Annotated in this window: 60 protein-coding genes (2 of these 60 running past the window's edge); 33 read left to right on the top strand and 27 right to left on the bottom strand. The window is 44.0% G+C overall.

Going from position 1 to position 57,671, the window contains the following annotated elements; translation table 11 throughout:
- Window positions 1-200, bottom strand: partial view of a deoxyribonuclease IV gene (locus ACSFC1_RS02875; protein ID WP_435564623.1) — the beginning only. 649 nt of this gene lie to the left of the window's left edge; the window shows 200 of its 849 coding nt (coding positions 1-200); it begins with the start codon at window positions 198-200; its stop codon lies beyond the left edge, outside the window.
- Between the two features lie 42 nt (window positions 201-242).
- On the opposite strand from ACSFC1_RS02875, the gene ACSFC1_RS02870 reads away from it, so the two are divergent.
- Both ACSFC1_RS02870 and acpP read left to right on the top strand, forming a co-directional pair.
- The gene (locus ACSFC1_RS02870) at window positions 243-1,034 is read left to right on the top strand and encodes a DUF72 domain-containing protein (protein ID WP_435564622.1); all 792 of its coding nucleotides are present in this window, start codon (window positions 243-245) and stop codon (window positions 1,032-1,034) included.
- A 172-nt stretch (window positions 1,035-1,206) separates the two neighbouring features.
- Complete coding sequence (acpP, locus tag ACSFC1_RS02865; protein ID WP_435564621.1) at window positions 1,207-1,446, top strand: acyl carrier protein; 240 nt, start codon at window positions 1,207-1,209, stop codon at window positions 1,444-1,446.
- A gap of 5 nt (window positions 1,447-1,451) precedes the next feature.
- Here acpP and ACSFC1_RS02860 read toward each other — a convergent pair whose 3' ends face one another.
- The 4 genes from ACSFC1_RS02860 to ACSFC1_RS02845 are packed head-to-tail and all read right to left on the bottom strand — an operon-like array spanning window position 1,452 to window position 6,160.
- Window positions 1,452-2,456 carry a YncE family protein gene (locus ACSFC1_RS02860; RefSeq protein ID WP_435564620.1) on the bottom strand — a complete coding sequence of 335 codons (1,005 nt, stop codon included), beginning with the start codon at window positions 2,454-2,456 and terminating at the stop codon, window positions 1,452-1,454.
- Window positions 2,453-3,364 (bottom strand): phospho-N-acetylmuramoyl-pentapeptide-transferase, encoded by a 912-nt coding sequence (gene mraY / locus ACSFC1_RS02855; RefSeq protein ID WP_435564619.1) that lies wholly within the window; start codon window positions 3,362-3,364, stop codon window positions 2,453-2,455. The genes ACSFC1_RS02860 and mraY overlap by 4 nt, the downstream gene beginning before the upstream one ends.
- Window positions 3,361-4,623 (bottom strand): UDP-N-acetylmuramoyl-tripeptide--D-alanyl-D-alanine ligase, encoded by a 1,263-nt coding sequence (locus tag ACSFC1_RS02850; RefSeq protein WP_435564618.1) that lies wholly within the window; start codon window positions 4,621-4,623, stop codon window positions 3,361-3,363. Before ACSFC1_RS02850 ends, mraY begins: the two co-directional genes overlap by 4 nt.
- The gene (locus tag ACSFC1_RS02845) at window positions 4,616-6,160 is read right to left on the bottom strand and encodes a UDP-N-acetylmuramoyl-L-alanyl-D-glutamate--2,6-diaminopimelate ligase (RefSeq protein ID WP_435564617.1); all 1,545 of its coding nucleotides are present in this window, start codon (window positions 6,158-6,160) and stop codon (window positions 4,616-4,618) included. Before ACSFC1_RS02845 ends, ACSFC1_RS02850 begins: the two co-directional genes overlap by 8 nt.
- A 49-nt stretch (window positions 6,161-6,209) precedes the next feature.
- On the opposite strand from ACSFC1_RS02845, the gene hrcA reads away from it, so the two are divergent.
- The 14 genes from hrcA (at window position 6,210) to ACSFC1_RS02775 (ending at window position 18,302) form a co-directional block, all read left to right on the top strand.
- Window positions 6,210-7,235 (top strand): heat-inducible transcriptional repressor HrcA, encoded by a 1,026-nt coding sequence (gene hrcA, locus ACSFC1_RS02840; RefSeq protein WP_435564616.1) that lies wholly within the window; start codon window positions 6,210-6,212, stop codon window positions 7,233-7,235.
- Window positions 7,232-7,747, top strand: a complete 516-nt coding sequence (locus ACSFC1_RS02835) for a nucleotide exchange factor GrpE (RefSeq protein ID WP_435564615.1) — start codon at window positions 7,232-7,234, stop codon at window positions 7,745-7,747. Before hrcA ends, ACSFC1_RS02835 begins: the two co-directional genes overlap by 4 nt.
- Complete coding sequence (dnaJ, locus tag ACSFC1_RS02830) at window positions 7,731-8,837, top strand: molecular chaperone DnaJ (RefSeq protein WP_435564614.1); 1,107 nt, start codon at window positions 7,731-7,733, stop codon at window positions 8,835-8,837. The genes ACSFC1_RS02835 and dnaJ overlap by 17 nt, the downstream gene beginning before the upstream one ends.
- Window positions 8,838-8,986: 149 nt before the next feature.
- Complete coding sequence (locus ACSFC1_RS02825; protein ID WP_435564613.1) at window positions 8,987-9,661, top strand: DUF4912 domain-containing protein; 675 nt, start codon at window positions 8,987-8,989, stop codon at window positions 9,659-9,661.
- On the top strand, window positions 9,658-11,250 hold the full coding sequence (locus ACSFC1_RS02820; protein WP_435564612.1) for a glycoside hydrolase family 57 protein: 1,593 nt from the start codon (window positions 9,658-9,660) through the stop codon (window positions 11,248-11,250). The genes ACSFC1_RS02825 and ACSFC1_RS02820 overlap by 4 nt, the downstream gene beginning before the upstream one ends.
- 32 nt (window positions 11,251-11,282) lie before the next feature.
- On the top strand, window positions 11,283-11,855 hold the full coding sequence (locus ACSFC1_RS02815) for a 2-oxoacid:acceptor oxidoreductase family protein (RefSeq protein ID WP_435564611.1): 573 nt from the start codon (window positions 11,283-11,285) through the stop codon (window positions 11,853-11,855).
- A complete protein-coding gene (gene porD / locus ACSFC1_RS02810; protein WP_435564610.1) occupies window positions 11,848-12,150 on the top strand; it encodes a pyruvate synthase subunit PorD in 303 nt (100 codons plus the stop codon). Before ACSFC1_RS02815 ends, porD begins: the two co-directional genes overlap by 8 nt.
- 2 nt (window positions 12,151-12,152) lie before the next feature.
- The gene (porA, locus tag ACSFC1_RS02805) at window positions 12,153-13,328 is read left to right on the top strand and encodes a pyruvate synthase subunit PorA (RefSeq protein WP_435564609.1); all 1,176 of its coding nucleotides are present in this window, start codon (window positions 12,153-12,155) and stop codon (window positions 13,326-13,328) included.
- 14 nt (window positions 13,329-13,342) lie between these two features.
- Window positions 13,343-14,317, top strand: coding sequence for a thiamine pyrophosphate-dependent enzyme (locus ACSFC1_RS02800; protein WP_435564608.1), 975 nt, complete (start codon window positions 13,343-13,345; stop codon window positions 14,315-14,317).
- A gap of 26 nt (window positions 14,318-14,343) precedes the next feature.
- Entirely contained in the window at window positions 14,344-14,868 is a 525-nt protein-coding gene (locus ACSFC1_RS02795) for a cysteine hydrolase family protein (protein WP_435564607.1), read from the top strand.
- Window positions 14,868-16,169 carry a nicotinate phosphoribosyltransferase gene (locus ACSFC1_RS02790; RefSeq protein ID WP_435564606.1) on the top strand — a complete coding sequence of 434 codons (1,302 nt, stop codon included), beginning with the start codon at window positions 14,868-14,870 and terminating at the stop codon, window positions 16,167-16,169. Before ACSFC1_RS02795 ends, ACSFC1_RS02790 begins: the two co-directional genes overlap by 1 nt.
- A 3-nt stretch (window positions 16,170-16,172) precedes the next feature.
- The gene (pdxS, locus tag ACSFC1_RS02785; protein ID WP_435564605.1) at window positions 16,173-17,051 is read left to right on the top strand and encodes a pyridoxal 5'-phosphate synthase lyase subunit PdxS; all 879 of its coding nucleotides are present in this window, start codon (window positions 16,173-16,175) and stop codon (window positions 17,049-17,051) included.
- Window positions 17,045-17,641 carry a pyridoxal 5'-phosphate synthase glutaminase subunit PdxT gene (gene pdxT / locus ACSFC1_RS02780; RefSeq protein ID WP_435564604.1) on the top strand — a complete coding sequence of 199 codons (597 nt, stop codon included), beginning with the start codon at window positions 17,045-17,047 and terminating at the stop codon, window positions 17,639-17,641. The genes pdxS and pdxT overlap by 7 nt, the downstream gene beginning before the upstream one ends.
- Window positions 17,625-18,302 carry a hypothetical protein gene (locus ACSFC1_RS02775; protein ID WP_435564603.1) on the top strand — a complete coding sequence of 226 codons (678 nt, stop codon included), beginning with the start codon at window positions 17,625-17,627 and terminating at the stop codon, window positions 18,300-18,302. The genes pdxT and ACSFC1_RS02775 overlap by 17 nt, the downstream gene beginning before the upstream one ends.
- A gap of 25 nt (window positions 18,303-18,327) precedes the next feature.
- Here the strand turns inward: ACSFC1_RS02775 and ACSFC1_RS02770 are convergent, their stop codons facing one another.
- Entirely contained in the window at window positions 18,328-19,239 is a 912-nt protein-coding gene (locus tag ACSFC1_RS02770; RefSeq protein ID WP_435564602.1) for a D-2-hydroxyacid dehydrogenase, read from the bottom strand.
- Window positions 19,236-20,384 (bottom strand): pyridoxal-phosphate-dependent aminotransferase family protein, encoded by a 1,149-nt coding sequence (locus ACSFC1_RS02765; protein WP_435564601.1) that lies wholly within the window; start codon window positions 20,382-20,384, stop codon window positions 19,236-19,238. The genes ACSFC1_RS02770 and ACSFC1_RS02765 overlap by 4 nt, the downstream gene beginning before the upstream one ends.
- A gap of 257 nt (window positions 20,385-20,641) precedes the next feature.
- Here ACSFC1_RS02765 and ACSFC1_RS02760 point away from each other — a divergent pair, with 257 nt between their 5' ends.
- The 9 genes from ACSFC1_RS02760 to ACSFC1_RS02720 are packed head-to-tail and all read left to right on the top strand — an operon-like array spanning window position 20,642 to window position 28,102.
- Window positions 20,642-21,823, top strand: coding sequence for a PLP-dependent aminotransferase family protein (locus ACSFC1_RS02760; protein ID WP_435565971.1), 1,182 nt, complete (start codon window positions 20,642-20,644; stop codon window positions 21,821-21,823).
- Window positions 21,824-21,827: 4 nt separating this feature from the next.
- A complete protein-coding gene (buk, locus tag ACSFC1_RS02755; protein ID WP_435564600.1) occupies window positions 21,828-22,892 on the top strand; it encodes a butyrate kinase in 1,065 nt (354 codons plus the stop codon).
- A complete protein-coding gene (locus ACSFC1_RS02750; RefSeq protein ID WP_435564599.1) occupies window positions 22,892-23,776 on the top strand; it encodes a bifunctional enoyl-CoA hydratase/phosphate acetyltransferase in 885 nt (294 codons plus the stop codon). Before buk (ACSFC1_RS02755) ends, ACSFC1_RS02750 begins: the two co-directional genes overlap by 1 nt.
- Window positions 23,777-23,789: 13 nt before the next feature.
- Window positions 23,790-24,896 (top strand): butyrate kinase, encoded by a 1,107-nt coding sequence (gene buk / locus ACSFC1_RS02745; protein WP_435564598.1) that lies wholly within the window; start codon window positions 23,790-23,792, stop codon window positions 24,894-24,896.
- Window positions 24,872-25,522 (top strand): cobalamin biosynthesis protein CobQ, encoded by a 651-nt coding sequence (locus ACSFC1_RS02740; protein ID WP_435564597.1) that lies wholly within the window; start codon window positions 24,872-24,874, stop codon window positions 25,520-25,522. The genes buk (ACSFC1_RS02745) and ACSFC1_RS02740 overlap by 25 nt, the downstream gene beginning before the upstream one ends.
- Complete coding sequence (locus ACSFC1_RS02735) at window positions 25,519-25,749, top strand: 4Fe-4S dicluster domain-containing protein (protein WP_435564596.1); 231 nt, start codon at window positions 25,519-25,521, stop codon at window positions 25,747-25,749. Before ACSFC1_RS02740 ends, ACSFC1_RS02735 begins: the two co-directional genes overlap by 4 nt.
- Before the next feature lie 6 nt (window positions 25,750-25,755).
- Window positions 25,756-26,808, top strand: a complete 1,053-nt coding sequence (locus ACSFC1_RS02730; protein ID WP_435564595.1) for a 3-methyl-2-oxobutanoate dehydrogenase subunit VorB — start codon at window positions 25,756-25,758, stop codon at window positions 26,806-26,808.
- Window positions 26,809-26,810: 2 nt separating this feature from the next.
- Window positions 26,811-27,566: a thiamine pyrophosphate-dependent enzyme gene (locus tag ACSFC1_RS02725; RefSeq protein ID WP_435564594.1), complete on the top strand. Its 756-nt coding sequence runs from the start codon at window positions 26,811-26,813 to the stop codon at window positions 27,564-27,566.
- Window positions 27,563-28,102, top strand: a complete 540-nt coding sequence (locus tag ACSFC1_RS02720) for a 2-oxoacid:acceptor oxidoreductase family protein (protein WP_435564593.1) — start codon at window positions 27,563-27,565, stop codon at window positions 28,100-28,102. The genes ACSFC1_RS02725 and ACSFC1_RS02720 overlap by 4 nt, the downstream gene beginning before the upstream one ends.
- 55 nt (window positions 28,103-28,157) lie before the next feature.
- Here the strand turns inward: ACSFC1_RS02720 and ACSFC1_RS02715 are convergent, their stop codons facing one another.
- Window positions 28,158-28,964: a sugar phosphate isomerase/epimerase family protein gene (locus ACSFC1_RS02715; RefSeq protein WP_435564592.1), complete on the bottom strand. Its 807-nt coding sequence runs from the start codon at window positions 28,962-28,964 to the stop codon at window positions 28,158-28,160.
- An 88-nt stretch (window positions 28,965-29,052) separates the two neighbouring features.
- Between ACSFC1_RS02715 and ACSFC1_RS02710 the strand changes: the two genes are divergently transcribed.
- Together ACSFC1_RS02710 and ACSFC1_RS02705 are read left to right on the top strand one after the other, a co-directional pair.
- Window positions 29,053-29,805: an MBL fold metallo-hydrolase gene (locus tag ACSFC1_RS02710; protein ID WP_435564591.1), complete on the top strand. Its 753-nt coding sequence runs from the start codon at window positions 29,053-29,055 to the stop codon at window positions 29,803-29,805.
- Window positions 29,806-29,819: 14 nt separating this feature from the next.
- On the top strand, window positions 29,820-31,079 hold the full coding sequence (locus ACSFC1_RS02705) for an SLC45 family MFS transporter (protein WP_435564590.1): 1,260 nt from the start codon (window positions 29,820-29,822) through the stop codon (window positions 31,077-31,079).
- Between the two features lie 11 nt (window positions 31,080-31,090).
- Here the strand turns inward: ACSFC1_RS02705 and ACSFC1_RS02700 are convergent, their stop codons facing one another.
- The 16 genes from ACSFC1_RS02700 to iolM are packed head-to-tail and all read right to left on the bottom strand — an operon-like array spanning window position 31,091 to window position 47,186.
- Window positions 31,091-32,128: an ABC transporter ATP-binding protein gene (locus ACSFC1_RS02700; RefSeq protein ID WP_435564589.1), complete on the bottom strand. Its 1,038-nt coding sequence runs from the start codon at window positions 32,126-32,128 to the stop codon at window positions 31,091-31,093.
- Between the two features lie 5 nt (window positions 32,129-32,133).
- Window positions 32,134-32,940 (bottom strand): ABC transporter permease, encoded by an 807-nt coding sequence (locus tag ACSFC1_RS02695; protein ID WP_435564588.1) that lies wholly within the window; start codon window positions 32,938-32,940, stop codon window positions 32,134-32,136.
- Window positions 32,937-33,767 carry an ABC transporter permease gene (locus tag ACSFC1_RS02690; RefSeq protein ID WP_435564587.1) on the bottom strand — a complete coding sequence of 277 codons (831 nt, stop codon included), beginning with the start codon at window positions 33,765-33,767 and terminating at the stop codon, window positions 32,937-32,939. The genes ACSFC1_RS02695 and ACSFC1_RS02690 overlap by 4 nt, the downstream gene beginning before the upstream one ends.
- Before the next feature lie 43 nt (window positions 33,768-33,810).
- Window positions 33,811-34,962, bottom strand: a complete 1,152-nt coding sequence (locus tag ACSFC1_RS02685) for an extracellular solute-binding protein (protein ID WP_435564586.1) — start codon at window positions 34,960-34,962, stop codon at window positions 33,811-33,813.
- A gap of 49 nt (window positions 34,963-35,011) precedes the next feature.
- Window positions 35,012-35,824, bottom strand: a complete 813-nt coding sequence (gene iolO, locus ACSFC1_RS02680) for a 5-keto-L-gluconate epimerase (RefSeq protein WP_435564585.1) — start codon at window positions 35,822-35,824, stop codon at window positions 35,012-35,014.
- Entirely contained in the window at window positions 35,821-36,624 is an 804-nt protein-coding gene (locus ACSFC1_RS02675) for a Cof-type HAD-IIB family hydrolase (protein ID WP_435564584.1), read from the bottom strand. The genes iolO and ACSFC1_RS02675 overlap by 4 nt, the downstream gene beginning before the upstream one ends.
- Window positions 36,621-37,715, bottom strand: a complete 1,095-nt coding sequence (locus ACSFC1_RS02670) for an ABC transporter ATP-binding protein (RefSeq protein WP_435564583.1) — start codon at window positions 37,713-37,715, stop codon at window positions 36,621-36,623. Before ACSFC1_RS02670 ends, ACSFC1_RS02675 begins: the two co-directional genes overlap by 4 nt.
- A complete protein-coding gene (locus ACSFC1_RS02665) occupies window positions 37,712-39,388 on the bottom strand; it encodes an ABC transporter permease (protein ID WP_435564582.1) in 1,677 nt (558 codons plus the stop codon). Before ACSFC1_RS02665 ends, ACSFC1_RS02670 begins: the two co-directional genes overlap by 4 nt.
- Window positions 39,389-39,433: 45 nt before the next feature.
- The gene (locus tag ACSFC1_RS02660) at window positions 39,434-40,426 is read right to left on the bottom strand and encodes an ABC transporter substrate-binding protein (protein WP_435564581.1); all 993 of its coding nucleotides are present in this window, start codon (window positions 40,424-40,426) and stop codon (window positions 39,434-39,436) included.
- Between the two features lie 17 nt (window positions 40,427-40,443).
- The gene (locus tag ACSFC1_RS02655; protein ID WP_435564580.1) at window positions 40,444-41,289 is read right to left on the bottom strand and encodes a PfkB family carbohydrate kinase; all 846 of its coding nucleotides are present in this window, start codon (window positions 41,287-41,289) and stop codon (window positions 40,444-40,446) included.
- Window positions 41,286-42,035 carry an ATP-binding cassette domain-containing protein gene (locus ACSFC1_RS02650; RefSeq protein WP_435564579.1) on the bottom strand — a complete coding sequence of 250 codons (750 nt, stop codon included), beginning with the start codon at window positions 42,033-42,035 and terminating at the stop codon, window positions 41,286-41,288. Before ACSFC1_RS02650 ends, ACSFC1_RS02655 begins: the two co-directional genes overlap by 4 nt.
- On the bottom strand, window positions 42,032-42,994 hold the full coding sequence (locus ACSFC1_RS02645; protein WP_435564578.1) for an ABC transporter permease: 963 nt from the start codon (window positions 42,992-42,994) through the stop codon (window positions 42,032-42,034). Before ACSFC1_RS02645 ends, ACSFC1_RS02650 begins: the two co-directional genes overlap by 4 nt.
- 59 nt (window positions 42,995-43,053) lie before the next feature.
- Complete coding sequence (locus tag ACSFC1_RS02640; RefSeq protein ID WP_435564577.1) at window positions 43,054-43,986, bottom strand: sugar ABC transporter substrate-binding protein; 933 nt, start codon at window positions 43,984-43,986, stop codon at window positions 43,054-43,056.
- A 43-nt stretch (window positions 43,987-44,029) separates the two neighbouring features.
- Window positions 44,030-44,998, bottom strand: a complete 969-nt coding sequence (iolN, locus tag ACSFC1_RS02635; RefSeq protein WP_435564576.1) for a 3-dehydro-scyllo-inosose hydrolase — start codon at window positions 44,996-44,998, stop codon at window positions 44,030-44,032.
- A 2-nt stretch (window positions 44,999-45,000) separates the two neighbouring features.
- Window positions 45,001-45,987, bottom strand: coding sequence for a Gfo/Idh/MocA family protein (locus ACSFC1_RS02630; protein WP_435564575.1), 987 nt, complete (start codon window positions 45,985-45,987; stop codon window positions 45,001-45,003).
- Between the two features lie 11 nt (window positions 45,988-45,998).
- Complete coding sequence (gene iolM, locus ACSFC1_RS02625; protein ID WP_435564574.1) at window positions 45,999-47,186, bottom strand: scyllo-inosose 3-dehydrogenase; 1,188 nt, start codon at window positions 47,184-47,186, stop codon at window positions 45,999-46,001.
- A gap of 221 nt (window positions 47,187-47,407) precedes the next feature.
- Here iolM and ACSFC1_RS02620 point away from each other — a divergent pair, with 221 nt between their 5' ends.
- From ACSFC1_RS02620 to ACSFC1_RS02595, 6 genes are read left to right on the top strand one after another with little or no spacing between them, the layout of a single operon-like run.
- The gene (locus ACSFC1_RS02620; RefSeq protein WP_435564573.1) at window positions 47,408-48,172 is read left to right on the top strand and encodes a DeoR/GlpR family DNA-binding transcription regulator; all 765 of its coding nucleotides are present in this window, start codon (window positions 47,408-47,410) and stop codon (window positions 48,170-48,172) included.
- Between the two features lie 15 nt (window positions 48,173-48,187).
- On the top strand, window positions 48,188-49,666 hold the full coding sequence (locus ACSFC1_RS02615) for a tagaturonate epimerase family protein (RefSeq protein ID WP_435564572.1): 1,479 nt from the start codon (window positions 48,188-48,190) through the stop codon (window positions 49,664-49,666).
- Window positions 49,667-49,680: 14 nt separating this feature from the next.
- Window positions 49,681-50,505, top strand: a complete 825-nt coding sequence (locus ACSFC1_RS02610) for an SDR family oxidoreductase (RefSeq protein ID WP_435564571.1) — start codon at window positions 49,681-49,683, stop codon at window positions 50,503-50,505.
- Window positions 50,506-50,520: 15 nt separating this feature from the next.
- On the top strand, window positions 50,521-51,798 hold the full coding sequence (locus ACSFC1_RS02605; protein ID WP_435564570.1) for a lactate racemase domain-containing protein: 1,278 nt from the start codon (window positions 50,521-50,523) through the stop codon (window positions 51,796-51,798).
- Window positions 51,799-51,801: 3 nt separating this feature from the next.
- On the top strand, window positions 51,802-53,124 hold the full coding sequence (locus ACSFC1_RS02600) for a diphosphate--fructose-6-phosphate 1-phosphotransferase (RefSeq protein WP_435564569.1): 1,323 nt from the start codon (window positions 51,802-51,804) through the stop codon (window positions 53,122-53,124).
- A gap of 6 nt (window positions 53,125-53,130) precedes the next feature.
- A complete protein-coding gene (locus ACSFC1_RS02595; protein WP_435564568.1) occupies window positions 53,131-54,177 on the top strand; it encodes an HAD family hydrolase in 1,047 nt (348 codons plus the stop codon).
- 70 nt (window positions 54,178-54,247) lie between these two features.
- Here the strand turns inward: ACSFC1_RS02595 and ACSFC1_RS02590 are convergent, their stop codons facing one another.
- The 3 genes from ACSFC1_RS02590 to ACSFC1_RS02580 all read right to left on the bottom strand — a co-directional run.
- Entirely contained in the window at window positions 54,248-55,414 is a 1,167-nt protein-coding gene (locus tag ACSFC1_RS02590) for a serpin family protein (RefSeq protein WP_435564567.1), read from the bottom strand.
- 343 nt (window positions 55,415-55,757) lie between these two features.
- A complete protein-coding gene (locus tag ACSFC1_RS02585; RefSeq protein WP_435564566.1) occupies window positions 55,758-56,825 on the bottom strand; it encodes a hypothetical protein in 1,068 nt (355 codons plus the stop codon).
- A 63-nt stretch (window positions 56,826-56,888) separates the two neighbouring features.
- On the bottom strand, window positions 56,889-57,671 hold the 3' portion of the coding sequence (locus tag ACSFC1_RS02580) for an MATE family efflux transporter (protein ID WP_435564565.1). Its footprint extends 591 nt past the window's final position; the window shows 783 of its 1,374 coding nt (coding positions 592-1,374); its start codon lies beyond the right edge, outside the window; it ends in the stop codon at window positions 56,889-56,891.

Genomic DNA, 57,671 nt, shown 5'->3' with positions numbered 1-57,671 from the left:
AAGGCTGCCTCAAGAGGGAGATCGCACTTCTTCATCTGATTTTGAAATTCTTGTGAGACCTTATTGGAAGGCATCGTTGCCCTCCAAGTTCTTGGACTGTGAGGAAAGATTTGGAAGGTGTTACCACCAGAGTCAATAGTCATTTGTGGAACCTTTTCAAAACCGTATGAAATTGGCATATGTGCACCTATTCTGATCACAGATATCACCAAAAAGATGATAACATATTCAGGGGATTGCGTTTGTTGTACATAGGCACCAGTGGATATTACTTTTCAGATTGGATCGGTACAGTCTATCCAGATGATCTTCCGAAAAGTCAAATGTTGAAATACTACGCGAGCGTGCTGAACCTAAACGCAGTAGAACTGAACTTCACCTATTACACACTACCCACTTACAAAACAATTGTCTCAATGCTCAGAAAAACGCCTGCGACATTCTTTTTCACCGTCAAACTCCCGAGTTCTGCCACTCACGAAGGTTGGAAAACCATGTCTTTACCAGAGGAAGACATCGATAAAACCATGATGGCTCTACAACCAATGATAGACGAAGGCAGATTAAAGATGTTACTTGCCCAATTCCCATACTCTTTTAGATATTGTGAAGAAAACATAGAGTATCTCAAGAAATTGAGCAAGAAAATAGACCAGCCAATTGCCGTTGAATTGAGACATTCCTCGTGGGATAACGAAAACACCTATCGATTTTTCAAATCACACCAGATCTGCTTGGTAACTGTCGACGAGCCGCAGATTAAAGATCTTTTTCCGTACAGACCTGTTGCAACATCGAAAAGTTCTTACTTCAGATTCCACGGTAGAAATAACAAATGGTTTGTCAGCGCTACCGAAAGATACAATTACGAGTACTCAGAACAGCAACTGAAAGACTTTGCAAAAGACGTAATGAATTTGATAGAAGAATCAGAGGATGTATTCGTCTTTTTCAACAATTGCTACCGTGGCAAAGCCATGAAAAATGCCTTGATGATGCGATCGATCATTGAAAGCTCGCTTTTGAGAAGTTGATTCGACCATAAATCACACCGACGAATTTAAGGAAATTCCCATCAGATCAATTTTTCTCGCTTGTTCATTTCCGCAGAGTCTATAAACACAAAGGAAGAAAATCATCAATTTGACGCAACTAAGTTCGACCTGTATAATTCATTTCGAGCATTACTACATAGGAGGTATGAATATGGACAGAAAGGCAGTGCTTGAAAAAGTGACGAAAATCATCGCTGAAAAACTTGGAATCAGCGAATCACAAGTGAAGGAAGCAAGCAAGCTGACAGATGATTTGAATGCTGATTCTCTCGATCTTGTGGATCTGGTCATGGCTGTGGAGGATGAATTTGGTGTAAAGATCGTTGATTCAGACCTTGAGAAGATCTCCACAGTGAAAGACGTCGTGGACTACATTGTGTCTAAGTCTTAAAGACTTCAGGGGCTCGTTCCCCTGAGGTCTATCCAATACAGTTCACCAGAATCACTGCACAGCACCGCTATCTGATACTCTGAGGTTTGAACCATTTCAACGGCGTATGAACCAACTTCAACTGTCTGCACTGAATCACTAACTTGATCGACGATATAAACCTCTCCAGGTGAATGGTTCAGAAAAACAAGTTTTTTGTCCACGCAGAGAACTCTGTGAGTTACGTTTGGCAGTTGCACCTTCTTGACCACACTGCCATCGTAAGAAACAAAGGTTGCAACAGAATCGAGCAAGCTGGTCACGACTATGTATTTCTCTGTGAGGACCATGTCCCTTGCAAAATCCGAAAGATTCACACGCCAAATCTCGCGATCGTCTTTCAAACAAACCATTATGCCGTCTGTATAACCAAGCAAATACCCACGCCCATCCTTTTCAACATACTTAACAGGATTCTTCAGATTATTGATTCTAACAGTCTTACTGCTTTGGCCAGTTCGCTCATAGGTCTTGTCGGTATCGAAATAATAAAGATAGAGAAGCTGATCGCCAAAAACTTCAAAGTACAGAGAAGCAGATTTGAAAGAGAACTTTGCTTCCACTTCTTGCGAAAGACTATCGATTCTGTAAACAGAACTGTCACCAGAACATGAAACATATACCTTTGTGCCGACGATCTTAATTGTCGTTGGGTAAGGACCTACGGTTATCCTTTTGAGTAATCTTCCAAAGATCGTATAAACCATCACAGAGGCTTTGTAATAATCAGATACAAAAACCACACCGGCTTTGTGTACAGCACTTACTGGGTAAGACAGTCCTATACTTATCTCGCTGACGATCTTGCCGCTTTCGGTGAGAACGAGTACTGAAGCCGGCTGTAACCTGACAAGACAGATCATTCCATCGTTGAATGAGATTCTGGAATACCCAGAACCAAGATAAGTAGTTGTCACACCGTAAGCAAAGATGGTACTAGAGATTAGGAGAATAGATAAAACTACTCTCACATCGACTTGACTCCCAAGAGAGTTATCAGCGCAATTGTCAAATTAGTCAGTGAGAACATTTGCACTATCCTTTCTTCTTTCCAGCCGAGCAATTCAAAGTGGTGATGAATGGGCGACATTTTGAAAATTCTCTTTCTGAACAACTTGAAAGAGCTTACTTGCAAGATCACACTCACGGTCTCTGCGACGAAGATCGAAGAAAACAGCAAGACTATGAGTTCAGTTGAGGTTCGGATCGCAACAGTGCCGAGTAAAGCACCGAGTGCGAGTGCACCGGTGTCTCCCATGAAAACCTTAGCAGGTTTTATGTTGAAGAACAGAAAGGTCATAACAGAGATCAAGGCAAATAACAGTGAGTCAGCTTGGCTCTTCAACAAAAACCAATAAGGCAGAGCTGTCGCCACAAAAACACTGCCGGCAAGACCATCAAGGCCATCTGTTAGATTCACCGCGTTACTCAAGCCTGTTATCAACAAGATTGCGAAGATTGGATAAAGATAGCCAAGATCTACTGAAGTGTTTGTAAAGGGAATTGAGAGTTTTGTCTTTGTTGGGTCGATCCAAAGAAATATGAAGACAGAGAATAGGATTTGAAGAGTAAATTTCTGCCAAGCACGCAGTCCGAGGGACTTTTTTCTTCTAACGCTCAGAAAATCATCAAGAAAGCCTATAAAACCAAAGGAGATCAAGGCAAATGCGTCTATGACTTCTTTGACTAAAAGAGAAAAAATGGCAGCGGCGAGCAAGAAGAGAATTCCGCCCATCGTGGGAGTTCCTGCTTTGTAGCCGTGAAGGTCTGGCCCTTCCTCACGAATGAACTGGCCGATCTTTGCAAAACGCAAGAACTTGATAAAAAACGGGTAGAGAATTACACAGCACAAGAAATCGGCGACTGCAAGTAAGATCATAGATCATCCTCCAAGAAGACTTTGAGTACTCTTTCCATTTCCACAGAACGTGAAGCTTTGAACAAAACAGCATCTTCTGGCTCAAGAATCTTTCTGAGAAAATCACGGATCTTTATAGGATCGTCAGACCTGAACAGTTCCTTTGAGCATTCCATTGGATCGATTTCGTGATCGATGTTGTAGACTATCACACCGTCTAATTCTTCTAAGACCTTTCCAAGTTGCTTATGTGTTTCCACAGAATACTGTCCTTGCTCCTTTATGGAGCCAACCACTGCGAAAGATCTCTTGCCCAATCTTTTCAGGGTTTCGATGGCAACTTTGAAAGACTCAAGGCTTGCGTTGTAACAATCATCGATTGTGTATCTTTCTTTGTGCTTGAAAACTCTGAATCTGCCAGCGACAGATGGGAAAGTCTCCAAAAGTTCTCTGTTCAAAGTCATATCTAAGAGATCAATAGTAGCGATAGCCGCGGCAAGATTTGTGAGTTGTCCTACATTCCAAATGGACTGAAAGTTGAAAGAGAGTACACCCTTCGGAGTTTTGTACTCAGCCTTAGTTGTGAGCTCCTCGTAATTGTAATCGAGTAACTGGTAATCACCTTGTCTGTTTCCAAAGGTGATCAACGATCTGTTCGAAATCCTTTGAAGAAGTCTTTGATCGTGGTGTACAACTGCCGTCCCATTTTCATCCATGAATTGAATGATCTGAAGCTTCCCTTCAATGATTGCTTCGTCTGAACCGGCTACACCTCTGTGGGCTGAACCAACGTTGAGCAAGATCGACAGCTTTGGCTTTGCAACCTCGCAAAGTCGTGCGATATCACCAACTTTGTTCATCGCCATTTCAAAGACGACAAAGTTCTCGCCTTTGTACTCGTTCAGAATGGAAATGGGAAGTCCGATCTCGGTGTTCAGATTACCTTGATTACGGAAGGCTCTGCCCTCTCCTATGAGTGTGTAGATCACCTCTTTGGTAGTTGTTTTGCCGTTGGAGCCGGTGATACCTATCACGAAAGGTTTATATCTTTGGAGTTTTTCTTTGGCTTTTGAAAGAAGAAATTCAACGGTGTCTCCCACCTTGAGCACTTTGTCTTTTGGCAGATCTACGTCTTCTTGTACAACCACATAGAGAGCTCCCTTATTCAGCGCCTCTTGTACATACAGATGCCCATCAGTCCTTGTACCCTTTAATGCAACAAAAACAGATCCTGGCACAACCTTTCGAGAGTCTGTGACAAAAAGAAGGTTCTCACACATGCCTCTTTTCCTTTTCGTATTCTCTTATAACTATTTTCCTTATCTCGTCAGCATCTTTGAAAGGAATCTTCTTCTCGTCGCTGAATATCTGATACTCCTCGTGACCTCTACCGGCAACTATGACCATATCACCGCGATTGGCAATTGTCAGGGCAGTTTCGATCGCCTCACGCCTGTCTGGTATAACAAGGTAAGGTGAACCAACTGGAACACCTTTTTCTACCTCGATCAGAATTTCTTCAGGATCATCTCCTCTTGGATCGTCGGTAGTTATTATGCTGACATCTGAATACCTGCACACAACTTGAGCCATCATAGGCCTCTTACCCTTATCTGCCTGACCACCTGCTCCAAAGACTGTGATGACTCTACCTGTCGTCAGTTTTTTTGCCGTTATGAGAGTCTTTTCAAGGGCATCAGGACTGTGTGCAAAATCAACAACTATGTCTATTCCCAACAGAGAACCTTCTCTGATGAATTGAAACCTTCCGTCTACTCCTTCGAAGTTTTTCACTGCTTCTATCACAGGCTTGATGTCATAACCGAGTTCCACAAGTGATGCAATGACAAGAGTTGCGTTGTAAGCATTGTGCAGACCCGGGATATTTATCTGACATTCAAAGGAACCATGACGTGATTGGAGTGTGAACTTGGTGCCATACCTTTGTATATCGACGTTGGTGATTCTGTAATCGCTTTTTGGTGATATTCCGTAGATTACCCTCTTGACTTTCTTGTTCAACAGATGTTCGAATTCATCGCTCATCACTGCGATGCCGTTGTCCTTCAACAGATCGAAGATATGGAGTTTTGTCTTTACATACTCTTCAAAGGTTGGGTGGAAATCAAGATGATCACGGGTGATGTTTGTCAGTGCTGCCACGTCAAACCTAATCGATTCAACTCTCTTGAGGGCAAGAGAGTGGGAAGAGACTTCCATTGCAAAATGTGTGCCGCCATTATCAACGGTCTTTCTCATGGCTCTGAGAATCTCAATAGCGTTGGGAGTTGTGTTGTCATGATGAAACCTTTTTTCACCGAGTATATCGTAGAAAACAGTGCCTAACATGCTTCCTTTAGCGTCAAGAGAGTTCATAACATGGTGGAAGAGATGTACTGATGTTGTCTTTCCATTTGTTCCAGTCACACCAAAGGTGATCAGATCGTTGAAGGGATAACCATAAAAGTGAGCAGCCAAAAAAGCTTCGGCAAGTCTCGTATCACTCACAACGACATGCGGGAAGTTCAACTGAATTGGACGATCAACAACTAAAAACGCAGCACCTTTCTTGACTATCTCTGGTACGATCTCGTGCGAGTCAAATTTGCTTCCTTTGTGGCAGATAAAAAGAGCACCTTTGTTGAGTTCTGTGGATTTGTTTGTCAAACCAGTTATCTCCAAATGATTTTGTCCGTCCAAAAAAGAACTGACAGATATGTCATTGACCACTTTGAGTAATTCCTGAACGAGCATCGTACCAATCACCTCTTTTTCATCGTTATTGTAACACCCTCCTTTTATCTTGACAAGTTTCATGGGGCATGATATGCTAAAATTAGCACTCGGATATGGTGAGTGATAATAAATGAAGCGAGAGGCGAGGATAAACGAAAGACAAAAAAAGATTCTCTATTGTGTTGTGAGAGAATACATAATGACCAAGAAGCCCATAAGTTCCGAAAGAGTACTTGAGGCTTCTGATATATCTTGCAGCAGCGCGACTGTCAGAAACGACTTGAGAAAACTTGAATACCTTGGCTACCTCAACCAGCCTCATACATCGGCTGGGCGCGTACCAACTGACAAAGGTTACAGATTCTACGTGAATGAGACTTTGAATTTGATAAAAGAATATACCCAGCATTCGGCTTCAATCCACTCGAAGTACCCAATGACCTTTGGAGACATGGAGAAGATTCTGACAGGTGCAGCGATAGCTCTTTCACGCATCACAAAAGGGGCTGTCATTTTGGAAAAACCCGCGATCGACAAACTCAAAATACTCAAGATATCGATCGCCCAGATCACCAAAACATATAACGTTGTTTCGGTGATAACAGAGCTCGGTTTGGTCAAATTCATACCGTTTAGAACCTTTGGTGAAATAGATTACCTTTCTTTAGAGAAGATGATGAACGAACTCTTGGCAGGCTACACCATCGAAACGATTGGCGATAGGAGTATCGAAACAGAGGCAGATCAATACTTGCTGGATCTTTCAGAATATCTTGCGAGTGCTTTGAAGGAAGATTCATCGAGCAATCTGGTAAAAGTAGGACTTGACACGTTGATCAACGCAGAGAACTTCAACATAGAAGAGATAAGAAAACTGTCAAACTTCTTTTCAGATGATTCCATGCTCAGAAAGGTTTTTACGAAGACTGAGGAAATACCAGCTATTCTGATAGGAAATGAACACGGTGTAGAAGGTTTAGAAAACCTCGCAATCTTCGTCGACGGTTACAGGAAAGAAGAAAAACTCATGGGAAAAGTCATGGTCATAACATCAAAGGTGATCAAATACGAAGATATAGTTAGTTCTTTGAAGTACATGGTGAGTCGACTCACTGAATATTTCACCGTAGCGACCAGAGAGGAGGGAAGAAAGTGAACGAAAACGAAAAGCAGGTTACTCAAGAAAACCAACAAACAGTGGAGAAATTACAACAGGAAAAAGAAGAACTCCTTCGCTTTACCAAAGAACTCAAAGCTCAATTTGAGAATTACAAAAAGGATGTTCTCAGAGAGAGGGAACAAATCCTGAAAAACGCAAATGAATACCTTCTCACAAAACTTATACCCGTCTTAGATGACATGGACAGAGCCTTCAAAGATGTCGAACAATCACATTCTTATAAGACTTTCTACAAAGGTGTAGAGTTAATATATAAGAAATTGTGGAAGATACTGAACGATGAAGGTTTCTTCAAAATAGAAGTGAAAGACAAATTTGATCCATTCGAGCACGAAGCAGTTGAAAGAGTGGAAACCACTGAGCACGAAGAGTATTCCATTCTGAAGGTCATCGAGAACGGTTATAAGTTCCACAACAAGATAGTTAAACCGGTAAAAGTGCAGGTGGCGATCAAGCCAAGAGGTGAACAGAGTGCCAAGACAGAGTAAGGATTACTATGCGATCCTTGGGGTCTCGAGAGATGCTTCACAAGAAGATATCAAGAAGGCTTATAAGAAGCTCATAAAACAGTGGCATCCTGATCTGCACCCGGAGAACAAGAAAGAAGCTGAAGAAAAGTTCAAGGAGATCCAAGAGGCTTACGAGGTGCTCAGCGATCCTCAGAAAAAAGCCGTTTATGATCGCTTTGGCTATGTAGGAGAAACGGAATTCTCACAGCAGGGTGCAGGAAATCCTTTCGAAGACGTCTTCAAAGATTTCGAGAGTTTTTTTGGCAGAGACGTCTACGATATCTTTTTCGGCGAACGGGGTACCGAAGAAAGGCAACAGAGTCGTCGCAGAGCCGGTGAAGACATATCGATCACCGTTGAGGTGAGCTTTGCGGAATCTCTCGTTGGAAAACAGATTCCCATAGAGTACGAAAGGTATGAAAAATGTGAACATTGTAACGGCAGCGGAGTTGAACCGGGAAGTGGTTATCAAACCTGCCCAAGATGCCATGGAACTGGTGTGATAAGAGAAGAACGCCGCAGCATCTTTGGGGTCTTCGTTAGTACAAGAACATGCAATAACTGTGGTGGTAGTGGAAAGGTTGTCAAAGAGAAATGCCATTCCTGTGGTGGTGCAGGAAGAATCAAGAAGAAAGTCAGGATGACTGTAAATATTCCTGCCGGTGTTTCTGAGGGAACAAAACTCAGAATAGAGGGTGCGGGTAATGCGGGTTACAACCAAGGACCATACGGAGACCTATACGTTATAGTACACGTCAAACCAGACAAAAAGTTCAGGAGACAAGATGACGATATTTATGCGGAAATATCTATAGACTATATCCAGGCTATCTTGGGGACTACCGTGAAATTAGACCTACCAACGGGTAGCACAACGATGCTCAGAATTCCACCTGGGACTCAACCAGGTAGTGTATTCCGCCTCAAAGGTGAAGGAGCACCATCGCTTAGAACGCAGAGGCGTGGCGATCTCTATGTCACAGTGAATGTGAAGATACCAGAGAATGTCTCTTCTGAAGAAACAAGGCTTTTGAAGGAGTTGGCAAGGATCAGGGGTACTGATTTGTAGGAAAAGATCCTGAAATTTAGCCAACATTTAAGAATAGTTACCAAGGGACCCGAAAAAGGTCCCTTTTTTTCTTATTCTCATCTATTTACAACATTTTCAGAACATGGTAGAATACAGTGTGAATATTTTGCAAAGGGGAGGCGCAGAAGATGAAGCGCCAGGAATTGTTGAACTTTCTCGAAAGCCAACCCACCATTCAAGAAGTCAAAGCTCTCGCCAAGAAACTCGGTTTGAAGATCAAGAAAAGAATGAAGAAAAACGAAGTCTACAGAATGCTCAAAGATTACGCTCTACAGTTACAAGAACCCGTTCAGAATGTTCAAAGCCCGGCTGCAGAAAAAATTGAGGATCTTCCGAGTTCGTATGGATCAGATCGTTTGATGCTTCTTGCAGTCAATCCACATTTGGTTCATCTGAGCTGGGATTTATCCAATGAAACGAGAAGAAAACTCTCTGAAACTGGTAATGTTGTGGTGAGATTGTACGACGTGACCTACATCGTCTTTAATGGCACAAATGCCCACAGAATCTTTGAAGCAGGCGTTGATCTTGGCAACTGCCGAAACTACTACTTTCATGTTCCATGTGCAAACGCCGATTACATAGCCGAGATAGGTTACAAGACAGATGAGACTTTCATACCAGTTTTGAGGTCAAACCTGTGTAGAACACCTTCTGATTCTCCTGCTACAACGAGCAGGCAGAGATGGATAATCAAAGGCAAGAAGCAGGTCGTGACCTTGGGTGAAACGTTGATACAACAGATCGAACGCATCAACATCTTCAGCCCCACACAAGCTGCTTCGGGTGGTGAGCGACGATGATGGGATATTTCTGTTTGGTCCTTCATTCACATCTTCCTTATGTTCATCATCCAGAACATGATACCTTTCTCGAGGAAAGATGGTACTTTGAAGCGATAATCGAAAGCTACATTCCATTGTTGATGGTTTTCGACAGATTGGCAAAAGATTCGGTGCCTTTCAAAGTCACTATCTCTATAACTCCACCACTGCTCGAGATGATGAAAACCAACGGGCTTACGGAGAAATTCATCGCGCACATGAAAAAATTACTCGAACTGTGTGATAAAGAAATATCTCATACAAAGAGCGAACAAGAACGGCAGTTGGCGATCTTCTACAAGAACAGGTTTTCAGAGGTTCTTGAGTACTACATGAATGTCGACTGTGACCTTGTGAATGGATTCAAGAAGCATGCTCAAGAAGGGCATTTAGAACTCATCACGTGTAATGCAACTCATGCATTTCTGCCATTGATGCAGCATCAACCGAATGCAGTCAAGGCGCAGATTGCAATAGGGGTAAGGGCATTTCAAGAAAGACTTGGTTTCGCACCAAGGGGTATTTGGCTTGCTGAATGTGGATACTATCCAGGTGTTGAAAATCTGCTTAACAAGCATGGTTTGCAGTTCTTTTTTGTTGACTCTCATGCCCTTTGGTATGGAGATGAGAAGCCAAAATACGGTGTGTACAGACCTGTGATGACACCATCAGGAGTCTTTGCCTTCGCAAGAGATCCAGAGTCGAGTGAGCAGGTCTGGAGTGCTTCAACTGGCTATCCAGGGGATTACAGATACAGAGAATTTTACAGAGACGTAGCCTTTGACAGAGATTTTGAGTATGTAAGAGAGTACATGGACCCAAGCGGCGTGAGAGTCAACACAGGTATAAAGTACCACAAAATAACCTCAAAGGAGACCCCGCTGGGTGAAAAACAACTCTACAATCGTGAAGATGCTCTGAACGCAGCAAAAGAACACGCAAGAGATTTTCTCAGAAGGAAGGTTCTTCAAATACAGAAACTGTATGAACTCTTTGAACAACCACCGGTAATCGTGGCTCCGTTTGACACCGAGTTGTTCGGTCATTGGTGGTTTGAAGGTCCTGAGTTCATAGAGTATTTCTTCAGAGAAGCTGCAAAAACGAAAGGCTTGAAAGTTGCAACGGCGTTAGAGACTTTGGAAAAATTCGATGCATTTCAGGTGCTTACACCCACTTGTTCATCATGGGGTGCTGGAGGATACAACGAAACATGGCTAAATGGGAAGACCGACTGGATATACCCTCACATGAACGAATTGCACGATCGCATGACAAAGCTTGCCAAACAGTTCAAGGATGAAACAGATTCTCTGAAGATAAGAACACTGAATCAGATACTACGGGAGTTATTGCTTTTGCAATCAAGCGACTGGGCTTTCATACTAACGACGGGAACGAGTGTTGAGTACGCTGTTAACAGAATCAAAACGCATGTGAAAAGGTTTTTAGATCTCGAAAATCAGTTTTTGAGCAATAATATAGATGAGGGATATCTGAGCAGAATCGAGCAAATGGATGCTATTTTCCCTTGGATCGATTACAGGATCTATTCGGACGAAGAATTATAGTGTTTTCTCAAAATTTTGAGAGGAGGGATACAGTGCCCGTCAAATACTATGAAATCAGGTGGCACTCCAGAGCAGGCCAAGGCGCAAAGAGCGCTTCACAGTTGCTTGCAGAAGCAATCTTAGACATGGGTAAATATGCCCAAGCCTTCCCAGAGTACGGTGCTGAGAGATCTGGTGCTCCAATGAGAGCCTTTAACAGAATCAGTGATGAAAAGATCACGATTCATTCTTCGGTTGAAAAACCGAATGTTGTAGTGGTAATTGATGATACTCTTCTTTCACCTTCTATCGTCGATGGACTTCAAGATGATGGGATACTGATTGTCAACACAACACATCCTGTTGACTACGTTAGAAAGAAAACAGGATTCAAGGGTAAGATCTGTACCATAAAAGCTACCGATATAGCACTTGAAGAGATCAAGAGAGGAATACCTAATACTGTCATACTTGGAACGATTGCGAAAGTTACAGGTTTGATCACACTCGAGGCAGCTGAGCAGAAAATTCGTGGAATGTTTGAAAAGAAGCTGTCAGCTGAAATGCTTCAAGCCAACGTCAAAGCATTGAAGCGTGGTTATGAGGAGGTGAGCTGCAGTGGCTGAACTCAAGAAATGGCACGAGATTCCAATTGGTGGAGTCATAACTGAACCAGGTACTGCACGAAAGTACAGAACCGGTGATTGGCGCGTCAAAAGACCAATTTACGATAGATCCAAATGCATAGACTGTATGATGTGTTGGTTCTACTGCCCAGATCAAGCGATTATTCAAGAGAACTCGATAATGAAAGGTATTGATTATTTCTATTGTAAAGGTTGCGGCATCTGTGCGAATGTCTGTCCAAAGAAAGCCATAGAAATGAGACCTGAGACCGAATTCGCACACAAGGAGGAATGAGCATGATCAAGACGCATAAAGAAGCGATTACTGGAGCACAAGCGGCTGCCTATGCAATGAAGCAGATCGAGCCAGATGTTGTAGCAGCTTATCCTATCACGCCGCAGACACCGATCGTTGAGTATTTTGCAAAATACGTTGCCGACGGTGTAGTCAGAACAGAGATGATTCCTGTTGAGAGTGAACACAGTGCGATGAGCGCGGTCGTTGGTGCTGCAGCAGCAGGGGCAAGAGCGATGACTGCAACGAGTGCAAATGGTCTTGCTCTGATGCACGAAATTGTTTACATAGCGGCGTCACTCAGATTGCCTGTGGTAATGCCCGTTGTCAACAGGGCTCTCAGTGGACCAATAAACATTCACTGTGATCACAGCGATACTATGGCAGAGAGAGACTCTGGGTGGATACAGTTGTTTTGTGAAGACTCTCAAGAGGTTTATGATTTAACGATTATGGCTGTCAGACTCGCCGAGCACGAGCAGGTCAGACTTCCTGTGATGGTTAACCAAGATGGTTTCATAATCTCCCACGGTGTGGAACCTGTTGAGCTCTTGCCAGACGACGCTGTGAAAGAGTTCGTGGGCCAACTTAAACCACTGTATCCATTGCTTGACACCGATCATCCTGTTACGTATGGCCCCCTTGATCTGTATGATTACTACTTTGAACACAAAAGGCAGCAGATCGAAGCCATGAAAAACGTAATGAAGGTTTTCCCAGCAATTGCCGAAGAATTTTACAAGATAAGTGGTAGAAAGTACGACTTTGTCGAACCGTATAAAATGGATGACGCACAATATGTGATGGTTGCACTCGGTTCAACGAACGGAACCATAAAATATGTGGTCGACCAACTCAGAGAAGAGGGTAAGAAGGTTGGCTTGCTCAAGATATGGATGTTCAGACCTTTCCCGAAAACAGAAATTCAGCGTTATTTGACTGGCAGAAAAGCAGTCGTTGTCTTAGACAGGTCGGCTTCCTTTGGTGCCGAAGCTCCTCTTTATGAGACGATCAAGTCAGCCTTGTATGAAGCCGCATCAAGACCTCTTCTTGGATCCTTTGTCTACGGACTTGGAGGTAGAGACATCAATCCAGAACTGGTGAGATTTGCATTTGAAAAGGCAATGAAGCACGAACTTGTTGCAGACCAGGAATTGTATCTTGGCCTGAGAGAATGAGGAGGTGCAAATAAATGCCGTTGACGATGAAGAAACTTGCGGAAGTCTTTACCAATAAAGAAACAGGTTTAACTCAAGGACATAGAATGTGTCCTGGATGTGGTGCACCGATAACCGTGAAGATAGCCCTGATGACTGCAAAAGCCCTTGGGTATGAACCTGTGATAGGATTTGCAACTGGTTGTATGGAAGTTTCTTCAACGATTTATCCATACACCTCTTGGAGTGTTCCTTATATACACAACGCTTTTGAAAATGTTGCGGCAACTATGAGTGGTGTTGAGACAGCCTACAGAGCCCTGAAAAAAATGGGAAAGTTGTCATCTGACAAGAAATACGCCTTCTTTGCGTTCGGTGGAGATGGTGGCACATACGATATAGGTCTTCAATCGCTTTCTGGTGCTATAGAAAGAGGTCATAAATTCATTTACATACTCTACGACAACGAGGGTTACATGAACACAGGAAACCAAAGATCTGGCTCAACACCTCCAGGTGCAGAGACCACAACGGCTCCTGTTGGAAAAAAGATACCTGGTAAAATGCAGCTCAAGAAAAACATCGTCGAGATAGTTGCGGGACATGAATATGTTTATGCGGCAACTGCAACTATCGGTGAACCCATGGACCTCACAAACAAGATTGAGAAAGCCCTTGCCTTTGAAGGACCTTCCTTCATTGCCACTCTCAGCCCCTGTGTTAGATATTGGAGGGTGCCAGAAGATCAAACGATCGACATAACGAAACTCGCAATTCAGACAAAGTACTGGCCACTTTACGAAGTAGAGCGTGGAGTCTATAGAGTCACGAGAAAACCGAGTACCTTCAAACCAGTCTCTGAATTCATCAAGAGTCAAGAGAGATTTAGGCTTGTTCTGCAAAGACCAGACGCCGAAGAAATAATCAACGAGATTCAGCAATATGTAGACAGAAGATGGGAAAGACTGCTGGCACTTGAGCAAGCGACAAAGGATAAGCCAATAAGATAATGCGCGCGTAAGCTGGGGTCAAAAAGATGCGTGCGCTTGTAGTAATAGACATGCAAAACGACTTTGTTAAACCAGGTGGTGCTCTTTATTTCACGGGCGCAGAGGAAGTAATTGCGCCCGTGGTTGAATTGGTAAAAGAGGCGAAAAAGCGTTCTGAACTGATCATAACAACACAAGATTGGCATGAACCTGACGATGCAGAGTTCAAGATATGGCAGAGGCACTGTGTGAAAAACACTGAAGGAGCAAAAATCGTCGAGCCGTTGATGAACGAACTCAAGTACTACGAGAAACACATAAAGATTCACAAGACTCGATATAGTGCTTTTTATGGTACGAACTTTGATGAGATACTCAAAGAACACCCTATAGACGAAGTAGATCTATGTGGAGTTGTCACACATATATGCGTTCTATTCACAGCAGAAGAGCTGAGAAACAGGCAAATACCAGTGAAATTGCATCAAAAGGCTGTCGCCTCTTATGACGACGAACTACACAGATGTGCCATCAGAATGATGAAAGAGGTCCTCAATGTTGAGGTGGTGTAATGCGAAAAAAAAGACTTGACCCGAAAGTCTTCAAAGTTCCGATAGATCGAATTAGAAACAATTACTACTCTGACATTTATTTCACAAGATATGTCGAAGTACTCAAGAAAGATGGAAAACATCCACATGTCTTGTACCAATTCTTTCCAAGAAAAGACTGTGTTGTTGTTGGAATAGATGAAGCGCTCGCGATATTGAAGTTTGCGAGCGGTTATTATAGAGATGAAGAGAAGGCGAAAGAGATTTTCAGAGAAACTTTGATGTTAGACAAGGCAATACAAGCAGCATCGGTCGATATGAAAACAGATCTCGTTTTGGAGTACACCAGAAAAAAATGGGACTTGAGGATGAAGTTGAACGACTTGTGGGTTGACAAATGGGAAGACATACAGATAAAGGCCCTCTATGACGGTGAAGAAGCAGAAGAATGGGAGCCTATAATGACAATAGAGGGTGACCCAACATACTTTGGTTATCTTGAAACAATCCTCTTAGGAGTCATAGCACGTGCGACAAGTACTGCGACAGCTGTAAAGAATGTTGTTCAAGCAGCAAATGGTAAACCTGTTTTGTATTTCAGCGCCAGATTCGATCACTACTGGGTGCAAACCACTGATGGCTACGCTGCTCTACGAGCTGGTGCATTCGGTGTTTCCACAGATGCCAACGCCGATTACTGGGGAGCAGAATCGATGGGAACGATGCCGCACGCGCTGATAGCAGCTTATGAGGGGAGTACGGAGAATGCCGCACTTGCTTTTGACAGACATATGCCGGGAAATGTGAATCGCATAATCTTGGTCGACTGGGACAACGATGTGATTGGAACTACATTCAAGGTAGTCAAGGCTTTCTACGAACAACAAATGAAAAAACCGTTCACATTGGGTGTAACAGATCCATCACCCATAATAGGAGAGGGCAAGGGAAAGATCTGGGGTGTTCGTTTCGATACTTCTGGAAGCCTCAGGGACGTTTCTGTGGTTCCAAGAGATGAGTCATCCTTAGGTGTGTGTCCAGAATTAGTCTGGAGAGCACGTCAGGAGTTTGACAAAGTGGGGTTGAAAAATCTCAAGATTGTCGTCTCTGGTGGATTTGATGCCGACAGAATTGTTTTGTTTGAGAAATTGCAGGTACCGGTTGACGTTTATGCAGTTGGTTCAAAGTTGTTGAGACATAAAGTGGACATAACTGCCGACATAGTGGAGGTTAACGGCAAACCGTGTGCGAAAGTCGGCAGGTCAAAGAGAGATCTTTCAAGGCTTGAAGTAGTTCCAAAGAGATATTGGGAGGAGGTGTGAAAGATGATAGAAAAAGGTACGTGGTCAGTCAAAACAGGTTTTGCGGACATGTTCAAAGGTGGCGTGATAATGGATGTAACAACAGCAGAGCAGGCAAAGATCGCGGAAGAAGCCGGTGCCGTTGCTGTCATGGCACTCGAGCGTGTCCCGGCAGACATAAGAAAAGCCGGTGGAGTAGCACGCATGGCGAGTATTTCAAAGATAAAAGAAATAATGCAAGCGGTCTCAATACCTGTGATGGCAAAGGTCAGAATTGGACATATCACAGAGGCAAGAATCCTTGAAGCGCTTGGTGTTGATTTCATAGACGAGTCTGAGGTACTCACTCCAGCAGATGATAGATTCCATATCAACAAACACGAATTCAAGGTACCATTCGTCTGTGGAGCAAGGGATCTTGGAGAGGCTCTGAGGAGAATCGCAGAAGGCGCGGCGATGATCAGAACAAAAGGTGAAGCCGGAACGGGCAATGTCGTAGAAGCAGTTAAGCACATGAGAAGAGTCATGGACGATATAAGAAAGGTCACAACAATGCTCGATGACGAGTTGGTCGCGTATGCAAAAGAAATAGGCGCACCTGTAGAATTAGTCAGAGAAGTCAAGAGACTTGGCAGGTTGCCTGTTGTGAACTTCGCAGCGGGTGGAGTTGCCACACCGGCAGACGCAGCATTGATGATGACGCTCGGTGCAGACGGTGTCTTCGTTGGATCTGGAATATTCAAATCCAAAGATCCAGCCAAGATGGCTCGAGCAATAGTGATGGCAGTGACATACTGGAATGATCCAGAGATGCTGTTGAAGGTTTCTGAAGACATAGGCGAGCCCATGCCCGGCCTTGAGGTCGAAGAACTGGAAGTTCGAATGCAAGAGAGAGGATGGTAAAATTGATCGTCGGAGTCTTAGGATTGCAGGGAGATTTCAGAGAGCACCTCTGGGCTTTGCAGAAACTTCAGGTTGAAGCGATTGTGGTCAAGACCGTAGAAGATCTCAGAAAAGTCAAAGGTTTGATAATACCTGGTGGGGAATCTACAACGATCGGAAGACTTGCGCGAATGACCGGCATTGCCGACGAATTGAAGAAGAGAGTTTCAGAGGGTATGCCTGTTTATGGCACATGTGCAGGGATGATCTTGTTGGCGAAGAAGATAGCAAACTATCCAACCCAGTACTCTTTCAGTTTGATGGACATCACAGTAGAAAGAAATGCTTATGGAAGACAGGTCGAAAGTTTCGAAGCAGCTTTGGACATCCCGGCAATCGGTGGAACCTTCAAGGCGATCTTCATCCGAGCTCCCAAGATCGTTGAGTGTGGGAAAGATGTGCAGATACTTGCGACCTACGATGGATCACCTGTTCTCGTGCAGCAGGATAACCTACTCGCAGGTTCGTTCCATCCAGAGCTTGGAGAAGATCTGAGGATTCACCAATACTTTCTCAGAATGGTGGGCGTGAAGTATGCGAGTGTATGTTGATCTTTCCGATGGGCAAACCAAGGAGAGGGTCTTACAAGCTGTTGGCATGTGCTGTGGGTTAGCCGTTGCAGATGAAAAGGACGCAGATCTTTTTGTAGGTGACAGGGTACATCCTTTACTCGATTCTGTACTCGTGAGTGATGATATACCACAGGATCTGAGCCAAGTCATCGATGTCTTGCTTCCAGGACAGTCACTCGATTATTATCTGATGAAGTTCAGACTTCTTCACTGCTATGCACTCACGCATTGTAACGTGGAAACCTTTCTCGATGAGGAGATATACAGATCTCAAAGATACAACATACCACTCTCTGTCGCCATGGTGAGAGTTTATCAGGAGAATGAGTATGTCATCAGAGCCCTTTATAACAGCTCTGCAAGGCTGACAAGAACTTCCGACAAAGTTCTTCTCTATGACAAGGTTACTTTGATAGCTGTCCTACCTTATACTTCGGCAGAAGGAGCAAGAGTTTTTGTGAGCAGACTGCACAGGCATATGAATAGAGTTAAGATACCAAAACTCACAAGCTCTCCTGAAGTCATCTCTGCAGTCTGTCAGATCACGCCACAGATAATCGATTCTTCCGACTTGATCTTGAGACTCGAAGATGGTTTGAACCAGGCAGTAACTAAGGGACAGCGTATCGTGGTAATCTAAAAGAAGGCGGCTTTCAGCCGCCTTTTTAGATTCCAAGCTCTTTGAAGATTCTTTCAACGAGCTCTCTGCCAACTTTCTGTTGTGCTTCGAAAGTTGAAGCACCTATATGGGGTGTAGCAACCACATTGGGTAGTTGTAGAAGTTTTTTCCGTAGATCATCAAAAGGTGGTTCAACTTCAAAGACATCCAAGGCTGCCGCTGCCACTTTCTTGTTCACAAGCGCGTTGTAGAGAGCCTCTTCGTCTATAACTCCACCACGGGATGCATTTACTATGATCACACCATTTTTCATCTTTGCGATGCTTTGTGTATTTATCATGTGTTTGGTATTTTCCGTCAACGGCACATGCAGGGTTATGAAATCAGAAACAGTGTACAGCTCATCAAGATTCACCATCTTCACACCTTCAAAACTTGAGACCAATGGATCATAGGCTACCACAGTCATACCAAAGGCTATGGCTCTTTTTGCCACCTCTTTGCCTATCATACCAAGACCTATTACGCCAAGTGTTTTTCCGAACAGTTCAAAGCCCTCGAGCTCTTTCTTGGACCACAAGCCATTTTTCAAATCGATCGTGCCTCTTGCGATGTGCCTTGCTGCACTTAGCATAAGACCAAATGTGAGCTCGGCAACAGAGATTGCACTCGCGCCAGGTGTGTTGAGAACCTTTATGCCTTTCTCCTTTGCTGCCGCAACGTCGATGTTGTCAAGACCAACACCGGCACGTCCTATGATCTTTAGCTTTTTCCCTTCTTCGATCAACTCCCTTGTGACCTTCGTTGCACTCCTGACTATGAGAACTTCTATCTGCGGCATTAAGGTCGTCAGTTTGTCCTTCTCAAGATGCTCGCTGGAAAGGTCAAGCTGACTTTTCGACTTTAAAAGATTAAAAGCCTCTTGATCCAATGGATCATTCACATGAACTCTTATCATCCGGCAACCCCCTCACGATTGAAGGTTTCCATTGCGGCTCTCACACCCTCGCCAAACTTTACAGGATAACCGAGCTCGTGTAGAGTGAATTCCAAGCCAGAAATTGCCGCTATTGTGTCGAACAAAGAGACATATCCAAGATGTGCTATTCTGAAAATCTTGTTTGAAATATGCCCCTGACCACCCGCAATCGTTATACCGTATTTGTCGCGCATAATCTTTGTGATCTTCTTTCCATCTATCCCGTCTGGTACTTTCACGGCGGTGCAGACATTTCCGGGTCTTTTCGAGAACAGCTCAAGTCCAAGCGCCTTCACTGCGCTTCTTGTAGCTTCTCCAAGAACTCTGTGCCTGTTCCAGACGTTTTCTATGCCTTCTTCTTTGAGCATCTTCACGCTCTGATTGAGCATGTATATCATATTCACTGCGGGTGTCCAAGGGTTGTCTGGGTAATTCTCATCGTAATACCTCAGATCGTAGTAGTATTTTGGACATCTGTTTTTCTCGACCAATTCCCAGGCTTTCTTGCTGAGGGTTATGAAACCCAGCCCTGGTGGCATCATAATACCCTTTTGTGAACCACTTACGACTACATCGACACCCCATTCGTCCATCTTCAGCGGTTCAGCGAGTAAACCACTCACTTCGTCGGTTACAAGAATGCGGTCGGTGTTTCTCGTTAGTTCTGCTATTGCCTTCAGATCGATAACCGTTCCTGTCGATGTTTCACTGTGGGTTGTAAAGATCACCTTCGCATCTGGGTGCATCTTCATGGCGTTTTCTATTTGCTCTGGAGTAACGGCTTCGCCCCATTCTAAGGCAATCTCGATCACATCAATGCCGAAAGCTTGACAGATCTCTTTCCATCTCTCACCAAATTTACCTGAGACAACAACTATTGCCTTTTCGCCTGGGTTCACAAGGTTTGTAACGGCAGCCTCCATGGCACCTGTACCCGATGAGACGAAAACATATACTCTGTTCGAAGTTTGAAAGAAATATCTTGTCTCGTCGAGAGTCTTTTCTATAATGTCCAGAAACTGCGGTGTTCGATGATGAATCGTCTCTTTTGCGCCAGCGAGCAGAATATCGATCGGTACAGGTGTTGGTCCAGGAGCCATAATGTAATTCTTCTTCAACAACATGTGAACACCTCCTTAGTGTACTTTTCAACCTTAGTGTAGCATGTTCGATATCATCAGCAGAAGGGTTGTGTTGAGCAAAATATTGCACGCAACTCTTTGCAATATGCAATTATTTGCAAAAGGTGAAATGCCTTTATTTGAGAAGTTTTTGTGTTTCGAATTGTCTTGGCACGATTTTGATATAGAAGGAATGGGGTGATCTCGTGAACGGGAAGCAGTATCATTTTTCAAAGCTGGCTGGAAGATTGAAATCATCTATGATCAGAGAGCTTCTCAAGTACGCAAATGTACCCGGTGCGATTTCCTTTGGTGGTGGTACCCCAGATCCAGATACCTTCCCAAGGCAAGAACTATCGCAGATTGCGGCAGAGATTGTCGAAAAGGAATACAAATATACACTTCAGTACTCAGTTACAGAAGGTGACCCAGAGTTGGTAAAACAGATACTCCTTTTGCTCGAGAAGATCTATGGACTGCACGGTTTGTCTGCTGAAAATATCTTGATAACGGTGGGGTCACAACAGGCGCTTGAGTTGGTCGGAAAGGTTTTGATCGATCCAGGTGACTATGTAATGGTTGGCGATCCAGAGTATCTTGGAGCTTTGAGTGCATATCGAATGAGAGAACCACAGTTTGTCGTCGTTAACTTCGAAGAAGATGGACCAGATATGCAAATGGTTCAGCAGAGAATCGAAGAGCTCGAAGAGTCAGGTCAGATAAGAAATCTGAAGTTCATATACATCGTTTCCAATTTCCAAAATCCTTCAGGAATCACAACCAGTGTTGAAAAAAGAAAAGCTCTCCTTGAAATCGCCCAAAGGTATGACCTTATGATCGTTGAAGATGACCCATACGGTGTTTTGAGATTCGAAGGCGAACATCTGCCATCGATAATGAAACTTGGAGGTATTGAGAGGGTAATACTTTTGAACACCTTTAGCAAAATCTTGTGTCCAGGATTGAGGATTGGAATTGTAGTCGCAGACAAACCGATAATTCGAAAGTTGGTACTTGCGAAGCAAGGAACAGATCTTTGTAGCCCATCTCTGACCATGAGATTGGCTGCGAGATACCTTGAAAGGTACGATGTATTGCAACAGATAAAGCCCTCTATCGAGCTGTACAGACAGAAGAAAGAGGCAATGATCAAGGCATTAGAAAAGAACTTTGGTGATATCAAAGGCGCTAAATGGACAAACCCTGATGGAGGACTGTTCATTTGGTTTACACTGCCAGAGCTTTATAACACGATGGAAATGTTCGAATTTGCCGAGAAAAACAAGGTCTTCTATATACCAGGCGAAGCCTTCAGACCAAACGATCAACCTTCCTCCTCAATGAGAATGTCTTTTTGTCTTCCACCAATAGAAAAGATCTACGAAGGTGTCGAAAGACTGAGAGACGCCTTTGAGAAATACAGAGCTTCAAAGGGGTTGTAATGTTGTGCACAGGATCTTGGTGATAAATCCTGGATCAACTTCAACGAAAATAGCCGTGTACGAAGACGAAAGATGTGTATTCTCAGAAAAAGTTGAACATAAAATTTCAGATTTGGAGAAATACCCACAGTTAATGGATCAACTGAGTTTCAGAAAGGGAAACATAATCGAAGCAATCGAGAAGAGCGGCTACAAGATCACAGATTTTCACGCAATAGCCGCTCGCGGAGGCATACTCCCGCCACTCGAGAGTGGAACATACCTTGTCGATGAAAGGATGGTCCATTACCTGAAATATCTCTCGCCAGTCAAGCACGTTTCAAACCTCGCGGCGATTATCGGATATGAGCTTGCCAATGGAACGATTCCTGTCTACATAACAGATCCCGTTTCAGTGGATGAAATGATACCAGAGGCTCGATTCTCTGGAATACCAGAGATAGAGAGAAAAAGTCTGCTACATGCATTGAACATAAGAGCAGTCTGCAGGAAAGTTTCACATGAACTCAACAAGAATTATGAAGAACTCAACTTGGTTGCAGTTCATCTGGGTGGCGGTATTTCGGTGGCAGCAATAAGAAAGGGCAAGATCATAGATGTCAACAACGCCAACGATGAGGGACCTTTCAGCCCCGAGAGAACCGGTGAGTTGCCAGTCGGTGATGTTGCAAGAATGTGCTTTTCTGGTAAATACACCAGAGAAGAGCTCAAGAAAAAATTCATAGGAAAAGGTGGACTGGTTGCTTATCTTGGAACCAATGATCTGAGAGAGGCTCTCATGAAGGCAAAAACAGACAAAAAGGCGAATTTGGTAGTAGAAGCAATGGCTTACCAAATCGCAAAGGAAATTGGGGGTATGTGTGCAATATTGTGTGGTTCAGTTGACGCAATAGTGCTCACCGGTGGAATGGCTCACAGCAAAGATTTTGTTGACAGGATAAAAGCGTACATATACAGGTTTGCACCAATTTTCGTCATGGCTGGTGAACACGAAATGGAGGCACTTGCGCTGGGTGCACTCAGAGTTTTGAGGAAAGAAGAAAATCTCAAAATCTGGGGTGGTGCATAGTGAGTAGACTGAGTTCTTTGATCGAGAGAGCAAAAGGCACAAAAAAGAGATTGATCGTTGCAGCGGCAGATGACGATGTTGTTCTGAGTGCCGTGGCTTTGGCGATGAAATATGAAATCATCTCACCTGTTTTGGTTGGTCCAGAAAAAGAGATAAGAAGGATTTCCGAGCAGACAAAGATCGACTTAGCAGATTGTCAAATAGTCGATACCGAGAAAGAAAAAGCTGCCGCGAAAGCTGTCGAGATTGCTTCAAAAGACGGCGGTATACTGATGAAAGGTTCTGTTAGAACTGGGGATTTGATGAAGATAGTTCTTCAAGAAGAGTATGGTCTGAGAACTGGTTCGACGATCACGATGGTGAGTGTTTTTGATATACCATCTTATCACAAACTGCTTGCAATCAGTGATGCTGGCATGATAATCGCTCCAACTTTCGAACAAAAGATAGACATGATAAATGCCACTGTGCGAGTGATGAAAGAACTTGCCGTTGAAAAACCCAAGGTTGCTATCATAGGTGCGGTAGAGGTTCCAAGTGCCAAGATGCCTGCGACGATCGACGCCGCAGTTTTGAGCAAGATGAACGACAGAGGTCAAATAAAGAACTGCATTATCGATGGTCCATTTGCACTCGACAACGCGATATCACTTGAAGCAGCAAGACACAAGAACATAGAGAGTCCTATTGCCGGTGATGCAGATGTCCTCATAATGCCAGACATAGAAGCGGGGAATGTCTTCTACAAAGCGATGGTCTTTCTTGCGAATGCAAAGGTTGCCTCTGTGATCCTTGGTGCCAAGTTGCCGATAGTCTTAACTTCGAGGGCAGATTCAGACGAAACGAAATTGTATTCGATAGCCCTTGCGGCAATTCTTGCTTGAGAGGATGAGAGAGTTGTACAAGATCTTGGTCATCAATCCAGGTTCTACATCGACAAAAATAGCTGTGTTCGAGGATGAGAAAATGGTCCTCTCACAAACCTTGCGCCACAGTACCGAGGAACTCGCCCCGTTTGAACACATCTTTGATCAATACGAATTCCGAAAATCGGCGATTCTCAAGTTCTTAGAAGAAAGTGGGTATAAGATTGAAGACTTCTCAGCCATAGTTGGAAGAGGTGGATTACTAAGACCGATACCAGGTGGTACCTATGAAGTGGATGAAACGATGATCGAAGAGCTTAGATATGCAAAACAAGGTGAACACGCCTCAAATTTGGGAGCAGTACTTGCCCATGAGCTTGCTTTGAATGCTGGAACAAAAGCGTACATAGTTGATCCTGTTGTTGTCGATGAGATGACTGATCTGGCAAGGATTTCAGGTCACCCAGAGTTTCTGAGAAGATCGATCTTTCACGCACTCAACCAAAAGGCAGTGGCGAGGAGAGCTGCCTCAGAAATCGGAAAAAACTACGAAGAAGCCAATCTCATAGTTGTCCATATGGGTGGAGGAATATCGATCGGTGCTCACGTGAAGGGAAAGGTTGTCGATGTCAACAACGCCCTGGATGGAGATGGACCTTTCACACCCGAAAGAAGCGGTACCTTGCCCTTGACACAACTCATAGATCTGTGTTTCTCTGGTAAGTATTCTAAGGAATGGATTCTCAAGAGGATAAAGGGTAATGGCGGTTTAGTAGGCTATCTTGGAACAAACAGCGCCTTAGAGGTTCAAAAACGAATTGATCAGAACGACCGGCAGGCTGAGCTTGTTTACAGAGCAATGGCTTATCAAATCGCAAAGTGGATCGGAAAGATGGCTGCCGCTATGAAGGGTGAAGTTGATGCCATAGTTCTCACAGGAGGACTGGCTTACGATGAGAAGTACATGGTGAAGTGGCTCAAAGAGTACATCTTTTTCATCGCACCAGTCTTGGTGTACCCTGGTGGTGATGAAGAAAAAGCACTTGCACTCGGTGTATTGAGGGTTCTAAGAGGGCAAGAGAAACCAAAGATCTATCACGAAGAGGCAGAAAGATGGCAAAGAATTACGTCTTTGTAGGATTGTATGGAAGTGGAAAAACAGAGTTGGCTATCAATTACGCCATAAAGCTGAGAAAGGACTTTGCAAAAGTTGCCTTAGCAGATGTCGATATAGTATCGCCGTACTTCAGATCAAGGGATTTTCGGAAGATCCTTGAAAATTATGACATAGTGTTGATCACTCCACCTGAAAGGATATTGAACGCCGATCTGCCGGTTTTGAGTGCCTCTGTGGCTGGTTACCTTGACAACCCAGAATACAGAGTCGTCTTAGATGTTGGAGGCGATGAACGAGGCATAGTTGTACTGGGATACCTTAAAGAGCATCTTAGAGACACTGAAGTATATCTTGTTGTGAACACGAAAAGACCATTCAGTCAAACGAGTGAAGAGATTGTTCAGTTAGCGAGAAACCTTGAAAACCGTAGCAAGACCAAGATAGACTTTCTTGTCAACAATACAAACCTTGGTAGCAAAACAGATTCCCAAATAGTTGAGGAAGGAGAAAAGATCGTTCAGAGAGCTGCAGAGATATTGAAAAAGCCAATCCTCTTTACAGCAATTGCCAACTCGATACCTTACGAAGGCAAGTATGAAGTCTTTCGAATAGAGCGTTTTGTCAAGAATAAGGAGGAACTTTTATGAGAAGAGCCTACGTAGAGATAGACAGTGAAAGGTGTAAAGGTTGCGGACTGTGTATAAACGTCTGTCCGCAGAAGATCCTAAGGTTCTCAGAGAAATTCAACACCAAAGGATATCATCCGGCAGAGCAGTATGACCCCGATGAAAAATGCAATGGCTGTGGCTTTTGCTACATGATGTGCCCCGACACCTGTATAACTGTTTTCAGGTTTGTACAAGCTGTGAGGTGATATGAGATGAAAAAAGTGATGATGAAAGGTGTCGAAGCAATTGGAGAGGCGGCAATAATCGCTGGCTGTAGAAATTACTTTGGTTATCCCATCACACCACAGAGCGAGCTGACTGAGTATATGGCTCGTAGGTTGCCGCAAGTGCAAGGCAGTTTTCTGCAAGCAGAAAGCGAAGTAGCAGCCGTGAACATGATGTATGGTGCATCGAGTGTTGGCAGGCGAGTCATGACATCTACTTCTTCGCCTGGCTTCAGTTTGATGCAAGAAGGAGTATCTTACATGGCATGCGCACAGCTACCGGCTGTTTTTGTGAATGTCGTTCGTGGCGGTCCTGGTTTGGGCGACATTCAACCTTCACAGGGAGATTACTTTCAAGCTACAAAAGGCGGAGGACACGGAGATTATCATTTGATAGTCTTATCACCTTCGACTGTGCAGGAAGCGGCTGAGCTCACAATACTCGCCTTCGATCTCGCCGACAGATATAGAAATCCTGTTCTGATCTTCGCAGACGGTCTTTTGGGTCAGATGATGGAACCTGTAGCTTTGCAAGAGCGAGAGATAACCTATGACAACAGCAGCTGGGCGTTGACAGGTGCAAAAGATAGAGAACCAAGACAGGTGACCTCCTTTAACATAGACCCTTATGGTTTAGAAAAGATGAATCTCGAACTTCAGAAAAAATACAGAGAAATCGAGGCAAAGGAAGTACGCTACGAAGAATATCTCACAGAAGATGCCGAGATTCTAATAGTCGCACATGGTACAGTCGGAAGAATTGCGAAAAGTGTTGTGAGGATGGCGCGAGAGAGCGGATTGAAAGCCGGACTGTTCAGACCGATATCCCTCTATCCATACCCATATGAAGCTTTGTCAAATCTCTCTGAAAGAGCGTCGTTAATTCTTGTTGTGGAAATGAGTTCTGGACAGATGCTCGAGGATGTCAAGCTCGCAGCCTGTGGAAAAGCCAAGATCGAATTCTACGGCAGAATGGCAGGTGTTGTACCAACACCAGAAGAGATATTCTCCCATCTTCAGAGCTTAGTGGGGAGGCGTTGAAAATGCAGTACACAGCAGCCTACAAAATGCCAGAGGCTCTGAGTAAAAAACCGTTCACATATTGTCCTGGTTGTCATCACGGAATAGTGCACAGATTAGTCGCAGAAGTAATAGATGAATTGAAAATAAGAGAAAAAACAGTGATAGTTGCTCCAGTGGGATGTTCTGTCTTCGCTTATGAGTTCTTCAACGTGGATGGAACCGTCGCACCACATGGAAGGGCAACGGCTGTTGCCACCGGTATGAAACGTGCAAGACCAGATCTGGTGGTTTTCACATATCAAGGCGATGGAGATTTGGCAGCTATAGGAACTGCGGAAACAATTCACACTGCCAACAGAGGAGAGAGAGTCACAACGATCTTCATAAACAACGCCATCTATGGAATGACAGGTGGACAGATGGCACCAACTACGTTGCTCGGCATGAAGACAACAACCTCTCCATACGGCAGAACTCCAGAAAGAGAAGGTTACCCCATACACATCTGTGAAGTGCTCAAAGAACTCAAAGGTGTGGCTTTCTTGGCAAGGACGAAAGTCACAACACCTAAGGATGTGCTGACAACCAAGAAGTACATTAAGAAGGCATTCTTAGCACAAATAAAAGACATTGGATATGGACTTGTCGAAGTCCTGTCAACCTGCCCAACGAATTGGGGTGTTCCTCCGATAGAAGCAATGAAATGGCTTGAGGAAAACATGACTGCAGAATACCCCTTAGGTGTTTTCGTTGACAAAGTGGGTGAAGAGAAATGACACACAGTATAATCTTTTCTGGATTTGGCGGCCAAGGCGTCATGTTGATGGGTCAAGTTCTCGCACAAGCAGGTATGCTTGAGAACAAATTTGTGACATGGTTTCCTTCTTATGGTCCTGAGATGCGTGGAGGTACAGCTAACTGCACAGTAGTGGTGAGCGATGAACCAGTGGCTTCACCAGTCGTCGAGACACCAACCGAAGTCGTTGCCATGAACATACCTTCGCTTTTGAAATTCGAACAGAAGGTCAAAGAAAAAGGCTATCTGTTCATCAACAGTTCGGTTGTGGACATAAAACCTAAGAGAGCCGACATAAAGATATTCGAGATACCGGCGAATGACATCGCAGAAAAGTTGAGCAATGTGAAAGTTGCAAACATGGTGATGCTTGGAAGTTTTGTTGCCGCTACAAAATGTGTTGACATTGATTCTCTCATTGAAGCAATGAAATACAAACTCTCTTCGAAGAACTCTGAGATTATTGATTTGAACATCAAGGCGATTCTGGAGGGCGCAAGACACGTAGGCGGATGAGATAGACCCACCCATTAGCCGGAGCCAACGCTCCGGCATTTTTTCCTCTCGATTGTCACATTAACTTCGAAAGCTTCTCGTAGGCGATCTGGGCTATCTGTCGGGCGTTCAATTTCCAATATTCTTCGTTGAATAGCTCTACAGAGATCACTCCACTGTAGCCGATCTTCCTGAGAGCCTGCATAAAATCCTTCAGAGGTAAGACTCCGTCTGTTGGCATGACTCGGTCTGAATCTTTGATTTCTCTGTTTTCGATCTTTGGTAAATCATTCACGTGAACGATGAATATACTCTCAGGATCTGTCTTTTCTACATCGGCAACGGTAGATCCACCGGCAAACAAATGACAAGTGTCGATCACAAGTCCTATATTCCTGTGGTTAACCTCTTGCACTATCTGTCTTGCGAGATTGAGGTTGTTCACAGAGCAATTGCTAAAACCAAGAAATTCAAAACCAAGTTTCACCTCGTAGTGATCTGCGAGCTTTGAGAACTCTCTCAGAACACCGATTGTTTCCTTCTTTATTTCTCTTTCTGGAAGCTTCTCATCTAAGAACCCAGGAACGACTATCAGTACCTTCGCTCGCATCTCTTGAGTGAGAGCACACAACATCTCGCACTCTTCAACCTTTTCTTTGAAATCTTTACTGAAAGTTGCCTGTTCAAGTGAATTGATCGTGTAAGCTTCGATGCCGTGTTTCACAAACTCCCCCACTATTTGTGTTGTCGTGTGTGTTTTGATCGCGTCAAACAATTTGGTCTTCCAGATCTCAAGTACATCAAAGCCCGCCTCGCTCGCGGCAGAAATATCACTGAGCAGATCGCATTTCATAGAGGTAGCTCCGTTAAAACCGAGCAACACAACCTCACCCCCATTTCTTTGATCTAAGCTTTCTTAGTGTTAATATTATCACAGAAGAGACAGACTGACATTTTTTGGAGGAGATGGAGTGAGAATACTCTTTTTGGGCACAGCTGCAGCGGTTTCGACACCCAGTAGAGACAACACATCACTTCTTATCAACGACATCTTGATCGATTGTCCTGGTAATGTCTTTGGAAAGATGAAAAAGGCAGGTTACAACCCTTTAAGATTGAAAGCCATCATCATCACCCACGGGCATGTCGATCACATCTATGGTTTGCCCTCTCTAATTGAAATGATCAGACTCTCTGGAAGAAAGGAACCTTTGAAGATTTACATAGGGCGAGATTTTGTTGAAACGGCGGAGAGCTCTCTTGCCATGTATGGTCTTTTGCACCAAGAGCACGGCTTTGAAATAAAGTTGATAGCAGTGAACTATCAACAGCAGTTGCTGTTCAACGACAACGAAATCTCTATCGAGGCTTTTCCAGTGAAACATTCCGTTCCCAACATAGGGCTGAAGTTTTCATCTTTTGACTCAAAAGTTGTCTATACGAGCGACACAGAACCTTGCGATGAACTGATCGATTTATTCAAAGATGTGAATCTGCTCATACATGAATCGAGTTGCAGTTATTTGTACTCGAAACGCCTTGAGGGTCATACGTGTGCTGAAGATGCTGCCAGGATCGCTCAACTTTCGAATGCAAAGGCTCTGTGTTTGGTACATCTGGGAGCAGAGATAGATGGCAATGAATCTCGGCTTACAGAAGAACTCAAGCGCTATTATCTTGGAGAGATATTGATTCCAAAAGATTTGGACAGAGTGGTGATTTGAAAGGTGGGAGGATGGTGAAAGAATTCAGCTACTCAAAGGTTTTTCTGCTTGGGTTTGGTTTCTTTGGCATCAGCGTGCTCTGGCCTCTTTACAATGCCTATGTACCAATCTTTCTGAAAGATTTTGCCCTTTCCTCATTTCTCATAGGAATAGTGATGACAATCGACAACATCTTTGCAATAGTCATGCTTCCGTACATTGGCACCCTGAGTGACCAAACAAGGACAAGGTTTGGTAGAAGAAAGCCATACATCTTGGTCGGTGCACCACTCGGAGCTCTTTTCTTTTTGTTGATACCACTGATGCGAAGTGCAAAATCTCTCTTCATGATGATGGTTGTCATAATAGTTATGAACTTTTCTATGGCACTCTTTCGTTCTCCCGTTATAGCCCTCATGCCAGATATAACTCCTTCAAAGTATAGAAGTCAGGCAAACGGCATCATCAACTTCATGGGTGGCTTTGGCGCTCTATTAGCCTACTTTGCTGGCAAACCGTTGTACGACGCAAACAATGCTTATCCATTTTTCATCGGGGCGGCGCTGATGCTTTTTGCAAACCTTTTGGTCTGCCTGTTCATCAAAGAACCAGAAGAATACACACAGCCTCAAGACAGTTCTAAGGTGATTGAAACGGTTAAAAAAGGAAACAAGGAACTGATGAGTAATTTAAGGGATGTACTCTTCTCGAAAGAAAAAAGTCTTCTCTTCATGCTTCTTTCTATACTACTTTGGTTCATAGGGTTCAACGCACTGGAAACCTTTTTCACAAGTTATGCGAAATTTCACCTATCGATATCAGAGAGCACTGGTGCACTGGTGTTGGGCGTCTTTTCACTGACTTTTATGCTGTTTTCGATACCTGCTGGCATAATTGGATCAAAGATAGGAAGGAAGAAGACAATAAGCATAGGCCTCTTGGTGCTCGTTCTCTGTTTGTTCTTGGTTGTAATAGTGTCAATCTTTCTCGATGGCAAATCTATCCTATTACCGATGTTCTTCTTACTCTTTGCAATCAGCGGAACAGGTTGGGCTCTTGTGAACGTGAATTCATTACCGATGGTTGTTGACATGACGAAATCTGAGAAGGTCGGCGGTTATACAGGTCTTTACTACTTTTTCTCGATGGCAGCAAACATCTTTGCCCCGCCGTTGGCAGGGATTTTCATCGATACACTTGGCTACTCCTCGTTGATGGTTTTCTCCATAATCTTCGTGATCTTGTCCTTTGTCACGATGAGGTTTGTCAGAAGAGGTGAAGCCACTCAAAGTTAACAGCACAGATGTTATTCGTAGACAAAAAAACTACCTTTGCGCACCAGTATTTGAACTGATTGTTTTGGTTCAAAGGACTCTTCACTGTTGATGAACAACGGTTCTTGTATGTCCTTAACCATGATCTCATAACGATACTTAAAGCCCATATAGAGCTTTCCTACGATGGTGCCTTCGAGTTTCAGATCACCCTCCTGAACGAGCATCTCTCTTTCTATTGGCAAAACCTTTGCTTCTTCAGCTCTTATGACAACACGTACTGCTTGTTGTGATGTGTCAATCCTCAGATTGCCCACTCTCAAAGGTCCTTCTCCTGTTCTTGGGACAGTTACTACGCTGTTTACTCCTATGAAATCAGCCACGAATAGATTGGCAGGACTTCGGTAGACCTCCTGGGGAGTTCCCACTTGAAGAACTTTGCCGTTGTGCATGATCGCTATTCTGTCTGCTATGCTCAAAGCCTCTTCCTGATCGTGAGTCACATAGAGCGTCGGTATCTTCAGCTTCTTCTGCAAAGCCTTCAACTCGAACCTTATCCTCATTCTGATCTTGGCATCGAGGTTTGAGAGAGGCTCATCGAGTAACAATACATCAGGTTGTACAACGATTGCTCTTGCCAAAGCCACACGTTGTTGTTGACCCCCGGAAAGCTGATTGGGCTTCCTTTCTGCAAGTGACTTTATATCGAGAAACTCCAAAGCCCAATCCACCCTTTCTTTTATTTCCTTTCTGTCACACTTCTTTATCTTTAAACCATAGGCAACGTTCTCAAAGACTGTCATGTGAGGCCAAAGAGCATAGTTTTGAAAAAACATCGCGACATTCCTTTTCTCTGGCGGGAGTTCTGTGATATCCTTGGACTTTATGAATATTTTTCCAGAGTCAAGTTGAACAAAGCCGGCTATCGACCTCAGAAGTGTGGTCTTGCCAGAACCACTTGGACCTATAACTGCAAGGAGTTCTGCATCTTCAATTTCAATGCTGACGTCGTCAAGTGCCTTGACTGTACCATAAGACTTGTACAGATTTCTTGCCTCGAGCACAGCCATTGTTTTCAACCTCCCAAGCCTGCGATGTACTCGGCTTTCAAAAACCTTTCAATCAACACCATGAAGACCAAAGACGGTATGACCAGTATTATCGCTATAACACTTGCAATTTGGAGGTTATAGCCCATGCTTGAAGTGTACATGAGCACCGGCGCAGTCTGAATGAAAGGCGCTCCTATGAAAAACGCAGCGGTGAACTCGCCCATTGACCACAGAAAGACATAGATCGCTCCGGCGATTATGCCTGGAATCGCCAGCGGGAAGGTAATCGTCCAGAAGACTTTGAATCTGTTAGCACCAAGATTCTGAGCGACCTGTTCAAGTTCAACGGGAATGGCTTTAAAGGTTGCCGTTATTATCCAAAGTGAAAAGACGAGTGATGCCATCGTGTGAGCCAATACAATACCCCAGATATTTCCTCTCAGCCCCATCCTGCCAAAGATACTGGCAAGGTTTATGAAAACTGGTAGCTGTGGAAAGGCTTGTGGCATTAGGAACAAGAGAAGTAGAATTCTTTGAAGTGGTAATTTGTATCTCGCAAAACCATAGGCTGCTGGGACTGCAAATGCTATTGAGAATACGACTGTGAGCAAAGCTATGGAAACACTCAAAATCAACGAGTTGGTCACTCTTCCTTGTCTGAAAACTTCAAGCCAATACCTTAAAGTGAACTCTTGTGGCAACGGGCTGGGCCAGTACCAAACTCTTGCAAAACTCCAGATCACTATGCCAACAAGAGGACCTATCATTATCAAGAGCATCAGAATCACAAAGACAATCTTCAATGTGACACGTAGTATTGAGAATCTCATCCCTTGATACCTCCTCTCTCGGCAGCCATGAATCTGAGATAGTACACAGCGAATACGAGCACTACCAAGTAGGAGATAACACCAAGGGCATTAGCCACACCCCAATCGTTGAAAAAGTTTATCCTGAACATCATGTCGACTGTGATCATGTTCGGTGTATTTGGTCCAATCATAACGGGTATTGTGAGACTGCTGATAGTCCTGACGAAGGTGAGTATCGCAGCTACCATGATCGATGGTCTGCACATGGGAATAATCACCGTGAAGACAATCTTGGCTTTTGAAGCTCCTAAGTTCCTCGCCGCCTCGATGTACGAGCTATCAAGAGCTCTGAAGGCTCCAAGAATTATCAGTGCAGCGTAGGGAGTCATCACCCACACGAAGGTCCACAGAAGTCCAATCCAACTTCTTGAGAAACCCGGCAGTTCTTCCACCCTGATGATTGTTTTCAGCAGGGTGTTCAAAGTACCATGTGGTGCAAGGAATATCCTCATCGCATGACCCACTATCAAAAAAGGTATGAACAATGGTAGGCGATACATAACGTCTAAGAATCTCCATTCTTTGAACCTGAGATAGCTTGCCAAAAGAACACTCAAACCGAGTACAACTACCATGGTTGCAGCAGTCATGCCTACGGAATAAAGCACATCGCGCAGGTATATCTCAAAGACCTTTTGATAATTTGCCCAACTCAGCTTACCGTCTTTCAGAAAACTTGTCCAAATTGAACGAATCAACGGGTAGACATACAAAAGTACCAAAACCATTAGAGCGGGAAAGATCAAGAGAAAACCGACAAGTAAATTTCTTTGTTGTGCTCTCATCTTCCATCATCCTTGAAAGGGGCAGAGCTTACGCCCTGCCCTCTCATTTTTCAACCCATTTCTCGTATGCTTCTTGCATATCTTGTTTGTAAGGAAGTAGTGGCATCGGTTTGCCGTACTTTAAAAGATCCTCTTGTTTTACATCTTTGTAGATTTTGTCCAGAACGTCTTTTGCAAGGTGAGGTGTCACAAAGTCATCACCTATCGCTGGGTACCAGTTAAACCTTTCGACGATGTACTTTGCCTGCATCTTTGGAGAAGACACAAGCTCTACCAGCTTCAAAGCATAGTCAGCGTTTGCAGCCTTTGTTGGTATGGCAAAGTGCATAGGTTGACCAGGCATACCTGGAGCTAATATAACGATTCTTATGTTTGGATCCATCCTTCCTTCGCGCATCCAGGTGTAGAACATATCAACCCAAACAGGTCCCATCCATATCTCGCCACGGTTAAGTGCATCGAGTGTACCTGCATTGCCAGCTGTCATGGTCACATATTTGTTGAATTCCTTCAGTTCTGCGTATATCTGTTGCCAGTCTTCTTCGTATTTCTTGTCATATGGACCGTTGATGAGGATATCTGTGTTCTTCGACTTCCAGTACACCCATCCAAAGACAAATGAGACACCAGACATACCACCTTTGATACCGTTGTAACCGAACTTGTTTGGATTCTTTTTCACCCATTCAACCAACTCTGCATAGGATTTCGGTGGGTCTTTGACGAATCTTGGGTTATAAGCAATAGCCGTTTGACTGTGAAACATTGGCATCACATAACCATCAACATTCACGCCAAGTGCCATTTCGTCGGTATTCCTTATTGCAAGTCTCTTAGCCGTGAGAAAATCGGTGTACTGTCTTATCAAACCTCTTTCGATAGCCCACACAGCACCAGTTTCGTGAATCACGACAAGATCTACTGCCCATTTGTCTTTCCCTGAGTCCTTCTCAAGTTGTAACTGCTGAATGATCTGCTGAGAACCTGCATCACCAGGACCTGTACCAACAACCTTGATCTTCACGTTCGGATAGAGTTTTTCGAACTCTGGTGCAATCTCGTACTGAAAGAAATCGACCATGTTCTGGTCTCCAGCTACCATCATCGTCAGATTAACCTTGATGGGGATCTCTGACTGAGCGAAGGCGAAAATGAATGCCATGACAAGCAGAAGAACTGACAAAACCTTCTTCATAAAAGCACCTCCCTTGGAATCAAGCTAAACCCCCTTCATTAATTGGCTTTCAAAAATCAATAAAAGATTTCAAAGTCTCGTAGGCAATCTTTGCAGCTTCCTCTGCACCATTCGGTTTTGGCAGACATTCAACAGAGATATAACCCTTATAGCCGATGCTTTTCAGAGTCTCAAAGGTGGAAGCGAAGTCGTAGTGACCTGTACCTGGAGCCCATCTGTTGCTGTCTGCAACGTGAAAATGGAGCAGTTTGTCAGCGATTGAAAGAAGATTCTTCTCGATCTTTGCTTCTTCTATGTTCATGTGAAAGGTGTCGGCAAGTATACCAACGTTTTCTTTGTCTATGAGTTTAACAACTTCATAGGTCTCTTCAAGTGTGTTGAGAAAATCTATTTCATATCTGTTCAGCGGTTCTATAACTAAGGAGACACCTTTCGACAGACCATACTCTGCGAGCTGGCGCATCTGCTCGACAAAGATACTGAGAACATCTTCGAATAGCCTGCCCTTTCTCATTCCCCTTATGAAACCTATGATCACCTTTGCGCCAAAGTGCGCTGCAAAGTCTATGTGTTCTTTCAATCGATTCTTCGCTCTTAATCTGATATCATCATTCGAATCTATTAAATTCAGCCCTTCTGCCAAAAAAGCCTGTCCTGTTCCAATGGCAGCGACCTGCATTTGGAGTCTTTCAACAACATCCTTTATCTGTGCAACATCCACTACCTTAGGATCTCTTACGGCAATCTCGACTGCATCGTAGCCTATTCTCTTAGCCATTTCAACACCCTTGACAAGATCGCCTTTGAAGGCAAGAGAGTTAAAAGCTGCATCAGAGGTACTTATCACAAGAGCTATCTTCAACCTTTCCACTCTCCTTTGAGCAGTTCGTAAATCTTCTTCATCGCAATCTCACCAATCTCCTGAATGTAAAGCTTTGAAGCTTTCTTGACATCTTCAGTCGACTTGCCCACCGCTATTCCCAGCCCTGCTGTCTTTATCATCTCCAAATCGTTCATGCCGTTTCCAACAGCTACAACTTCATTCAAGGATATCTTCAAGATGTTGGTTAATTCTTTCAGAGCAAAACCTTTGTTTGCATTCTTTGGAAGTACCTCGAGTAGATCATCCTCTGATCGAACAACCTGTGCTTCTTCGTGAATCAGCTCAGGTAGATCGACCTCCAAACCGTTCAGATCGTAGAAATGCCCTGCGAAGACTATCTTGGTTACATTCCAAGATCTTGCAACGTAGAGATCATTGATCGATCTGTAAGTCAAGGCGTCTCTGATGACATAAGTCGCTGCATTCAGCCCAAGGTTATAAACGTAGACATCTTCATTCACAAAGATAGCTGTTGTCAAATTCTTTTGCTGCATTGCTATCTCGAGAACTATTTCAGTGGCTCTTTGTGAAAGATTGTGCTGCGTCAGATATCTTTTAGAAACAGGGTCGAAGATCCTTGCACCGTTGAGCAAAATAACAGGTGTGGTGAGTTTCAAAACTTCTATGTACTCTCTGCAAGAAGATAAAGAACGCCCCGTTGCAATCGTGAATCTTATCCCAAGCTCTTCTATTTTCTGAACTATCTGAATCGTTCCCTGCGAGACTGTGTGATCTACTTCTAAGAGTGTGCCGTCTAAGTCTGATACGAGCAGCTTCATTCATACTTCACCACCGAGAGCGTTGAAGGATCAAAGGTCAATCCAACTGTTTCGTTGTAATCCGGCAGACTCAACGAGGCTGGGTTTTGAATTTCAACTGCTACGACTCCGTGATCTGTTTTCACTTCGAAGAAGGCATTGGCACCTGTGTAGATCTTGGTTACAACTATTCCTCGAAGAATGCCATCTTCTGGTCTCACAAATCTGCCACCCTCTGGTCTGAGAACTAAGTACACCTTTTCATCCGGTTGAAAACTCATACCTTCACGCACATTGACATTAAGAACAGATCCACTTGCAGTTTTAATCTTGCACACACTTTCATGACAGCTGATCACAGTCGACTCGAGGAAATTGGCTTTCCCAATAAAACTCGCGACAAATCTATTTGAAGGATATCTGTAGATCATCTGAGGAGCATCTTGCTGCATTATTATGCCGTCTTTCATAACGATCACCATGTCCGATAGCGTCATAGCCTCAAGCTGGTCGTGAGTGACATAGATACTGGTGATACCAAGATTGGACTGAATCTTTTTCAGTTCTATTCTCATCTGCTCACGAAGCTTCGCATCGAGGTTCGACAGAGGTTCATCTAAGAGCAAGACCTTTGGTTCAACGACGAGTGCACGAGCGAGAGCAACACGCTGTTGCTGGCCTCCCGAAAGTTGGCTTGGATATCTCTTTTCCAATCCACTTAAACCAACCACCGAAAGTATTTGGGATACTCTGTTCTTGATCTCTTGTGAATTCAACCGCTTGTTCTTCAAGCCATAAGCCACATTTTCAAAGACATTCATATGTGGGAACAGTGCATAGCTCTGGAAAACCATTGCAGTTGGTCTTTTGTTGGGTGGCTGGTCATTCACAACAACATTGTCTATCAAAACATCTCCTTTCGTTGCGATCTCGAAACCACCAATCAGTCTCAGAGTAGTGGTCTTCCCACAACCAGATGGTCCTAAAAGAGTTAAGAGCTGTCCTTTCTTCACACCGAAACTCACACCGTTGACAGCCCTTACAACAGAGCCAGAGCTTTTGTCCAAGAATTCTTTAACGAGACTTCGCACCTCAACGTAATACTCAGTCATGAAACTGCCCTCCTGATCTTCGTTTGATAAGAGAAGTTGATCGTCAAAAACCGCAGCACAAACATCGCCATCAAGACAATGCCAATCAACACATAACTCAGCGCAGCAGCCTGTGCCAAATCGCTGTTTCCAACTGCGCCGAGTATCCTCACAGTTATCAAATTCCATTTGCCGGAGACGACAAAGATGACTGCACTTATTGCCGTCATACTTCTCACAAAGGCTGTAAAAAGCGCATTGAAGAAAGCTGGCATCAGAAGCGGCAACGTGATTCTCCAAAAAGTCTGATTACTGCTACTGCCAAGATCCAAAGAAGCTTCTTCTATCGATCGATCTATTTGATAAAGTGCCGCCACTCCATTCTGCACACCTACGGGCAGTTCTCTGAAGACAAAAACAAGTATTATGATCAAAGCTGTTCCCGTGAATAAAAGAGGTTTTTGGTTGAAAGCAAGTAGATACCCTATGCCAACAACGGTACCTGGTACTGCAAAGGTCAACAATGAGACAGCTTCCATCGCACGTCTGCCTGGAAACTGCTTCCTTGCCACGAGGTATGCAATCATGATTCCGAGGATTCCACAAAGAGGTGTTGCTATAGAAGCGAGCACCAAGGTGTCCTTTATGAATTCCCAATTGTATGTGAATGCAAATTTATAGTTGTCGAGTGTTAATCTGTGATTAACGCCCCAAAGCTTTGTGAATGAACCGAACAAAACAGTCCCATAGAACAGAAAGATCATCGAAACAAGAATCAGACAGATGACAGTGAAAATCACCTTTACATAGAACTTTGGCTCAAGCGCTCTGACGATAGAAGGTTTCCCTGTAACGGTCACATAGGATTTTCTCGACAACCAATATCTCTGCACAAAAAAGGCAATCAGAGTTGGTATCAAAAGCAATATTGCCAGTCCAGAACCGTATGAGATTCTGTACGAGCCAGTTATTTCAAGATAGGCTGACACACTCAGCACGTGATATCTCCCGCCGAGTATTAAAGGATTTCCAAAATCTGCCATTGACTGCGAAAAGACCAAAAGCCATGCGGACAAGATTCCAGGCATAGACAATGGGAAAGTCACTCGCCAGAAGGTGCGCCATTTGCTTGAACCAAGGCTCAAAGACGCTTCTTCTAGATCTGAACTTATAGACATCAGTATGGCTTCAAGAGTCATGAACGCAGTTGGAAAATATGCAAGCGTTTCTACTATTACAAGACCCCAAAAACCATAGATCTCAAAAGGCGGAGTGCCTGCAAAAAACTTCCTTGTGATAATCCCGTTTCTTCCCAATAAGAGTATTGCGGCAAGCGCGATCACAAACGGAGGCGATATGATGGGGAAGGTCGCAACAGTTCTGAAAAAACCTTTCATCGGTATATTCACTTTGGTTATAGCGTAAGCAAACAGATAACCAATCAAAACCCCCACCGAAGCCACCGTAACACCCAATTTCAGCGTGTTGATTATAGGTGTCACAAAGTATCTCTTGCTGAAGAGTGTTCTGTAGACATCAAAACTGTATACGCCTGACTTGGGCTCAAAACTCTTCAATCCAACCATTATTATTGGATAGAGCACAAAGACAGCGAGCAAAGCCCATATGAAAACGATCATAGCGAGTAGCATAGGTTCGTTCCAAATCCTCTTCACTTGCTTAACCCAATACATTTCATCTCCTCCAAAAAGGCGTGGCATCTCTGCCACGCCGGATGATCACATACCGTACTCGATTTCTTCTTTCCATCTCTCGATGAGTCTGTCTTTTTCAGCGCCGAAGTATTCGAAGTCCATTGGTACGATGTTGACATCCTGCATCTTCACTGCGCCGGGAGCTACCGGTGCCTCTGGGTTGATCGGTATTCTGTTCCACTTGACCATCAAACTCTGCGCTTCTGCCGAAAGCATCCAATCGATGAATTTGGCTGCCAAATCTGGTTCAGGAGCGCCTTTAATCATTGACATGGCACCGATCTCGTAACCAGTTGGTTCCTTGGGGAAGGTGAGAACTATTGGATAGCCCTTGTCAATGCCTTTTGTTATTATGTCATGTGCAAATGCTATGCCTACAGTTATTTCGCCCAATCCCGCTTGAGTGACACATGCCGAACCCGAAGTGTTGTAATGGTGAATCTGTTTGTGCAATTGTTTCCAGTAATCAAAGGCTTTGTCTTCTCCCATTATCGCAACGAGTGCTGCCAATACGGTGTAAGACGTTCCAGATGTGTACGGATAGGCAAGTGAGATTCTTCCTTTGAATTGCGGCTTGAGCAAGTCGTACCAAGAAGTTGGTGCCTCGACACCGAGTTGTTTCAGCTGTTCTTTATTGCTTCCGAAGGCAATTGCTCCAAAGTAGATGCCTATCCAGTAACCGTCAGGGTCTTTGAAAGCTGCCGGTACTTTCTCGACTGCCTCAGACCTATAAGGTGCCAGAAGCCCTTTCTTCTTCGCTGCAATCTGGTCTATCGCTGGTCCACCGAACCAAACACTCGCTTGTGGGTTTTTAGACTCTGCTTCTACCCTCGCAAGGAGTTCACCTGAAGACATCCTCACAACCTGTACCTTGATACCTGTAGCCTGTTCGAAGGCTTTGACGTAGATAGGCCACTCGTTTTCATCTAAAGCCGTGTAGATATGCAAGATTTGTTCCTTTGCGAAAGACACCATCGCGATCAAGACAACGAGCGCCAGCACCAAGAGTTTTTTCATTTCAAACACCTCCTCTATTAGCCCCTGTAGGGACCTGGATATTGCATTTTTTCAGAAGTCACCTTTGCTGCAGTTTTGATAGCTTTGTCTAAATCACCTGCGGCAGCTAAGAAAGCTGCCAAGCAAGTATCCCCTCTGCCAGTTCTACCCTCTATGGTGTACTTGGCAAAAGGAGCTTCATAGAATCTGTCACCATCGTAAGCACAGACACCGTCTCTATGAGTTGCCAAGACGATTCTTGCCCCCATTCGGTGTATCTCACGACTTGCAGCTTTTAAATCTCTATTGTTGGTCAGGATAAAGGCTTCGTTGTTGTCCACTTTGAACACATCGAAAAACGGCAGATATCTTTGTTTATCAGACCAATCTCTGTATTCAAGTTGCCCGTCACCAACCACGTTTCTCAAAAAACCTTGAGCATCTCCTGCTAAGAGTTCGGTTTTCTCTCTGAGTATTGGTATCAAAGATTCGGAAAATTCACCATGCCAAAGGGCACTGAGAACTATGACTTCATAAGAGCGATCGAATTTGAGATCTTGCTCATCAAAAGAATTAGCCAAGGAGAGAACACGGCTAACTCGATCATCTGGGTTTTCCGTGGGATAGAAATTTTCAATCGTCGTTGTACTATCGCTGGAGAAAAAAGAGACCTTTATGCCGGCATCGAGCATCTCATTGTAGAGATAACGGTCAGTAGCCGCACACTTGGTTATCACACTGCATCTTGCACCTGTTCTTTGTGCGGCTATACTGCCGTAGAAAACACCTCCACCAGGTACAACTACGGTCTTTTGCAAGGTTCTGTTTATATCCTTTGCAACGTGCCCGACAAAGAGAATTTCCATCTCTATCACCTTTCTCACTTGACCCCAGCTGCCGCCGCGATAACATCCATTATGTGCTGGGGTGTTATGTCTTTCTTCTTGTAATCTCCTATCTTCTCGCCGCGTTCGAGCAAAACCAATCTGTCAGCGACTTCATACACATGGTAGATGTTGTGGGTTATGAAAATCACAGAAATACCCCTTCTCTTTGCCTCGAGTATGTGTTCCAAAACCTTCCTTGTCTCGCCAACAGAGAGTGCCGCCGTTGGCTCGTCTAAGATTAAGAGTTTTGCTCCAAAATGGATTGCCCTTGCGATTGCAACAGCTTGTCTTTCACCACCTGACATGAATGCAACTGTTTCTTCTGGATTTCTCACAAAGATTCCAATCTCCTTGAGTGCCTCCATAGATATCTGTTTCATCTTATTGCGCTCTATGAATCTAAATGGTCCAATCTTCTTGACGATCTCACGTCCTAGAAAGAAATTCCTCCACAATGGCATCAAATTGACTAACGCAAGATCTTGATAAACGGTCTCTATACCGAGTTGTCTTGATTCCCATGGCGATCTGAAGGCTATTTTTCTGCCTTCAAAATAGATTTCTCCTTCGTCTGGTCTGTAATAACCAACGAGTATCTTTATGAGCGTTGATTTTCCTGCTCCATTGTCTCCCAAAAGCCCAACGATTTCATTTCTGCCTACTTCGAAATCAACACCCTTCAGTGCTTGAACGCGCCCGAAGGATTTCTTTATACCATTCATCTGAACGAGTGGTGCGTTCACCCTGCCACCTTCTTCCTGATTCTTGCGTTTATCACGGCAGCCACGATGAGGATGACACCGATGAAGGCTCTGTACCAATACGCAGGAGCACCCGCAAGAACCAATCCATTTCTCACCATACTGATCATCACAGCACCTATCAGCGCGCCAAAGACACTCCCATAACCACCTGTTAAAAGTGTTCCACCCATCACAGCCGAAGCGATTGCCTCCAATTCAAGTTCTTGACCAAGTGTTGGATCGACTATCTTAAAGCGTGCAAAAGTGGTAAGACCTGCAAAGCCAGCAAGAAGACTACTGATCACGAAATTCATGATCTTCACACGCTGTGTGGGTATTCCAAGTGCTCTTGCTGCACCAAGATTCCCACCGGTTGCAAAGGTCCAATTGCCATAACGCGTCCTTTCGAGAACAAACCAAAAGACAAGCGCGAGCACGATGAACCAGATCGCTGAATATCTCAAACCTCCTGTGACTCGTCCACCAAGGTAATCGAGCATCTTTATGCGTCTTGAAAGAATTATGGGGAAACCACCTGTCACCGCTAGTAATATGCCGCGCCAAAACATCATCATTCCGAGAGTTGTTATGAAAGAAGGTATTCCTGTCTTCAGAGTCACAAGCCCATTTACAATGCCAACTCCAACGGCAATCGTTAAACCTGCAACAAGTGCGAGGTACTCATCGATCTTGTGGTTCACCATTATCGCAAAGACCATGGGAACTACCGCAAAGACGGCTCCGACTGAGAGGTCAAACTCTCCGCTTATCATCAGCATACTAACACCTATCGCGATGATGCCCAGCTCTGCAGCCATGGTGAGTGTGTTCATTAGGTTATCCACGCTGATAAAACGATTCGATAAGAAAGAAAAGATCGCAAAAAACACACCAATTCCAACAGCAGCTCCGAATTCCTTTATCCTCAAAAGATTCAGCAGGTCGATTTTCTTCTTCAAGAAAATCCCCCTTTGTGTAGAAGAGGCGAGCCTTCACGGCTCACCTCTCGAGATTTTCCTCAGCGGTAACCGAGCTGCACTGTTTTCTCAACGATGTCAACGTTGGTTTTATCGACTATTGAAGGACCAGTCAAAATATCTTCGTGTGGAATCAGACCAAATTCTTTGTACAGATACAGAAAGACTATTGGCAGATAGCCTTGCAAGTATTGCTGTTGGTCGATTGTGAAGACAACCACACCTTGTTTGATTGCATCGGTTATTCTTGTTGTCAGGTCTATTGCACCAATCTTCACCTTTCCAACCAGTTTTTCTTCTTCAACAAGCTGTATCGCAGGATGTGCACCAAGAGGACCGAGCGTGAATATTGCATTTGTCTCAGGATACTTAGTCAAGTAACTCTTGAGTAAGGTCAATGCTTTCGTTGGATCTGTTGTGATGTCGAGTTTCTCTACAGGTATCTTCTTTTCGGCGAGTACATCTGTGATACCCTTTGCTCTTGCTTCAAGTCCAGCGTGACCCGGTTCGTGGATCGCAACAACGGCTCTTTTCGGTGTGAACTCTTGCAACATCCTTCTTGCGGCGTAAACACCAGCCAAATACTCATTCATACCGACATAGCACAGATATGGTATCTTCTCATCTGCGGATCTGTCATCTGGGACGTTGATAGCAACTACTGGTATACCCATCTCAATTGCCTTTCTGAGCGGTTCATCGAGCGCGACCGGGTTGGTGATTGTCACGACAAGACCATCTGGCTTCTTGACTATCGCTGAATTCACCAGATCGATGAACTCTTTGAGTGAGAATTTCTCTGGACCGAGATAAACTGCATCAACACCAAATTTGGTTGCGGCGTCCTTAACACCTTTCATGACAACACCCCAGAATGGATCAGCCGGTCCACCATGAGAGACGACGTAAAATGTGTAACTGAAGGCAGCGACAACTGACACAGCAATCACCAAGAGTGTTACAAACCTCTTCACAAAAATCCCCCCTCAATAAGAAGACGCTCAAGGCGCCTTCTGCTCACCACATGTTGCCCAAGCTGTAGATACTCCTCCACCCAGGCTCGAAGGGCTTCTTCAGAGCAGCCTCTAACTCCTCCTTGGGTCTCTGAGACAGTTCATTGGCTGGTGGGAGTTTACCAACAGGATAGGTTTTCATTATGTCAGTAACGAGTTTTTCTAAATAATCGAGCAGTGCTTCTATTCCTTCCTTTGCTTTCTCTGCGCTTGCCTTAGTTGCCTTCCCAACAACTCCTTCTGGATACGCAGCAATTTCTATTGGACCTCCACCCACATGTCCATACCATGCGATCGCCCTGTGCAATAAATTACCAGCCTTGTCGATATGACCTTCTGGTAGATAGCCACGAGGTGTTGTGTCGACTGCCCACTCTTGGTGGCAGAACTCTGGGAACAGAGCAAGACTCCAAGAGGTTTCTACCTCGTCGGCATGGATAAAGTATGTTTCATATGGTCCACCCTCTTGTTTGATCTTGAACTTATCTTGAATCGCATGGTACCAGTTGACATTGAAGATCATTGCTGGCACTTGGAAGATCTTTGCGAATTTGTGTATAGCAACGGGTATGACGAACTCTTGACCATGACCGTTCAGAAGTATCTGTTTCTTAAAGCCTGCATTCCAGAAACCTGCTATTACGCTCACAAGCAAGTCAATGAAAGCTTCATCCTTCACAGGTACCGTTCCGGGCATGCCTATGTGATGATATGGATGGAATCCATACCATATCGGCTCAGCCACGGTACATCCAGTTTTAAGAGCGATCTGTTCTGCCATCCTTGTGACCAGGAATGTGTCTTCACCAGTGGGAGCATTTGGACCATGATTTTCAGTACTTCCAACAGGTATGATGATCAGATCACATTTTTTCAGACGTTCTTCGATTTCTTTCATTGTCATTGTTTGGTAATAAGCACCAGATGGTTTCTCCATGTGCCCCTCTTTCGGGGGTATTTCCCACTTTGACATTTCTATCCCTCCAATCTCACATGCGCATTACCACTTTCAACAGCCCTGTAACATGCATCTATGATCTTTATGACCTTCACGCCATCGCTCACTGTAACAGGCGGTGTTCTGCGTTCTTTAAGGCAATCGATGAAGATTCTGTTTTCAACGATGTAGCCCCATTTCTCTTTGAAGTCGACCTTTGTGAAATCATGGCTCTCCACTTCTTTTCCAAGACCCTTACAGAAATGGACCCTCTCCATCTCTTCATTTGCCATCATCACATGTTCGCCGTAGACCTCCACTCTTTCAAATGGTATCATCCAGCTCGCGTGGGCACAGGAAGTGAAAGTACCAATTATACCGTTCTTCATTCTCACTGTGAGCGCCCAATCATCGATATCTGGATAGACACTCTTTTTGCCAAGCACAAACATTTCCTCTACATCTCCAAACAACCAACGCATCATGTCAAAGAGATGAAGGGTACTTTCAAAGAGAAAGCCACCCGTGTATGATCTGTCTGAGGTCCACGGTGGATTGAGTAGTTCACCCCTGTTCATCTTTATTTGGAAAGAGTATGGTTTGACAGAACCGTTTTCGATTCTCTCTTTCATGAAGGTATAAACGTGTGCAAATCTCCTGTTGTGGCCCACCTGAAAGATTGCATTCTTCTCCTTGACTTTCTTCTCGAGCGTCAAGGCGTCCTTCAGAGAGATTGTCATTGGCTTTTCACAGAAAACATTCAAACCAATCTCGAGTGCATTCATTGCGTATTCAAAATGTGTTTTGTTCGGTGAAGTGATGTAAACGGCATTTACTCCAGCTTCTTTCATCTGCTTTAGATCGTCGAAAACCTTTGCTTTGAATCTCTCGGCAACAGCTTTTGCCCTGGCTTTGTCGACATCCATCACACCGGCTATCTCGACATCCTCAAAGGTCGAAAGAATCTCAAGATGGACTTGGCCTATGAAACCGCTTCCAACTACTCCTACCTTGATCTTCTCCATAGAAGATCACCTCAAGGATTCAGCATTGTCACTTTGATGAGCTCTTTGTCAGTCTGCAACTTCTTTATGTATTCAGGTATCTCTTCGAGCTTGACGGTCTTGGAGATTATCTTAGTCATATCCATTCCGCTTGCCATCAGACTTATCACATTCGGGAAGTTTCCATGTCCTGAGTGACCTTGTGAACCAACTATCTGAGCACGTCTCACTTGGAACACTTCACCAGTAACGGGAATCTTTGCATCCGCTCTTGCCACTATGACAACGGTCGCATTCACACCTCTTGCGCGCCAGATAGTCTCTTCGATATCTTTCCAAACAATTTGAGGCAATCCAGTGGCTTCAAGATAGATCTTCGCGCCCATGCCGTTTGTGCTGTCCAAAACGGCTTCAACGAAGTTCTCTTTGGTTGGATCTATTACTACGTCTGCACCCAATTCCTTGGCTAGTTTTCGCCTTGTTTCAGAGGGTTCAGACAATATCACTTTAGCTCCACCGGCCTTTTTCAACACCGCAACAGCTGCAAGTCCTATGGGTCCACCTCCGAGAATCACAACATTTTCACCAGGTCTTATTCCTCCACCTCTTTCTATGACCGCGTTGTAGGCAACGGAGGTCGGTTCAACAAGACTGCCAGCCAGGAACAGTTTGTCTCCTTGATAGTTCTTCTCGAGCTCCTTCAAACTCCAGAGATATTTAGCGTCAGAGATAACATACTTAGCGAAGGCACCATCGATGTCAAAGCCAATTTCATGAAGGTTTTCGCAGTGGTTTGGATAGCCATCAGCACATGGTCTGCAGTGTCCACACCAAAACATTTCTTCAGAAGTCACCGGTTCGCCAGGTTCAAATCTCTTGTTCGTCCTTCGGTTTATCGCTTCTGGACCAGCATCGACAACTATTCCAGAGAATTCATGACCAAGTGTTGATGGAAATCCCGTCAACCCAGGGTAAAGCATGTATCCGTCCTGATCGGCTTGTGCCATGTGAACATCGCTACCACAGATTCCGCATGCCTTGACTTGAATGAGCACTTCGGTTGGCTTCTTGATCTTTGGTTCTGGTACCTCTTCAACAACAACTTCCGGATAACGCCAAACCTTGCTTCCAAGCCAACAGACCTTTCCTTCTACGTCTTTGGGACCGAGTTTGAAACCAGGTCTTGGATCCCACTTAGCGTGTAACCTGACTGCCTTCATCTTTCACCCCTCCTGTGCCGCCTTTCCGGCTCAATTATAAGTCTACCTACAGTTAACAGTACAGACAACTTTGAAAATCGTCCTTCACAAGCAGTTATTGACTGAGTATCACCATGTTGCTCTCTGTCTTTCCTTTTTTCTCACTCTTTCATGTGATTTTGTATTGTTTCGAAATTGACTTTCGTAACCGAAATTGATAGTATTCAGATGGAGGGATAATTTTGTTCACTGAAGAGCGCAGAAATGTGATTCTTGACCTTTTACGAAAGAAAGGAAAGGTAACTGTCAACGAACTGACAAGACAACTCAAGGTGAGCAGTGTGACTATAAGAAAAGACCTCGATTTCCTGGAAGCAAACGGTTCTATAGTGAGAACACACGGTGGTGCGATACTACCAGATCATTCCCGCTCTGAATGGAACTTCCTCAAAAAGATACATCAGCGCGAAAATGAAAAGAAAAGAATAGCAAAGAAAATCGTCTCACTCATAGAGGATGGCGACACCGTAATACTCGACAGCAGCAGCACAAATTACTATGCAACCTTTGAACTGAGAAAATCAGAACTCTCTATGATAACGGTAGTAACCAACAACGTTTTCATAGCCGGCAAACTGATAGAACTTGGAGTTGAAGTGCTCGTTCTCGGTGGAGTTGTGAGGGAAAACAGTCTTTCACTTGTAGGTCCGTGGGCTTTGAGATTTCTCGAAGAGATTAACGTTGATAAAGCCTTTTTGGGTACAACCGGATTCTCCATGGACAAGGGTTTCATGACGCCCAGTGTTGTAGAGGCAGATGTAAAAAAAGCAATGATACAAAGCTCTTCGAAGGTGTACATCGTCACAGACTCGACCAAATTCAGCCGCAGTGCATTCGCTTCTTTTGCTCTACCAGAGGACATAGACGGTGTGATAACAGATGAAAACATACCGAAAGAATATGAAGCATTTCTCCTTGAAAAAGGTGTTCAGGTCTATAAAGCGTGAAGGGGGATGATGACTTTGAAAGACCAAACAGATCGTCTTTTGAGGGAATTCGAGAAGCTCACCAACAGAAGGTATCAAAGTTATGTTGAATCAATTAGGCAAATCGATGGTTCTCACATCTTCATCTCAAAGGACGCAGAACAAAAATATCTCACGATCATAGGCAAACCAGGATTGTGCGAAAAGTTCGAGGGCAAGAAGATTGGTAAGATTGAGAATCTCGATGTGATGGTCTGTCCAACGTCTCACAAGAATTGTATGACTTTGAAAACTCTCTTCAACCTCTCACCAAAAAGGTGCAACAGAAAAACCTCTTTTGGCTTTGGCGATAGACTTGGAATAGCAACGGCTGCGCATGCCGCTGTAGCAAAGAAGTACGATATCTTTCCTATATTTGCACAACAATCGGTGAGAGAACTTTCAAGAACACAAAGAACCTTTGCAGATGCACTCGATAGCGCCGTTTTTGGTGTCTTCGAAAGTGGTTATGATGGTGTATTCGGTGCAGACGCCGATCACGTCAAAGAAATAGAGGATTTACTGAAGGCAGCGCATGAAGGTTACAGTATGTACACCTTAGATCCTTCAGATCACGTCAGAGATATAGCCAAGATGAGTTCAAAAGAAACCGAAAAGATATACGAAACTCATCCCAAGAGGAGGGAACTCGAATCCAGATATGTGGGAAAGAAGTACTCCTTTAAAGATGCCAAACTCATCATGGACGAAGAAGAATTTGTCAAAATCTTTGTCACCTACATAGATGTTATCGAACATGTTGTCAAGTGCTATGATGCTCTCAAAGGTGTAAGAAGAGACTTTGATCTTGAAGTCTCAATAGATGAGATTTCAACACCGACAACACCGTTGGCTCACGTATTCATTGTGGAAGAACTGAGAAGGAGAGGTGTAGACTTCCAAACACTCGCGCTGAGATTTGTCGGCCAATGGCAGAAAGGAATAGATTACATCGGCGATCTTTCAAACTTGGAAAACGAGTTGTCTTTACACGCACAGATCGCTAACGCTCTTTCTGGATACAGACTTTCATTGCATTCTGGCAGTGACAAATTCAGCGTTTACCCCATCTTTGCTCGGTACACCGAAGGCAATCTTCATGTGAAAACAGCAGGTACAAGTTATCTTGAAGCAATCAAAACAATCGCCCTGAGAGCTCCTTCTTTGTACAGAAGGATTCACAAGTATGCTCTCACACGCTTTGAAACAGATAGAGCATCATATCATGTGACGACCGATCTGACTAAGGTGCCTGATGTTGAAAAGATCAGCGACACAGACCTTGTGAAACTATTCGAGATGCCCGATGCTCGTCAGTTGATCCACATCACTTACGGTTCTGTCCTCACGGCAAAAGAGTCTGGAAGATACATCTTTAGAGATGAAATCTACAAGGTTCTCTTCGAGAACGAAAAAGATCACTACGAATTTCTGAAAAACCATATGAACAAACATCTGAATTTGCTAAACGCATGAAAGGAGTGTTGAGGATGAACGAGGCTTACAGGCTTTTCAGCTTGGAAGGAAAGGTCGTGGTCATCACAGGTGGAGCAGGGATACTTGGCTCTGCGATAGGAAAGGGTTTGGCAAGATTCGGTGCGAAGATTGCCGTCTGCGATATCAAGAACGCAGAGCTCACAGCCAATGAGATGCAGAAAAATGGTTTTGAAGCAAAGGGTTACTACATGGATGTGCTCAACATCGAGAGTATCAAGAAAAGCTATGAGGAAATCATCAGAGACTTTGGAAAAGTAGACGTTCTGCTCAACGCCGCAGGGGGTAACATGCCTCAAGCAACCACCTCGAACGAACTTAGCTTTTTCGATCTTCCATTCGATGCACTGCAAAAGGTGGTAGCGTTGAACTTGTTCGGTGGTGCGATCTTGCCTTCGCAAGTCTTTGGCAAATTCATGGTAAAGAGAGAAGAAGGTGGATCGATCATAAACATCTCTTCAATGGCAGCCTTCAGGCCCTTGACACGCACAATAGGTTACTCTGCGGCAAAAGCGGCTGTGAGCAACTTCACCCAGTGGCTGGCTGTTCATTTTGCAATGGAGTACAACAAGAAGCTGAGGGTGAATGCCATCGCACCAGGGTTTTTCTTGACACAACAGAACAGATACCTGCTGCTCGACGAACAAGGAAATCTCACCGCACGAGGAAAGGCAATTATCGATCACACACCTATGGGTAGGTTTGGAGATCCAGATGATCTGATCGGCGTTTGTGTGTGGCTTGCATCAGACGCCTCAGCTTTTGTCACGGGTGCTGTAATACCAATAGACGGTGGTTTCAACGCTTATTCAGGAGTATGAAGAGGGTGCAAATGAATGAAGTACATTGAAAATCTTTCCGCAGAACTCACTTTGCAAAAACTGTCTGAGTTTATCGAAGGAGTTTTACCAGATAGAAAGCTTGAGAAGGTACTCTTGATACACCCAGATTACACACGGCAGGATTTCTCAGACAGATTAGTCCCACTGGTCTTCAAAGAACTCAAAAAGAGGGGACTCAAGGTCCTTCATACTTTGAATGCAAGTGGTACACATCGAGCGATGAGTGAAGAAGAGATTAGAAAGAAACTCGGTCTTCTAAATGAAGAATTCGTCTTTTTCAACCACGAATACGCCAACCCAAATGCGCTTACAACCGTTGGTACTCTGAACAAAGAGTTTGTGAGTGAAAAAACGATGGGTGATCTTGAAGAAGCTCTACCAATAACGTTGAACAAGCTCTTCTTCGAGAAGTATGATCTGATAATCGTTTTGAGTGGAACATCACCACATGAATCTACAGGATTCTCTGGTGGTTTGAAGTCAATCGTTCCAGGTATCGCCGGACCAGATGTTGTGGGGCTCTTTCACTGGGCAGCAGTTCTGATAGGCATTCCAAGGATCATAGGCTCTGTTGATAATCCAGCAAGAGAGGTGATCAACCAAGCTTGCAAGATCGCCTTTGAAAAGGTGCGTTCGCAAGTTCTATTCCTGAACATGGTCTATGAAGAAACAGACAACGGAATACTCGCAAAAGGACTTTACACAGGTCTTGATTTTGAAGGTTCACTCGAAGCATACAGACAGGCAGTAAAGGCAAGTCAGAAGATTCACATAATCTACTTGGATAAGCCAGTAAAAACAGCGGTGCAGGTTATCGGGGAAAACTACGATGAAATATGGACAGCAGGGAAAGGCTCGTACAAGCTTCAAAGACCAGGTGTCATCGTACCAGGTGGAGAAATCATCATCTACGCCCCACATATAAAGATTTTTCACTCAAATCCGCAGATGGACAAATCAATGCGCCAGATTGGATATCACTGCAAAGACTACGTCAAAGATTTTCTGAAAACACACCCAAAGTTCGATCTCAACGTCGCAGCACATGTGATAAACGTAAGAGGAGACGGTACCTTTGACCCATCTACTGGCAAAGAGGATTTTTCCTTCACCGTGACCTTAGCAACAGCTATACCAGAAAAGGAATGCAAGGCTGTAAATCTGGCTTACCGTGACCCAAGATCTATAAAGAAAGAAGACTTTGAATCAGAAGATTGCCTCTGGATTGAACACGGTGGAAAGTTTCTCTACGATTTGAAGAGGGAGGCATGATCTATGAAGAATGTTGTCATCGCACAGTCTGGTGGACCGACCTCTGTTATCAACAACAGTCTTCGCGGTGCTATAGAAACATTCCTCAGCAGTGGAAAGATTGGAAAGATATACGGTGCAAGAATGGGAATATTGGGGGTGTTGAACGAAGAACTCGTTGACATAACAGCACAAGACCCAAAGCAGATCAAACTTCTCGAAAGAACACCGTCTGCAGGAGTAATAGGGAGCTGCCGTTACAAGATAAAATCACAAGAAGATCTTGAGAGAATAGTTGAAGTCTTCAAAGCACACAACGTTGGTTATTTTCTCTATTGCGGTGGAGAAGACTCCATGGACACTGCAAACAAGGTGAGTCTGCTCGCTCGTGAAAGAGGACTCGAAGTAATTTGCGTTGGTATTCCAAAGACGATAGACAACGACTTGGGTGGAAAGTTGCAAGAAGATGGGACCTTTGCCATCTGCGATCACGATCCAGGATATGGAAGTGTGGCGAGAAATACGGCGATAAATGTATTAGAAGCAAACGAAGAAAACAAGGCAAGCTACACATCCGACCCTGTTCTCGTGATAGGTGTCATGGGAAGGAAGATGGGATTCATCACCGCATCAGCCAGACTTGCAGATCCAAGAAGAGAGATGCCGCTGTTGATAATACTTCCTGAAGCACTCTCACAAGATGATTACAAATCAAACCTTGAATACATCACAGAAAAGGTTAATGAAGTGCTGAAAGCCCATAAGCGGTGCATCATCGTGATAGGAGAAGGTGTAAACGTTGGAGACCTTGGCATACTCAAAGACAGCTTTGGACATGCTCAGTTCAGTGCTGCGGAAAAGAGTGCAGAACAAGTCTTGGCAAACTATCTCAACGGTCTTGACAGAAAAGACGAAAAAGGTAGGGCGAGAAGCAGATTGGTCGTTTCTGGAATAGCGAGGTATGAAAAACCTGGAACAAGGCAGAGAAGAGAAATTGCTTATGTATCCGAAGTGGACTTGAGGGAAGCCTATGAAGTCGGTGCCTATGCTGCAAAACTCGCTCTGAACGGTGAAACAGGCTACATGGCGACGATTAGAAGAATTCCAGGTGAAAAATATCAAGTTGAGTACTCAAAGATACCGTTAAACGTTGTGGCAAACTCTGCAAGAGAGTTTCCGAAAAAATGGATAAGCGAGAACAAAGTAGATGTCACAGACGATTTTGTAAAGTGGGCAATGCCTTTGATAGGTGGACCACTACCAGAGTTCGCCAACTTCAAAGAGATAATGGCGCCAAAGCTGTGCCGTGATTACATTCCAGCAGGTCTAAGGGAACAAGGAGCGTGAGCATAGATGCCTTATGTGAGACTAAGCCAAAAAGAACTGAAAGAAAAACCCAGAGAACAACTTCTGAATTTTAGAAGAACCAGAAAATTTCTCGTTGCCATCGATACAGATGGATGTGTCACAGACAACATGAACGGAAAACAAATTCTCATCTTCCACCCACATTTCATGGAGTTCTATGGTCTATGGGAGATCGAATCTTACTACAGAGAGATAGCTGAGTACTACAACCTCTTTTCGGAACACAGAGGTTGCAACAGATTCATCGCGATTCAGCTTATCCTCCACGCTTTGTACGAAAGAAAAGATGTGCAAGACCTTGTTAGAGCAAAGAACATAAAACTTCCAGATCTCAGTCTTGTTGAGGACTTCATAGATTATGCTAAGAAGAACAATTTAGGTCTTGGGAACCAATCGCTCGAGAAATTCATAAATGAAGAAAGACCAAAGACCTTTGGTTTGTACAAACTGCTTGGTTGGAGTGAAGCTGTGAATAGAACTTTCCCCCATATTTCGGCGGAGATACCTCCGTTCGATGGTGTAGAAGAAGCCGTTAAATTGATTGCACAGCATGCCGACATCATAGTTGTCTCACAGACACCCTATGACGATCTTGCAGATTACTGGGAGAAATACAATCTTGCTATGTACATCTCTTTAATAGCAGGACAAGAGATGGGAACAAAGGCTCAGCACATAGAGCTTGCCAAAAAGGTTGGAGGCTACAAAGATGATGAAGTTCTCATGATAGGCGATGCGATAGGAGATTTGAAAGCAGTCAAATCGAACAACGGGCTGTTCTACCCGGTTGTACCAGGAGGGGAAGAAAAATCTTGGCAGCAATTCAAAGATGCTTTCAGAAAATTCATCGTGCACGAATATGCAGGGCACTTTGAAGAACAGCTCTTGCAAGAGTTCAACGCAGTGCTTTCACAGAAAGAACCGTGGAATCAACCCGGTTACGATCATCTTGAACACTACAGGAAATATCAAAACCTGAGGATACAGTTGTACAAAAAGTTCAATCCAACAGGAAGGTTGCTCATAGTTTAGCCTTGAAAGAGGAAGACTCATTCATCCATCATGAAAAAAAGACTGCCCTTCAGAGGGCAGTCTTTTCATCTCATGGATTACTCAATCGACCCATGAACAAGATCAGATCATGTAGATTGTCGTAGATGAAGAAAATAAAAGGTCTATCTGCTTTGAAAACAACGGGTATAGTTGGTGCCATCTTAATACCGATTATGACAGCCGTCGCGGCAGCAGCTTCTGTACCTTCTTCATTGACCTCTATGAAAGACTGGTGTATAACGTCTTTGATCTTGAGCAACCTTGTACCGTCCATTCTTGAAAGATCTGCTGCATCTGTAAAGGCATCGACCATCCCCATACCCATGAGCGTATCTTTAAGGTTAAACCTACATTCTGTCTTGAACTTCGGAAGATAGAGGTCAACAGAAGTCTCTTTCATATCACTTTTCCATTTCTCTAAGAGCGTTAATGAGATGTTCTTTTCGATCTCTTTGAGATCTTTGTTCTCCTTTGGAAGTACGATTATCATCGAGATTTGATTTCCAGCATAAGGTAGTTCGAGAACTTGAACTGAGGAATCTTCGGTGTAATTTGCCTTCAAATTCCTGAACATCATATCCACATCTTTGCTCTCATTCTGATTAATGTAGAATTTCTCTTTGCGTGTCAAAGAAGGATCGAATTTCTCTAACCAAGTTCCTTTGAAGTATATGGCGTTCACTAAAACAAGTCTTGTGAGTTCGTCGATGTCGTCTGGCTTGATGATATCTTTGATCTTCTGATTTGTCTTTTCTTCAACCCATGTGTTGATCTTCTCTCTTGCTTCATCTCTCTTGTTTATAAAATCTACGTAGTTGAGTCCTGCTCGATAGTAACTCTGCAGTCGTTCGATGAATTCTTTGAAAAACGGGTAATCAAACTGAGCCCAGATTGAGTTAGCGACCGAGAGTTGATAGTTCTCATTAGGTTGGTTCAAAGAGTCCATCAATTTCGAAAAGCCATCATGCAATGCTTCCTCTTCAAGATCAAAATAAAGAACCTTCCTCATCTGTGCAGCTGTGTTACCGTCTGCACCCATGTAGGTCATCGCGAGAGCTGAACTTATGCTGAATGGAGAAAAGAATATGTTTCCTGACTTCTTAGACAAGACTTTGTACAAATCAATCGCCAGAGAGTTGCTTGAATCTTCGACCGTGCTGAAGCCACTAGTCATCAGAAGACCACTAAGACAGAGAAACAAGAAAATCTTCCTCATCCTCATCGCCCCCTTGAACTCATACATTATATACATTATTATGACTCAAGTTCTTTGAAAATGGTTACGACCGAAGAATTGAACAGACCACCAGGGGGCAGAATCTTGGATATTCCGCCTTAGGGAGTAGACCAATGCCAATCTACACAAGACAGATCTGTCTGGTCAAGCTTGCCCATAATATATAATACGAAAACCAAAAACCATCAAGGTGTTATAAAAACTCTTACCATGATATTTTGGTGAACATTCACGCAAATTATTCAATTTCGATGCACATCTTAGGACTTAGTTGAAACTAACTTTTCATTGCCTCTCTCAAACTATAGACCAGAGGCAGTTCTCACTTGGCAGGTACAAAGACCGTTTTTGCCACCCAACGCTCAACATAATCGTACGGTCTATATCTGTCTGCGTCCAAACCTGCCCATATTTGAAACTTTATCTCAATCTGAGTGATACCGATATTTGATTGCTGTATCGTTATGCTTTCGGGTAAAAGAAAACTCACATTGCCAGCACGATCCAGTACTATCGTTCGGGCGTCTTTAGACTTTGGAGTAGATGTGATTATAAATGCGCTATTGGGATTGAAATTTCCCCATGAGTGTGGAATTGTCGCGGTCTGTCCATTCTGGTAAGTTACAGTTACCCAGTAGACCAAATAATAATCGTAAGGGCTTGAGGTCAGCTCTGAGTTCAAAACTACGGTGATCTTTAGTGGTTGTCCAGATTCAAAAGGTTCTGGCTCAACGATGATATCTGAGATTGACTTTGGCCAGAAGTACTGAGACGTCGTTTGCTGAGGCTGGGTTTGTTCTGTTTTTTCACTGAACTGACACCTCCCAAAGGGAGATGTGACAGGCATCGAGGCAATCCAAGTCCTCTGAGCACCTTTGTGAACACCAGCCGTTGGCTGACCATAAACCGGATCCATGTCAAGATCTGCAATTATCGTGAAATCTCTGCATGCAAGTGGATTAGCCGAACTCCATCCCCAGATTTCCTTAAAACCAGCATCGAGATCAGCCTTGGTGACAAAAAACCCAACTATTTGAAATCCACCGTACTGATAACTACTCGGCAGAGCAGAGGTAGGACCATAATAAAGCAAGACGTTGGTTTCTGTCTCGCTCAGCTTCAAACCAATAAGTCTTAGCGTCATCAACTTCTGCTCGCCTTCTTTAAGATCGAAAGAATAAGCACTCCCTCCGGCAATGGTCCTCATAAAGTTAATCCTTATGCCAACATTCAATGTGTTGTTCTGATAGAAAGTCTGTGGATTGGTCAAAATCTCAATAGAATGTACAGTAAAACCACCAGTGGTTACATGAGTCAATGGTAGCTTTATCTGTGCAAACCCGATGCACAGAAGGCAAAAAACAATCACGAGTGTTGCGAAAAACCTCATTTTGATCGCCCCCTCGGAGAATTTCACCAAGTATTATACAACTCGCCGCAGTGATCTTGTCAATCACTTAACTCTGTGTTCTTTCCATCTACCTTTTGAAAACACAACAAGGGCATAGATCATTTCAGCAACTTCAGCTATTATGAAAGAAAACCAAACGTAAATACTGGGCAACTTGAAAACCACAACAACGACAAGAACATACGGAAGTTGTGTAAACCACCTACCGACAATACTCGAAAACATAGCAGGTAAAGTGTATCCAGATCCAAAGAAACTGCTCATCAAAGATACCGACAATGCGGCAATCAACATCGCCCACGAACCAATTCGTACCGCAGAAACACCTTCTCGTATGACATCTTTTTCATGAACAAAAAGACTCATGACACTCTCTGGGAAAAGATTTGCAAGAACCACAAAAACGAGAACAAAGAGTGAACCATAGATAGCAGCTAACAGAACTGTCTTTTCAGCTCTCTCTGGTTTCTTAGCTCCAAGGTTCTGCCCAACTATTGCGCTGGCACCCATCGAAAAACCCATGAGCGGTATGAAAGCAAGCCCCATTAGCCTACTCACAACACCGATGACAGCCAACGTTGAAGAACCGTAAATACTCAAGACCTTTGTCAAAATGGCACTTGATGCGCTTCGCATCAGCATCTCCACACCACTGGGTAATCCTATGGTCAGCAACTTCAAATCTATTTCTCTGTTGAGTTTAAACAATCCCGCAAGTGTTATTCTTATATTTCCTCTGCCCTTCAAAAGCACAGTAAAACCCCATAGAAACGCAACGATAGTTGAGACAACGGTAGCTACGGCGGCACCACTCACACCCATATT

Source organism: Pseudothermotoga sp. U03pept (assembly GCF_051235805.1).
Classification (GTDB): domain Bacteria; phylum Thermotogota; class Thermotogae; order Thermotogales; family DSM-5069; genus Pseudothermotoga_B.
The sequence above is the reverse complement of the archived record's forward strand: the minus strand, read 5'-3'. Positions and strand labels throughout refer to the sequence as shown.

Bases quoted from the DNA above. Each gene is read 5' to 3' on its own strand.
- ACSFC1_RS02735 (WP_435564596.1), top strand. From the start codon at position 25,519: ATGAGAAGAGCCTACGTAGAGATAGACAGTGAAAGGTGTAAAGGTTGC.
- ACSFC1_RS02675 (WP_435564584.1), bottom strand. From the start codon at position 36,624: ATGAAGCTGCTCGTATCAGACTTAGACGGCACACTCTTAGAAGTAGAT.
- ACSFC1_RS02740 (WP_435564597.1), top strand. From the start codon at position 24,872: ATGGCAAAGAATTACGTCTTTGTAGGATTGTATGGAAGTGGAAAAACA.
- ACSFC1_RS02730 (WP_435564595.1), top strand. From the start codon at position 25,756: ATGAAAAAAGTGATGATGAAAGGTGTCGAAGCAATTGGAGAGGCGGCA.
- ACSFC1_RS02585 (WP_435564566.1), bottom strand. From the start codon at position 56,825: ATGAGGTTTTTCGCAACACTCGTGATTGTTTTTTGCCTTCTGTGCATC.
- ACSFC1_RS02765 (WP_435564601.1), bottom strand. From the start codon at position 20,384: ATGTTGTTGAAGAAGAATTACATTATGGCTCCTGGACCAACACCTGTA.
- ACSFC1_RS02605 (WP_435564570.1), top strand. From the start codon at position 50,521: ATGAAGTACATTGAAAATCTTTCCGCAGAACTCACTTTGCAAAAACTG.
- iolN (WP_435564576.1), bottom strand. From the start codon at position 44,998: ATGTCAAAGTGGGAAATACCCCCGAAAGAGGGGCACATGGAGAAACCA.
- ACSFC1_RS02800 (WP_435564608.1), top strand. From the start codon at position 13,343: ATGCCGTTGACGATGAAGAAACTTGCGGAAGTCTTTACCAATAAAGAA.
- ACSFC1_RS02700 (WP_435564589.1), bottom strand. From the start codon at position 32,128: ATGGCTGTGCTCGAGGCAAGAAATCTGTACAAGTCTTATGGTACAGTC.
- ACSFC1_RS02610 (WP_435564571.1), top strand. From the start codon at position 49,681: ATGAACGAGGCTTACAGGCTTTTCAGCTTGGAAGGAAAGGTCGTGGTC.
- ACSFC1_RS02820 (WP_435564612.1), top strand. From the start codon at position 9,658: ATGATGGGATATTTCTGTTTGGTCCTTCATTCACATCTTCCTTATGTT.
- ACSFC1_RS02850 (WP_435564618.1), bottom strand. From the start codon at position 4,623: ATGTGTGAGAACCTTCTTTTTGTCACAGACTCTCGAAAGGTTGTGCCA.
- ACSFC1_RS02725 (WP_435564594.1), top strand. From the start codon at position 26,811: ATGCAGTACACAGCAGCCTACAAAATGCCAGAGGCTCTGAGTAAAAAA.
- ACSFC1_RS02795 (WP_435564607.1), top strand. From the start codon at position 14,344: ATGCGTGCGCTTGTAGTAATAGACATGCAAAACGACTTTGTTAAACCA.
- pdxT (WP_435564604.1), top strand. From the start codon at position 17,045: ATGGTAAAATTGATCGTCGGAGTCTTAGGATTGCAGGGAGATTTCAGA.
- ACSFC1_RS02760 (WP_435565971.1), top strand. From the start codon at position 20,642: ATGATCAGAGAGCTTCTCAAGTACGCAAATGTACCCGGTGCGATTTCC.
- hrcA (WP_435564616.1), top strand. From the start codon at position 6,210: ATGAAGCGAGAGGCGAGGATAAACGAAAGACAAAAAAAGATTCTCTAT.
- ACSFC1_RS02845 (WP_435564617.1), bottom strand. From the start codon at position 6,160: ATGAAACTTGTCAAGATAAAAGGAGGGTGTTACAATAACGATGAAAAA.
- ACSFC1_RS02790 (WP_435564606.1), top strand. From the start codon at position 14,868: ATGCGAAAAAAAAGACTTGACCCGAAAGTCTTCAAAGTTCCGATAGAT.
- mraY (WP_435564619.1), bottom strand. From the start codon at position 3,364: ATGATCTTACTTGCAGTCGCCGATTTCTTGTGCTGTGTAATTCTCTAC.
- ACSFC1_RS02670 (WP_435564583.1), bottom strand. From the start codon at position 37,715: ATGACTGAGTATTACGTTGAGGTGCGAAGTCTCGTTAAAGAATTCTTG.
- acpP (WP_435564621.1), top strand. From the start codon at position 1,207: ATGGACAGAAAGGCAGTGCTTGAAAAAGTGACGAAAATCATCGCTGAA.
- porA (WP_435564609.1), top strand. From the start codon at position 12,153: ATGATCAAGACGCATAAAGAAGCGATTACTGGAGCACAAGCGGCTGCC.
- ACSFC1_RS02825 (WP_435564613.1), top strand. From the start codon at position 8,987: ATGAAGCGCCAGGAATTGTTGAACTTTCTCGAAAGCCAACCCACCATT.
- ACSFC1_RS02720 (WP_435564593.1), top strand. From the start codon at position 27,563: ATGACACACAGTATAATCTTTTCTGGATTTGGCGGCCAAGGCGTCATG.
- ACSFC1_RS02595 (WP_435564568.1), top strand. From the start codon at position 53,131: ATGCCTTATGTGAGACTAAGCCAAAAAGAACTGAAAGAAAAACCCAGA.
- ACSFC1_RS02600 (WP_435564569.1), top strand. From the start codon at position 51,802: ATGAAGAATGTTGTCATCGCACAGTCTGGTGGACCGACCTCTGTTATC.
- ACSFC1_RS02775 (WP_435564603.1), top strand. From the start codon at position 17,625: ATGCGAGTGTATGTTGATCTTTCCGATGGGCAAACCAAGGAGAGGGTC.
- ACSFC1_RS02665 (WP_435564582.1), bottom strand. From the start codon at position 39,388: ATGTATTGGGTTAAGCAAGTGAAGAGGATTTGGAACGAACCTATGCTA.
- ACSFC1_RS02685 (WP_435564586.1), bottom strand. From the start codon at position 34,962: ATGAAGAAGGTTTTGTCAGTTCTTCTGCTTGTCATGGCATTCATTTTC.
- ACSFC1_RS02630 (WP_435564575.1), bottom strand. From the start codon at position 45,987: ATGGAGAAGATCAAGGTAGGAGTAGTTGGAAGCGGTTTCATAGGCCAA.
- ACSFC1_RS02660 (WP_435564581.1), bottom strand. From the start codon at position 40,426: ATGAAAAAACTCTTGGTGCTGGCGCTCGTTGTCTTGATCGCGATGGTG.
- ACSFC1_RS02590 (WP_435564567.1), bottom strand. From the start codon at position 55,414: ATGAGGAAGATTTTCTTGTTTCTCTGTCTTAGTGGTCTTCTGATGACT.
- iolM (WP_435564574.1), bottom strand. From the start codon at position 47,186: ATGAAGGCAGTCAGGTTACACGCTAAGTGGGATCCAAGACCTGGTTTC.
- pdxS (WP_435564605.1), top strand. From the start codon at position 16,173: ATGATAGAAAAAGGTACGTGGTCAGTCAAAACAGGTTTTGCGGACATG.
- ACSFC1_RS02770 (WP_435564602.1), bottom strand. From the start codon at position 19,239: ATGATAAGAGTTCATGTGAATGATCCATTGGATCAAGAGGCTTTTAAT.
- ACSFC1_RS02690 (WP_435564587.1), bottom strand. From the start codon at position 33,767: ATGAGAGCACAACAAAGAAATTTACTTGTCGGTTTTCTCTTGATCTTT.
- ACSFC1_RS02695 (WP_435564588.1), bottom strand. From the start codon at position 32,940: ATGAGATTCTCAATACTACGTGTCACATTGAAGATTGTCTTTGTGATT.